This is a genomic window from Paenibacillus woosongensis (assembly GCF_009725165.1).
GTDB lineage: Bacteria > Bacillota > Bacilli > Paenibacillales > Paenibacillaceae > Fontibacillus > Fontibacillus woosongensis.
In genome coordinates this window covers 114,521-158,347 of sequence record NZ_WNZW01000011.1, presented here as the reverse complement: position 1 = coordinate 158,347, position 43,827 = coordinate 114,521, and the positions used below count along the sequence as shown (strand labels likewise).

The following is a 43,827-nucleotide window of genomic DNA, read 5'->3' as shown; positions in this document are numbered from 1 at the left end:
TATATTGAATTTTATTACAACCGCAAGCGAATGCATGGTGCACTTGGCTATCTTTCACCTGTTCGTTTTGCTGAACAATTTAACAGAAAATCTGTCGCATGAGTGTCCACTTTCTTGACAGAGGTCCCTTGGTTCCGCTATTCGCCGAAAATACCTGCAAAATCGAAACTAACGGACAGAGGGTTCTCTATATCGCTAATATGGAGCGAAAATGAGATGATTGACTCTCATTAAAGGCTTCTCTGTCCGTTAGCAGTTGTAAAAAAGGAGTATCACCACAATAGCTGATCTCATGTCCGTTAGCAGCTTCCTAACCCCTCGGCACCACGCAGTTACCCAACCTTTCGGTACATCAAACCTCTCGGAAACAGGGTTATCCAGCTTTTTAGCATTCAGTTACCCGATTCCACAACTGCACCATGCTATTTGCCCTTAATTACTCAGCTATAGAGCACCTGAGCTTCCAAACTCCTCAGCCCCACAGCTGCTCGATTACGCCTCTTATTTAATGAAACGCTGTCGAATGGAAGGGCCTAAGCAGGAAGCGTTACACGATTCCGCCATCGTTCTGCAAATCGCGTACCAGCTCGCGATTCCCTGCTTGGATGAGGACGAAGCTGCGGCCGGTCATCTTCCACTGGCAGCGCATAGACCATATGCTGCTGATGAGTATGTCGCCATCGCTTTCCTAGAAAGCTCCGGTTCCCCCGCCGTCCCCGCCTCCGCCTCCGCCTCCGCCGCCGGAGAAGCCGCCGCTGCTCCCGGAGGAAGAATCCGGAGGCATATAAGCAATGGCCTTCTGGGAATAGACCAGGCCCTCCACCGCAGACTGACTGATCCGCGACGCGACCGATTGCAATGCTTCGTCGCCGGAGCGGCGCTTCATCGCCTTCAGGAGCTGTGGCCCTGCATCCAGTACGATCGCGAATTCAGCGAGTCTGAGACCGGATTCCGTATCGTAGCGGAGAGCCCCTTTCGAATACCACTTTCCCCGTTTCAGCCGCCTGCGCCAATAACGAAGACCAGCGTGAAGCTTCCAGCCCTCCAGCGTCAAAGTATAAGGGCGCAGAATGAGCGAGAGTATAAATGTAATGACGATCAGCACGGCATACGTGCCTGTGGCAGAGCTGTCATGCAGAAATCCCGCCGCTGCGAAGCAGCCGAAGTAATATAATCCAGAGAGCCATCTTTTCTTCGGATAAGCAAGCGCAAATCCGGCCAGCGTTCCAAGAACCAGAACCGCCCAGAAGATACTTGTGGATTTCGAGACATCGATGACAAACAGGACAAGGATCGTCAGGAAATGAATAAGGATCATAGCCGGCTTCATGGTCCGCTGGAACCGATTTGGGTAAACATACGCATGATAATCCTCCCTGTGATCCAGCAGCACCCGCCATTTGTTAAAATCGGCGTGAAGGCGCTCGGATAGGCGTCGATACCGCTTCAACTCGTTGGCATCCTTCTTCTCCTTCCGCGTAGGGCCGGTAAACCGCTCGGTTTCCAGCTTTTTCCCATAGAAGAACTTATCCAGGAAAAACCTTTCCGTTTCGTTTAAGGAGGAGCGCCTTCCCGTAAAGACGAACTCTGGCAGGATGTCAGGCGCCTTCTTGTCTTCCAGCAGCCGCCTTGGGGCCTGCCTTTCCTCCATTGCCACAAGCCCTTGGTGCCGCAGCGAGAATACGCCGGCAAAAATATCCCGGATTTTCAGACGGCCTTTACGATAAATATATACCGCCAGCAACGGATCGATATCCTCCAGCTTGCCGGGAGGTATTCTTCTTCGCAGAAGCAATCCAGCAACTCTTCGGAAGGGCAATATTTGCAGCCCCAGCACAAGAAGGGCTCCATATGCCAGCAGCTCCAGCACGCCGTCAGCGATGGCTAGTTGCTCCGTCCGCTTGTCCAATCGCTGCTCACGTTCCCATTCCTCCGTCAAAGCCGCCTCCAGAGGAAGCGACTCCGCTCGCACCGCCTGTTCGCCGATCCATTCCGCCGGAAAGAGCACTCTTAAGCGGGCCGTTCCGTACTGATCAAGAAGCGGATTATAGTAATGAAGATAGGATGGCTCCCCATTTCCGCCCGATTTCAGCGAAACTTGGCCGCCCGTCCGGTCATGCAGGAAATAGTGGATGCGCTCCTCATCAAGCGGCTCTCCAAGCTGCAATTCGATCGTCACATTCCGGATGTCGTTATTGTTGTTCTTAAAGAAGCTCCACGCCAATTCGCCCGTGTCCGCATAGCGGACAGCAGCCCCCTTGATCCGGTAACGGTAATAGACCCGCTTCGTCTCATCCGTGGTAGGCGTATGTATAAAGTAAGTATCGTTATCTTTATTAAAATCTACAGCAAGCCGCTGTAATTCGTCATATGTAAAGTCTTTGAAATGCTGTCCCTCCGGCGGAATATATGCTTCAAAAAACTCGATCCCCTCATGCCCTTTGGGATCAACATACCGCGTCATGCCGTTCCAGCTGCCCTCGAACCGGTAGGTAAACAGCTCTTGGACGAACAGATCGCCGTCCGGCATAATCTTCGCCAGCACATCTACGTGCTCCATCGTATACTTCTTGCTTCCCCCGCAGCCTGCCAGCATCACAATGACCAGCGCCAGCGGGAGCCACAACCATCTCCTCATGATGTCACCTCGATCGCTAAATCTTCAAACTATTATAAACCAATTCATTTTAAAGTAAATCAGACAAAAGCCCGCCCCTTCATACCAAGGGCGGGCTTGCTCAGAGATTATTATGAATTCTTCGTATAATTTAGCGGCTCTCCAGCTCAAGCCAGTTTTTGCGGATCAGCTTCTGGTACCAGTAATAACTCTCTTTCGGTGTGCGCACCTGTGTTCTGTAATCGACATGGATCAAGCCGAAGCGGCAGGAATATCCGAACGCCCATTCGAAGTTATCCATCAGCGACCAGGTGAGATACCCTTTTAAATTTACGCCGGATTCGATTGCACGGCCCAGCTCAGCCACATGGCTCTCCAGGAATTTGATGCGGCGGACGTCGTTGACTTTTCCATCCACCACTTCATCATTGTAGCAGGCGCCGTTCTCGGTAATATAAATCGGGATTGGACCAAACTGCTCGGTCAGCCAGCTCAAGGTTAAATACAGGCCTTCCGGGAAAATAAACCAGCCCTTATCCGATTTGTCGTAGCCTATATCAACATGCTCCAGATCTAGGTAATTGTTGCCTTCCTTATGGCGTACAATATTGCCGCCATAGAAGTTCAGGCCAAGGAAATCTATTTTTTGCGAAATGATCTCCATGTCGCCCGGTTCAATGACGGGTTCAGCCCCCTTCGTCTTGATCCAAGCGGCCATTTCCTCCGGGTATTTGCCTGTAAATACCGGAGTTACATACCAGGTGTAAATGGAAAATGCCCGGTATGCTGCGTCGATATCCTCCTCTTTGCGGGAGAATGGCTCATACCAGTAAATATCCGGCGCATAACCGATCTCGCCCGCTGTTCCGAGCTCGCGGAACTTCGCTACCGTCTTGCCATGCGCTACAAGCAAGTGGTGCCCGACTTGGATCGCTGACTGCCAATTCATAATGCATGGCGCATGTCTGCCAAGCAAATGACCGTTAATTGCGGTGCACCAAGGCTCATTGAAGGTCATCCAATGCTTGATGAGTCCGTCGAACTCGCGGAACATCGTTTCAGCGAACATGACGAAGGCATCGATGGTCTCCCGGTTCTCCCAGCCGCCCTTCTCCTGCAGCGCCTGCGGCAGCTCCCAGTGATAGAGCGTGCAGAACGGCTCGATTCCATTCTCGAGCAGCTTGGTCACCATACGCTTGTAATGCTCAATGCCTTGGCGATTCACTTCACCAAAGCCATTCGGGTAAATGCGCGGCCATGATACCGAGAAGCGGTAAGCTTTAACGCCCAGCTCTTTCATGAGCTGGATGTCTTCCTCGTAGCGGTTATAGCTGTCGCAGGCGATGCTTGCATCATCGCCTTGATAGATCTTGCCTGGCGTTGCCGCCATGACGTCCCAAATGCTCGGGCCGCGCCCGTCCTTATCCAAGGAACCTTCAATTTGATAAGCCGAGGTGGATACGCCCCAGACGAAGTTTTCCGGAAATTGTATGATGGTCAACGTGAATTCCCCCTGCCAAGTTAATAGATTTAAATTTGTATTTAAAATATATTGCTGCCTCTTCGATCATATATCGATCAGTCTGTAACTTATACTAGATAAACCCCAGGCCGCCGTAAAGGCGAATAAATCAAGATTAAGGTATGATTCTCTTCAGCTAATGCGGCAGTTCCAAAATATCGACGCCGTAAGGCTCCATGCTTAGCGTTTTCTGTCGGTTCTTGCCGTAGAGGACACTGTGATATGACGCCGGCAATGTCACTTGATGCGGCTGACGGCTCAGGTTCATCACGAACAGATAATCCGCGGATTCTCCGCTGCGCATCGCGATTTGCACACCCTCCGGCAGACCCGGAAACCTCAGCATGCCATGCGCCTTCGCTTCCTTTTCGAACAGTTCCAGCAAATAAGCTTCCTCAAAATGCGTACCCAGATAATACACGCGCCCCCCGCCGAAGGAATTCACCGTTGCAGCCGGCACGCCGCTATAGAAATCCTCGTCATACCAGGCGATCGCTTCCGCGCCATGCAGACTTAGAATATCGCACCACTGCGAGCAGGAGAACGAGCGCCCTTCGCTATTAACGACCCGGTGCATATCCAGCCCGATCGGATCGTACTCCTCCACTTGGACTCCCGTGCAGTTCGCGAGCAATCCGGGCAGCGGCAGCATGACCGCTTGATTGTTCATATGCTTTACACCCGAGCGGCTTGTAATGATCACTGTTCCGCCTGCGGCGGCAAAACGCTCCAGTGCAGCGGCTGCCTTCTCGCTCAGCAGATAAAAGCTAGGGGCAATCACGATTTTATAGCCGTCCACAGGCTGGGTCCATTCGATGACATCGCAGCCGATTCCCAGCTTCGTCAGTGCACGGTGATAATCCTTCACGTTCTCATAATAATCCATGCCTTCGGCCTGTGGCTGGATGCGGAGCGCTTCAAGCTGTTCATGGGACAGCAGGATTGCTGCTTCATGCTGTGGAGCGGTGCCCTGCAGTTTGGCGGATAAGGCGTTGACCTCTCCGCAAAGCTCTGCAAACTCGGAGTACCTCCGCCCGGGAACATTGCTGGGATCGATGAGACCGTGCCAGAACTGCTCAGCTCCCATGGCCGCCGTGCGCCACCGGAAGTGCAGAACCGTGTCGGCGCCTTTGGCAATCGCCTGCCAGGAGAATGCCCGGATAAATCCCGGATACGGCGCCCGCCACGTCGGAAACCAGCAGCCCGGCGAACCGCTCAGCTGCTCCATGATCCAGAAATTCCGCCGCTTGATCCCGCGTGTGACATCAAGGGCCAGCGCTCCGCTGTACGGTCCGGTCGACTGCTTGTCCGGCGCGGTGTTCGGATAATAATCGAAGGAAGCGAAGTCCAGATCGGTGCCGGTCTGGTACAGATTCAGCCTCTGCGGATACGTATGAAAATTGTGAGTCACGAAATGGCCTGGGCAGTTTCTGCGAATAATATCCGTCTGACTCCGCTGGAATTCCTCTATGGAATCCCACTGAAACCGGGCAAAGTCCAGCAGATAGGACGGATTCTGATGCCTGGAGCCTCCGTATGGCACGCCGACCTGCGACCAGTCGCTGTATTCTCCGCTCCAGACGACCGTACCCCATTCGCGGTTAACCGCTTCGAGCGTGCCGTATTTCCGCTTGACCCATTCCCGGAACTTATCATTGCAGGCATCGCAATGGCAATCGATCACCCAGTATTCATTATCCGTCTGCCAGCCAATAACCGCCGGATGACGGCCATAACGCTGCGTCATCTCTTCGATGATCCGCGAGCCGTAGACTCGCAGCGATTTGCTGTTATAGCAGCGGTGGCCCCTGACGCCCGGATAAGTCATGCTCCCGTCCGCATTTCTTGGCAGGACATCCGGCCTCAGCTCGGTCAGCCAGCGGGGCGGCGTATTGGTCGGCGTACATAGAACAACGCGGATATCGTATTTATGGAACAGATCCACCGCCTGATCAAGCCATTCGAAATGATACGTCCCGGAGCTGCTCTCCATCCGGCTCCAGGCGAACTCCGCCAGCCGGACGACCCGCACGCCCGTCACCTTCATGAGCTGCACATCCTGCTCCCACAGGGACCGATCCCAATGCTCCGGATAATAAACGACGCCGACTTGCACGTGATTCGCATATTTGTTCATGGCAATGACTCCTTTGACCCTGAATTGATCGTGAATTGGTCTTGATTTGGTCTTGATTTGAGCGCGGTCTAAGCAAATAGGCTGCTCCTTCGCTCATCCTTATCGACAAGTCTCAGAAGCAGCCTATTTCACTTTCCTGTGGTCTGGCCTGATTCTCAGGCTACCTTTGTTATTTCAATTTATCCCAAGCCGCCTGCATGTTCTCCGTCCAGGTCTTGATGTCGCTCTTTCCGGCGATGAATTGCTGGATCACGCTGCCGAACTCTTGGGCTACGCCATCCGGGTATTTACCGGCCTGATGCAGAATGATTTTATCTTCTTCGATATAGTTCCACAGATCTGCCGCGATCGCGCCCATATCCTCTGGCGTCGATTGGATCGTCTTCATCGTCGGGATAAATTTGAACTTCTTCACGATGTATTCTTTACCGATATCAGAGGTCACGAGCCAGTTCAAGAAGATTTTCGCTTCTTCTTTGGCATCGGAATCCTTATTGACCACCAGGTTTACAGGCACCCCGATCGTTACTTTGCCTGTTTGCTCCGCGTTATCGCTCACCGGCATCGGCAGAACGCCAATGTTCATGTTCGGAGTAATTCCGTCGATCATCGTTTGTGCCCAGTTGCCTTCTTGCATCATCGCTGCTTCGCCATTGGCGAACATGGTCACTTGTGTATTATAGTCTGTAGTCAGCGGGTTCTTGTTGCCATAGTCCACGGTAAGCTGCATCAGGCGCGCCCAATTCTCGAACTTCTCATTGCCTACGATAGAAGCTGTGCCTTGGTTAAGTCCATTGATGAAGCCATCGATATCGTCTTGGTTCGCGAAAGCCACGCTGATGCCTTGGCTGCCGACGAGCCACCATTCCTGATAAGCGTTGGCAAACGGCGTAATACCCGCCGCTTTCAATTTCTTAGCTGCATCCTCAAGCTCGGTATACGTTCTTGGCGGAACAGTAATCCCGACTTGCTGGAACAAATCCTTGTTATAGATATAGCCAAAACCTTCGAGAGCCAGCGGCATGCCGTAGACTTTGCCATCCTTCGTAATCGGCTCGGCAGCCAGCGGAACCAGATCCTGTACCCATGGCTGGTCAGACAAATCCTCAACCTTGTCCTGCCACATATCTAGTTTCGAATAACCGTTGTTGGAGAAAATATCCGGAGCGTCGCCGGAAGCGAATTTCGTCTTCAGGGCCGCATCATAGTCTGCACCGCCGCCAACTGTCTGGATGTCCAGCTTGATGTTCGGATACTCTTTTTCAAATTCTACCTTTAGTTCATTGAGTCCTTCTACGATTTCCGTTTTAAATTGGAAAATGGTAACCGTTTTTTGCTCCTGTTTGCCGCTGCCTTCGCTGCTGCCGGCACTGCCATTGTTAGCAGGATTGCTGCTTCCGCCGCATGCCGACAGAATGACGGACAAAATCATGAGCGCGGATAGTAAGACAACGTATTTTTTCATCTTCATTGCCATGTTCCCCCTTGATTCTAGACTTAATAAATATTTGGAACAGAGGATCTGCTACTTAGCCTTTAACTGATCCTGCTGCGATTCCCTCAACAATGTAGCGTTGGAGCATTAAGAAGAAAGCAATGATTGGCGTGATCCCCAGCACGAGCGCCGGCAGCGCGATATCCCATTGCTTGGTATATTCCCCAAAGAAGGAGAAGGTAGCCAGCGGGATGGTCCGCATATGCGGCCGCTGCAGGATCAGCGACGGGAGGAGATAGTCGTTCCAGATCCACAAGCAGTTCAGGACAACGACCGTCATAATCATTGGCCGGAGCATCGGAAGTACCATTCGGAAAAATACGCCTATTGAAGTACAGCCGTCTACAGTTGCAGCTTCCTCGATTTCCAGGGGAATCGATTTGACGAATCCATGGAACAGGAATAGCGACATCGGGGCTCCCAGCCCGAGATACGTGATGATCAGACCCAGCTTGCTATTGTTGACGCCCAATTCATTCACGATTCTCATCAGCGGAATCATGATCGATTGGAACGGGATCACCATCGCGGCGATGAACAGAAAGAACAACAGACGGTTGAACAAGGTGTTGGCTCGAACCATCCGATAAGCGCCCATAGCGCTCAACAAAGCCAGAATGACTACGCTAATCACGGTGATGACCAATGAATTGGTAAACGCTTGGGGAAACCGCGTCAGCTCCCATGCTTTTGTAAAGTTGCTCCATTGAAACGTCGTCGGCCAGCTGGCCGAGTTCGACATAATCTCGCCAAACGTCTTGACGGAGTTGACGAGCAGGAAATAGAACGGAGATAGAAAGAGCAGAGCAACGATAACCATGATAATCTCCGTTGCGAACAGGCGGCCGGAATATCTTTTTTGCATTATGCCTCGACCTCCTTCTTCTTCGTCAGCGCCACCTGAACGATCGTAATGACCGCGACGATTACGAAGAACAGCATGGCCTTCGCCGTACCCAGACCGTACCGGTTATTCTGGAAGGCTTCCGCATAAACGTTCATAGCGACCGATTCTGTAGATTTAAATGGCCCGCCTTTCGTCAGCGAGAGGTTAAGGTCGAACATTTTAAAAGCCCAGGATATCGCCAGGAATAAACAAATCGTAACGGCTGGCATAATCAGCGGAACAATGATGCTGCGCAGCATCTGCCAGCGATTGGCGCCATCGATTTCCGCAGCCTCCATAATCTCGGTCGGCACATTCGTCAGTGAGGAAATGTAGACGACCATGAGGTAACCCGCGGTTTGCCATACGAACACAATCGTAATCCCCCAGAAGCCGGTAACGGAATCTCCCAGCCACGGAAGGCCGAAGAACGACCAGCCCGTAACATCATACATTGTGCTAAAGCCTTTGATAAAAATAAACTGCCAAATAAATCCAAGAAGCAACCCGCCGATGACGTTAGGCATGAAAAATATCGTTCGCAAAATGTTGCGCAGCTTCAACGCCTTTGTCAAAAAATAAGCGAGGAAAAATCCGACCACGTTCGTTAAAACGATACCGACCAGTGTGAATCTGGTAGTAAACCAGAACGATGACCAGAAATCAGGATCATTCGTAAATATCGTTTTGAAATTGGCCAAGCCCACCCAATTGACTGTACCCGCCACGCCGTTCCAGTCCGTCAGCGAGTAGTACATGCCAAGGAAGAACGGAATAACCATGATGACTGTGAAGAACAGCAGGACCGGTCCTACAAAAAACAACTGCAGCCCCCATCCGGACAATCTTCTCTTGCTCATGGCGCAGCCCCCTTTCTTTATACCGAAAAACTAGTGTATTGTCATTATGACTTGAATTGGCTACGATAAACACCTACAGAGGTGAACACTCAGGTGCAATTTATTGATCGGGGGAAAAAATATTGAAGTGGAACAGCATACGCGCAAAACTGATCATTTTTCTACTCCTGGCTACCGTCATACCGATCGTGACCACGATGTTTGTTACTTATTCCTATACGGCCCATTCACTCAGAACAAGGGTCGCTGAAGAAGATACGAAGCTGCTGTACCAAGGCGGAAGACATATCGTCAATTTGGTGGAGGATTTGAACCGCAGCTCCTCCAATGTATTTTCAATCTCCAATCAGCTCAAGGCCGGGTACGAGGATGTGCAGAGCGATTCCCGCGTTTACGCTGTGTTATCCAATATCGCTACGTCAGTTCCGGATATTTTCCAGGTGTATTTGTATGAGAACGGCAACCGCAAAGCTACGCTGGTGACGCTTAACACCCCGCAGCGCAATTACAACACCGACGTTTATACCGATGTGCTGACCGAAGACCGTCCTACCGTATGGGTGCAAAAAAGCCATATGAGCCATACTTACGGACTTAAGGCTTTGCAGCCGCGCTATCCTTCGCGGCCGGTATTTACGCTTCATCGAAGAATCGAAAATGTACCCTCAAGCGAGGTTATCGGATATTTATCGATTGATGTCAGCCTGACAGCGTTGACCGACATCGTCGACCAGTTGTATAACAAAGAACGGGAGAAAATTTTCATTGTCGATGAGAACGGGGATTTAATTTATGCCGATGAGCAGAGCAAGCTCGGCGAGCCGCTGCAGGATAGCTGGTATTCGGGGGTGATCTCCGCCTCAGGCCGAACGAGCGGCAATTTCGAACAGGACGGCAGCCTATTTATTTACAATAAAATTGCCGGGAAAGGCATGAAGTGGACGATCGTTAAACAGATCCCCGTGTCTTATTTGGTCCGGGAAGCAAACCATGCCGCCGGAATCAACCTGCTGCTGCTCGCTGTTTCATTGATCGTCATCGCTGCGGCAACCATCATTATCTCGGTGCGAATTACCGCCCCGATCAAGCAGCTCGGCAAATATATGAACCAGATTCAATCTGGTAACTTGAATGTGGATATTCAACCGGCAAGCAATGATGAGATCGGTGCGGTCATGCTTCGTTTCCGCAGTATGATGGACACGATCAACAACCTGATTTTGCGCGAATACAAGCTGGAGCTGGCCAACAAAACGAATCAATTGCGGGCAATGCAGGCGCAGATCAACCCTCATTTTCTGAACAATACGCTGCAAATTATCGGCACGCTGGCGCTGGAACTGAAGATGCCGCGAATCTATGCGCTGCTGTCGGCTCTTGCGAAGATGATGCACTACAGCATGCATTTCGAGGATAAAAACGTCACCCTGCGGGACGAGCTGGAACATGTCAAAGCCTATATCGAACTGCAGAAGGAACGTTTTGAAAGCCGCTTTCAGTTTCAATATGATGTAGATGATTCGCTGCTTGATCTTCCTATGCCGAAAATGATTCTGCAGCCGGTTGTCGAGAACTATTTTAAGCACGGTTTGGACCGTTCGGCTTCGGACGGGGAATTAACGCTGGCCGCAAGGAGACTGAGCGAAGGTCAGGTCGAGATCGTCGTGCGGAACAATGGAGCGCAAATTCCGGAAGGCAGACTGAAGCAGCTGCAGCAGAAGCTGAGCGATTTATCCGCCGACAGAATCCATCATCCCGTGGATGAGGGGGACGAGGCAAGCCGCCCTTCGATTGGTCTAGCCAACGTTCTGGCCCGGCTGCAGCTTGTCAATAGAGACAGCGCCGCCCTGACGATCAGCAATCTTGATCCGGTCGGCGTACAAATTACCCTGATCATTCCTGACCAGAACAGAAACGGAGCGTGATAAGAGATGAGAGCACTTATTGTAGACGATGAAGCCAGAGTCCGTAAAGCTGTCCGTCTTCTCGTGGATTGGGATGCCCACGGCATCGATGAAATTATGGAAGCGGGAAGCGGCAGCGAAGCGATGGAACTCATCCGCGAGTCTAAGCCCGGACTCGTCATCATGGACATGATGATGGCCTCCGGTCACGGCATGGAGCTGATGGAATGGATCAGCGAATTTGCCGGCAGCATTAAATTCATCGTCGTCAGCGGGCATAATGATTTCGATTTCGTCCGCAACACCGTCCGCCACGGCGGAATCGACTATATCCTTAAACCGATTGACGCGGAAGCCATCAATGCCGCGGTTCATAAGGCGGTGACGGAATGGCGCGAAGAGGAACGGGAACGAATCGATATGCAGCGGCAAAATATCCAGTTAAATGAATTCAAACCGGTTTACGGGGAGAAACTGCTCTCCTCACTCATTGATGACCAAAATGCCGCTGAGGCTTCCATTCGCCGTCTCCGCAATGAGGGCGCCGTTCCGATGGAGGCCGATACCGTGCAGCTAACGCTGCTGCAGCTGGATGCCAGCGACGCGCTGCTCATCCAGCGGTTCGGCAATGACAGCGAATTGATGCATTTTGCCATCATTAATATTTGCAATGAGTTCCTGGCCAAGGAGCGCACCGGTATCGCCTTTAAATATTGGGGGGCTCCTTGGGAAATCATTATTCTGACCTGGGAGCCGGCCTGCGACATCCAGAAGCTGATTTCCCGTATCAACGAAGGATTCGTCCATACTTTGCAGCGGAAAATGCATTTTGGGATCGGCCCGGCCGGCCGGCTTCCGCATAGCCTTCCGGCGCAATATGCCGAAGCTAAATCGGCGCTGGCCAGGAGGAATCTGCTGCTGAGCAATGTCTATGTGCATTCGCTGGGAGCAGGAAGCGAGGACCCGGCGGAAAGGCACGGCCAGTTCACCTTCAGCTCGGTTAGAGAGGAATGGAAGATGGCTGTCCTTAGCGGAAACGACGGGCAAATTTCCGCCGCCGCCCAGAAATGGACCGGTGAGTTTGGCCGGATCGGGACCGTTACGCCGGAGCAGCTTCAGCACTGGACATCCGCGGCCATGCAGTTTCGGGCCCAGCTTCTGCGGGAGACATTGGGCGATTCCGCCGGGAATGCCCTCACTGCGCTGGAGCAAAGCGACCGGCAGAATCAGCCTCCATTCCCGGGCAGTTATGCTTTTACGCTGTTTGCCTGGCGGGACTGGTCTTATAGCTTAATGACCGAGCTGGCCCGGGTGATTAACGAACGGCAAGCCAAGGACAAGCGGACGATCGACGATATCGTTAAATATGTCGAGCAGCGCTACATGGACGACTTGTCCCTGCTGGACATCGCCAGTGCTTTTTTCGTCAGCCGGGAGTACATTTCACGCAAATTCAAGCAGGAATTCGGCATTAATTTCTCCGACTATCTGGCCACTTACCGGATCGGTAAAGCGAAGCAGCTCATGCATAATCCCCATTTGAAAATCGCGCAGGTTGCCGAGATGGTCGGCTTTCGCGATGTCAAGTATTTCAGCAAAGTGTTCAAGAAGCAGGAAGGCTTGACTCCGAAGGATTATCGAAGCAAGCTGGAGATCTAAAAGCGAGCCAGTACGTGCAATAATATTTTCCTGCATCAATTTGAGGGAATTGTGATGAAAACTCGGGGGAAATACTATAAAGCGATCCATACAGCAAAGAAGAAATCATAATTCCGAAGAAACGGGAAACTTTCTAATAGGAGGCTGCTTTGGGCTAGAAGGCTGCTTCCTGCTAGAAGGCTCTTCGGGGCTAGGAGGCTACTTCGGACGCATGAGTTTGTGATCGCCTTATGAGCGGATTCACGCCTCTTGTATGAACCTTTGTCATCCAAACATCTGAGAGCTACGGTGGTCGCAGGAACAGTTGATATAGAAGGATTTATAGTAGTTATTTTCTGCGATAAAGAAGAGAACGTAGATTTAGATGGATTTCATGTCATTAGTAGAAGGAAACTCTCAATCATGGCCCAGATTCTTAATTTTAGTGCCTAAAATCCATCTATTTGTTGAAATATTCGTTTAAAAGCATAATTAAATACATGAACTCCATTTAGTGTATGCATTTAAGTAAATACACCTTAGTTATGCTCTTAGTGTGCGCTCTTAGTGTATGCAGCTAGTGTTCGCAGCTAGTAAATACACCTTTGTGTATGCAGCTAGTGTATGCTTCTTAATTTTTTGCATCTTAGTGTAGATATAAATATAGAATGCCTGCTTTACCAGCAGCTTTGCTGGAATAAGTCAAATTAATTATAGGATTTGTCTTTGCTATGCGTGTACACAAAGAGGGCTGTTCCTAAGTCATGCAACCATGACTTAGGAACAGCCCTCTATACAATTATCCGAAGGCATTCACCGATTTAATCAAGCTAGTACCCGGTTCAGGAACACCTGCGTCCGCTCATGCCGCGGATTTCCGAAAATTTGCTCCGGCGTGCCGGACTCGATGATTTCGCCATCCGCCATGAACAGGACACGGTCGGCGACCTCCCGGGCAAAGCCCATTTCATGCGTCACGACGATCATCGTGATCTGCTCCCCGGCCAAGCGCTTCATGACCTGCAGCACTTCCCCCGTCAGCTCGGGATCGAGGGCAGAGGTCGGCTCATCGAACAGCAGGATCTCCGGGTTCATCATCAGAGCCCGGGCGATGGCTACCCGCTGCTTCTGGCCCCCGGAGAGACTAGACGGGTAGACGTCCGCCTTGTCAGCCAGGCCGACCTTGTCGAGCAGCTCCCGGCTCATCCGGGATACCTCGGCAGCAGATACTCCTTTAACCAGCTTCGGAGACAACTCCAAATTCCCCTTTACCGTCAGGTGCGGAAACAGGTTGAAGTGCTGAAACACCATACCCATGCGTGAGGTCATCGCCTTAATCTGCTGGGCATTGGAATAGGCCCCGTCGCGAACGAGATATTGATCACCGATCCGGATGCTGCCGCCGTTCGCCTCTTCCAAATGAACCAGGCTGCGCAGCATCGTCGATTTTCCCGAGCCGGAAGGACCGATAACAGCTACGACTTCGCTCGGATTTACGCTGAAGGAGATGTTTTTTAGCACCTCAAGCTGGCCGAATACCTTTTTCAAATTGTTAACTTCAATGATTGCCATAGCTAGACAGTCCTTTTACTCGAATTTGAACTTTCGCTCAAGCGTCTTGAACAGTACGGTAAGACCTAATATCATAAGCAGGTAGACAACCCCGGCAACGACGAACGGAACGATGGTGAAATCGCGGTTGACCGCCGTATAGGCGAAGTGAAGCAATTCGGGAACGGATACCGCATAGAGCAAGGCTGTATCCTTGACGAGCGTAATCGATTCATTCGATACCGCAGGCAGCGCCACCCGGAACATTTGCGGCATAATAATCCGCGTTAATGTCTGCCAACGGCTCAAGCCCAGCACCTGTGCTGCTTCGTATTGCCCTTTATCCACGGCCAGTAAGCCTCCGCGGAAAATCTCCGCGAAGTAAGCAGCATAGTTGAGAATAAAAGCAAGCCCAGCCGCCGCAAAACGATCCAGCACGAGATATTCGCCAATGAACGGGAGCATCGGCAGACCGAAGCAGAAGAACAGCAGCTGCAGCAAGAGCGGCGTTCCGCGCATGATGTAAACATAACCGTGAGCCAGCCAGCTAACCGGCTTCACACGGCTGTTCATCATTAACGTAACAAGGAAGCCCAGCGGAATCGAGAGCAGGATAACCAGTAAAAACAGCAAAATCGTCGTTTTGGCCCCCTGCAGCATCGGTATCGTGATGTCCCATAAGTAACTTATACTCATATCATTCGTCTCCCCAAAAACAAAAACCGGATAACTAGCGATCCGGTTATCGTATGATGACTTTTCTCAATCCAATGTTATTTCAAAATCTTGTCTTCGCCAAACCATTTCGTCGAAATTTCAGCGGTTTTGCCGTTGGAGTTCAGCGTGTCGATCGCTTGCTGCAGCTTCTCCAGCAGAGCTTCGTTGCCCTTCTTGACGCCAATGCCATATTGTTCTGGAGCAAGGGTCTCCTCAACCAGTCTAAAAGTTCCCTCATCCTTGGACATGTAGTATCTGGCCACAACTTCATCAATGATTACCGCATCAAGGCGCTTCGTCTTCAAATCTGTAAGAGCCAGCACGTTATCCGCGAACTCGGTAACACTCTTCAATTCGGAGTGGATCGGATTGGCATTCAGCGCGTCCGCTGCCGAGGACAAAGATTGCAGACCTACATTTTTTCCAGCCAAATCCTTGATGGAATGGATATCAGAATCAGCTAGCGTAATAATGATCTGGCTGTTCTCCAAATAAGGCTTCGTGAACAGGACTTTGCCTTTGCGCTCCTCGGTGATCGTGTAGCCGTTCCAGATCAGATCGATCCGTCCGCTGTTCAGCTCGGATTCCTTCGCTTTCCAGTCAATGGGCTGGAAGGTGACTTCCACGCCCATTTCCTCGCCAACGGCCTTGGCGAAATCAATGTCAAAGCCGACCAATTCGTTTTTCTCGTCCCGGAATCCCATCGGTGCGAATTTATCGTCTACTCCAATAACCAGCTTGTCACCCTTGGCTCCGCCGCTACTGCTGTTAGTGCCGGCACACCCTGCTAATGCAACCATCAATATCGATAAAATTACCCCTAGTACAACCCATCTATTTCTCTTCATGTTGACCCTCCCCGTCTAGTCCGTACAACCTAAATACTTTAGTTCGTTAATACGTTATCAAGGTTATATCATAACATATCACCATGAAAGAGTCGAGGGAAATGATAGTCTGTCATAAACTTCCATAGCAGAAGTTTTGTTGTTATTCGGGGGTTGAAATACCGGTAACAAACGCGTTCAGCTTCTTATATATATCTACGATTTCAGACATCGGCATTCGTACCAGGCCGCTGGAGGAAGGGGCTACGAATTCATGAATTCCTTCCACGACAGGATTCTCTTGAAATCCCCATTCCACATGGGACTTGCGGCTGTACTCCGTATATACGCCTTTGCCGACAAAGCACGCCACGCCTGGACGGTATTTCTCCAGCTTCGCACGTAATATCGTCCGGCCCTCCGCATACTCTTCCCGGGTAATATCCTCCGCCCCCTTCGTCGGCCGGGCCACGATATTCGTGAAGCCGTACCCAAGCTTCAGCAGTTCCCCGTCTTCGGAGGCCTGATACAGCCTTGGCGTCAGACCGGAGCTATGCAGAATACGCCAGAAATTGTTGCGCGGATTGGCGTAATGGTGGCCAACCTGACCGGAACGGATGCTGGGATTAAAGCCGATGAACACGATGCTCAGCCCGAAATCCAAATGATCCGCAATCTCCTGGATCTCTGTGGATTCATTTGCTTCCCGCATGACATAGCTTCCTCCTTCGATGTGAACATGCTAACACTGACTAATGTGAACTGCTACCTGTTCTCTATCTTGTAAGCTCTCTGCTCGCTGGCTGTCTTCCTGCTTTTCTTCTCAGGTCAGGGAGCCAGAAGAACAGTCCATACATCATTATAAACATCGTAAGCGCGATCAACTCTTCGGCTAGCAAATAATAAGGATATGGCCCGAACAGATCCAGTATGGATGGCGTGCCCGGCTTGTTTCGTAAGAACATATAGTTAGCACCAATCGCATAGTTTAGCGCACCGACGGCCAAAGCGAGTACATTCAGGAACAGCATCGCCCAGGCAATGGATCTCCATGTCGGCCGATAGCGTTCGATCCAGGTCATGTATAGCGAAGCGAGAATGATTGCCCCGTGCGCGATAAAAAATTGAAAAAAACGAAAATGCGGATACCCAAAGTCCAAGCTCGGCGTCAGCCATGCCTGCAGCGCCCCGCCGATTCCGGCGAAAAACAGGATCTGGTACAGCAGCCGATTTCCCGTCAGCAGCATTACCATCGACAGCAGCAGGGACACACTGCACAGCTCCAGCGGAAGGGTATCCTTAATATCCCACTGTCTCTCAAGCACATACCATAAGTTCAGGGCAATCTCAGATAGCAGCAGTATGCCAAGCAAGCCATAGCGAATGGCCTTCCTAGCCAACACACTGGAACCAATATGCCTTCTCCCTGCAAAGAGCGCTGCTACCAGCAATAGCAACAATCCTATTGCTGCGAGATGGGAAATGGAATACAACCCGAAATCGGGGGCATCCTCTACCCGAAAAAAAGCGGTCACGTCCATCAGCATTTTCCTTTCTTTCATTTTTCAGGCGATCGGTTAATGTCTATAATATGGACCGAAACAATAGAACAGGTCAAGCGCTTCTTGGCTTGACCTGTCCAAATTCATGGGTACCTGTAAATTAAATTTAATCGTTGATCCTGCCGGTGTTGTACCATAATGCATCGTTGGCGGCTGCTTTGTGTATATCGATGAGAACGTTGCTATCTGCACTGTAATCCACACTTGGATTGGACGATGTGCCGGAATCCCAGATATTGTTATGAATCCAATGGATATTCGGCCATTGCAGTTCACCGATGTTATACCAAATCAAACCCGTGTTTTCACTCGTATGCAATTCGATTAACTTATCGTCCCCAAGGAACACCACTGTTGGCGTTCTGCCGCTTTGATCCTGCATGCTGCCGCTGACACTCCACGTCACTTGCCCGCTGCCAGCCCAATTTCCCGTAGTATAGCGGAGCTTGCCGCCGCTAGTATATACGACAATAATGTTCCCATTGCGAAGGTCTACATCCGGGCGCTCCCCGTTCTGATCATTTATCGTTCCTTGCGTCATCCATTCGATCCGGTACTCGGCTGGATGAAGTAGCCCGGTATGATAGAACAGCTTGCCCCCTTTCGAATAGCTTAGAACAACTTTATTTCCATCCAGCGCGATATGCGGCCATTCGCCCTCCGTATGTTGACCGCCGATAGCAATTTTCTCGTTGGTCATCCATGTGACCGTATTGTTGGGTTCCAACCTTCCGATGTTTGCCCATAGACCCGAACCGGAGCCATCTGTCTGATTGACTTGAAGCACAACGTATTGATTGTTAATTTTGGTTACGTCGCTATGCGGCTGTATACCGTTTTTATTGCTGCCGCCCGGATTGATTCGTTCATTCGTTGTCCATCGTATGTATCCATCAGGCTGTATCGAACCGACCGAATACCATAAATTATGGTTAAAAACTCCTTCTGCTTTATGAATCTCGATCACTCGTCCATCATCAGTAATGGATACGGAAGCATCCTGTCCGTTCTGCGTTCCGCCAGTCTTCTCGACCCTATGATTGTAATCGCGAAGCGGCACGAGGAAATGATCATAAAGCCGGGTCATCGCTAAATAAGAATCCGTAGATACAAAATGTCGAGTCCCGAGCTTATCGTTGGCGTATGCGAATTGAGTCCATCTTTGCGCGGCTTCCCCGTCCCCGTTCGGAAACTTATAATGCCAGGCTCCCTCATTGCCGTTTAGACTGTAAAACCGCAACGTGTACCCTTTTTGCGAAGCCAAAGCCATCATCTCTTCCAGCCGTTTCTCTTCCTCGTGCGACCAGTTTCCAGGCATCAGCAAGTCAAAGCCGCTTTCGATATGCTTCCAATGCACCGCATAAAAGCGATGATAGTTATCCGCTTCCTTTGGAAAATAATCGGCTACATTGCTGAACCTGCTGTCCGTGACGCTGTATACCTTATCCCTGAAAGCATACAATTTCTTGGTAGAAGAAGCGATGTGATCATAATACGTATTTTTCAGCTCTTCCGCGCCGGACAAACAGACTGTAATTACGCCTTCGTTAAAGCTCTGATGATCCTCCAGCAGGCTGTAGCTTAGCATATCGCCATAATGCTCAAAGATCGCTTGCAAAGAGCTGGATACCTCAGAATAATCCGGTCTATTAGCTGTTTTCATATCTAGATTGATGATGATGCTCTTCCCGTCGCCATGCACACTTCCTCTGTTTCTCGCCACCTGCTCAGCTACGTCTTCAAAATATTGATATAAATGCCTTGTATTCGGCCAGGATGCGGCATCATGCTTGACATACAGCTTGACTTGTCCTTGCAGATAGTCCGGATACTGAGCTCCGGAATACGTGCTATGATCCGTATCGACCATAATATCCAGCTCAACGTTATAAAATTTCAATGCAAGCGCATCAAGGAATTTTTGATCCGGATCGCTCTCATCATACGTATCATGAAAGGCTTTATACGGATTGGCATCGATCGATCCGGGGCTGGCTTTCACGCCGGTTGTCATCACGCAAAACAACATGATACAGCTAAATGCGGCCGTCAACCGTCTAATGGTCGATGAATACGGTTTTATCACATGTACCACTCCTTTTTTGAAAGGCGTTTAATCGGAATTATTTTCGTTCCCTGCGGATCCAGAAATGAAAGACATCGTTCCTTAAATAATCGAAAGAGTACAGTACCTCTCTGTTTTGCTCGTCATAATGGAGTTGTTTCAGCAAAATAACGGGCGTTTCTTCCTCCTTATCGACCTGCAGTCGCTGCACATGATTGTCCTTTTTGTACGGAACTAGCAATTCCGTATCCGCTCTTGCGATCACCATGCTGCATTCATCCTCAAGAAAACGGAATAACGAGCCGTTAAAATCCACACGTTCGAAGGCATCGCCTACCAGTTTTTTTGGCATGATGTTGATGGAATAGGTGACGGCCTCTCCGTCTGCATAACGAATGCGTTCCAGCTTCACAACTTGATCGCCGGCCTGAATGTTCAGCGCCTTGGCCCATTCCTCGGTGCAGGACACCTCCCCGATCATTTCCTTGTTGTTCTCCTCCGTTAAGCCGGACAGCTTAATCATCATTCCGATGCTTTGAAGGAACTCCAAGCGGCTCGGTATCACCGGCAGCGGTTTAATGACAAACGTGCCCACGCCGTGCTTCACAAGCAATTTCCCTTCTTGCTCCAGCAGCTTGATGGCCGCCCGAAGCGTTTCCCGGCTTACATTGAAATACTTCGCCAGCTCATACTCCGACGGAAGCCTTTGCCCGACTTTCCACAGTTTGCTGTCGATCATTTTTTCAATTTCCAATTTAATATTCTGGTAACTAACCAATCGATGGCCTCCGATTCCTGTATAGTTCATCCTTCTTCTAACAAACTGGACTGGAGCAGCTCCGCTATTTCCGGATTGCCGCAGATCAAAAGCGGATGGCCGTCCACCTCCGTCATGAACAGCGTCCCCCCCGCTTCTTCAACGATCAATGCACCCGCGCACCAATCCCAAGCGTTAAGATCGAACTCCCAATACCCGTCAAAATACGATGCCGCAACAAAACATAGATCAAGCGCAGCGCTGCCCGTACGGCGAATGCCCGACACCCTGCCCATCATTTTGCTAAAATACTTCAGATTGATGATAGGCTCATGGCTGCAGCTGGGAAAGCCAGTCGTAAGCAAGCTGCTCTTTAAATCCTTCGTCTGCGACACTTGAATACGCCGCTCGTTGTAATAGGCGCCCTGCCCCCTAACCGCCTGAAACTTCATGGAAAGCGGCGGGGAATAGACCATCCCCAGTTGAGTAATCCCATTATGCTGCAAGGCGATCGAAATCGATGACAACGGAAAACCATGGATAAAGTTCGTCGTGCCGTCGATCGGATCAATGACCCATACAAACTCGCTTTGCTGGCCGAGCTTGCCGCCTTCCTCGGTCCATATGCTATGATCGGGATAACGCTTCAATATGCAATCGATTAAGATTTTCTCTGATTGAAGATCAATATTCGTAACAAAATCCGTATCATGCGCTTTGGTCTGTACCTGCATATGCTTGCGGTTCAGCGCATCCAGCTGGAGGGCCGCTGCTTGCTCCACCCACTCCTCCATCTCAATCATCAAGTTGTTCAAATTCATGCCATCACTTTTCCCTTATTCGATCTGATCTGAATTCCATCTCTTAGTTAATCAGGTGTATCGTCCGCTCATTCAAGTCCATGCGAATAATTCTATGCGTGCTCCCGGCTTCCTCCGTATAGTAAATGCGAGCCTCCGAATGCTCTTGTACCACGGCCTCAAATTCAGGATGCGGCAATTGATATGTCCCCTCATCATCGGCGCTGACCACGATAACCTGGGGCGACACGGTGTGTAACAATGCCCGGGAAATATTTCTCGAATCTCCATGATGCGGCGCTTGCAGTAGAAAGATGTTCTCGATCTCCGGTTTGTACGGATCCCAGAAATCCAGTCCAACGTCGGAAGTCAAGAGCGCAGCATGTTCATTGTCGTAACGAATTAACACGGCCAGAGCGGTATCGTTGAGCAAACGATCAATCCTCGTTAAACGTTCCTCCTGCAGGTTAAGCGCCTCCACATCCAAGCTCTCCAGCTCAGCCTGGAGCCGCTGAAGCTTCGCCTGGTTTGGCATAAGCAGCCTGAACTCAGCCGCTAGGCCTGACAGAACAAATGGTTCGCTGATCTGGCGTACGGGAATACCAAGCTCCTCGGCTTGTCGCAAGATAGAAATGTACAGAGATAGCGAGGCCAAGATCGGCGTGGAATGATCGTTCAGCCTACTATTGGACAGATGCGCCGGCAAAGGCACATGAAGCAGAATTTCCCCTATAGGAACACGCCCCAGCACTTCATGCACCCCGCCGATATGATCCTTATGGAAATGAGTCAAGATAAGCGCATCGATTTTGTTTATCCCGTATTCCCGAATATACTGCCCCAGGCTGCATCTTCTCGCATGCTTATCGCAATTCAGATCGCCAGCATCCACTACAAGGCAGATGGAACGCTGCCCGTCCTCGACTCGTACAACTGCAGCCTCACCGAAGCCAACATTCAAAAAATCAATAACGCATGTCATGCCCGCTTCCTCCAATCGACCGCTTAATATAAAATATCGAGAACGTCAGCACCAAAAGAACCATGATCATGGAAGCGGCAGCTCCATATCCGATTTGCAAATTATATACACCGTGCCTGTAAATATACTGAGTGATCGTCGTTGTGGAATTGGCTGGCCCTCCGCCGGTCAATATATTCACTTTATCGAACAGTCTGAAGGTATCGATCGTGCGAAGCAAAATGACCATCATCAGGCTTGGCATAATATTCGGCAGCGTAATATGAAGAAATATGCGGCCTCTTCCTGCCCCGTCCACCTTGGCGGCGTCATACTGCAGCTTGGGCACTGCCTGCAGCGCAGCATAGATCAACAAGAATGCAAATGGCGTCCACTGCCAAATATCAATGAACAAGACAGCATAAAAGGCCGTGTGGATATCCATTAAGAAATTAAAGGGCCCTCTCCCGAAATAAGACAGCAAATGATTGATGATGCCATTATGATTGCTAAGCATCATCTGCCAAATCAGCGCCACGGTCACGGGCGGCAGCAAAGACGGGAGGAGAAGCGAAATACGAAGTATTTTCAAGCCCCTTTTCAGGCTTTCGACAAGCACGGCCATTCCCAGTCCCAATGCGATTTCAGCCGTAACGGCCAGCACCATGAACTTTACCGTGTTCCAAACCGCTTTAAGAAACACTTCATCCTGAATAACCTTGATGTAATTGGAAAATCCGATGAACTGCTTGGATTCGCTGGCTAAATAATAATAATCGGTAAAACTGTTCAGGATCGTATAACCGATTGGAAAAACCGTTAATCCAGTTAAGAGTAAAATAACCGGGGCCAGCATGGCCCATTGAAACCGCTGCTTGCTATGCAAGTTCATTCCACTCCTTCACATTTGAATGAACCTTATTTCATGATCTGATTGATCTCTTGATTCGCTGCGGACAGTGCGGCCTCCACCGTCTTCGTGCCAGCAATCGCTGCGGACAGTTCCGTGCCGAGCGCTTCTTCTACGCGTGACCAAAGCGGTGTTCTCGGTCTTGCCACGGAGTTCTCCAGCGCCTCCAATTGAACCGGAAAATGCTTGTATTTCGCGGACAATTCACTGTCCAGATACGCACTTTTTCTTGTTGGCACCCCGCCATGCTCGACCATTTGTTTTTGAACTTCAGAGCTTGTAATGAACGTTAAGAACTCGGCGGCCAGCTCAGGCGTTTTCGAATTGGCCGTTACTCCCATCATCCAGTTGCCGATCATTCCTGTAGCGAACGCTTCAGCGCCATCTGCAGCCTGAGCCGGAACCGGCGAATACTCAGCACTAGCCTCTTCGCCCGTAATAAACCACGACGGCCATCCCAATGCCATCGCTGCCTGAGACGTCGCCAGCGAGCTGACGATATCTGTCGTTTCATAATTCGCCCCAACGGCGAGAAGCTCCATGTATGTGTTTAATGCTTTTTTGCCTGCTTCGGAATCAATCTGCGCATTCCAATTGTCATCGAATACTTGTCCGCCATACGCCCAAAAAATCGGCAAAAAGTCGGATACGATCGGATTTCCCTGCTGCCCGCGAATCACGTAACCGGCGACTCCATCCTGTTCATGGATCGTTTTCGCCATACTCAGCACCTCTTCCCAGCTTTGAGGGACTTCATAATTATGCTTATCGAGCAGCTGCTTATTATAGAAGAACAACTGGACATTTCCCGAGAAAGGCAGAGCATACAGCTCGCCTGCACCATACGGATGCTTGCCCAAGGCCAGAGACGATGCTTCAAAATCGGCGTCCTCGGTAACGCCCAGTTTGGATAGATTAGCAAAAATGCCCGCTTCGCTGAATTCCGGCATCCAAGGGTCGTCTGCCATAATTAAATCGTAGGCTCCGTTTTTATTTTTTGCGTCCAACGATATTTTTTGCTTCAAATCCGCTGCCTCGAGCCCGATAATTTCGACCTGCACGTTATGCTCCTTTTCGAAGGCCTCCTTCACGGCTTCCATCGCCGTCACATGAGAGCCTCCCCTTGCAGCGACGACTAGCTTGTCCGCCCCCTTGCTTTGGCAGCCTGCCAGTATGCTCGCGACTATAACAAAACTGATTAGTATGAAGACATTCTTTTTCATTGTAATCCTCCTATTCTTTCACTGCGCCCGCGGTAAGACCGCTCATCAAGTATCTCTGCATTAACATAGCGATCAATATCACGGGTATTAAAGACACGATGCCGCCGCTTGCAACCTTGCCCCATTCCGTCAACTCCTGTTCGCTATTTAACGTGGCCAGCTTCAGAGGAATCGTAAAATCACCAGGGCTTTGAATAAAAATAACGCTATACAAATATTCATTCCATGAGGCCATAAACGATAATATCGTCACGGCGGCAATTCCTGGCACCACTAACGGCAGCACGACCCTGGTATAGATTTGGAATTCGGAGGCTCCATCGATCCGCGCACTTTCTACGATCTCATCGGGAACGTTCGCGAAGAAGCCTATCATAAACCAAATCACCAAAGGAATGTTGACCAGCACATGGGCTAGTATAATCGGGATCTTAGTACTCAGAAGACCAACGTTATTCATTAATATGTAGAGAGGCAGAGCAAACGTAATCGGCGGCAATACTCTGACCAGCAGAATCCATATGAGCAGCGTTTTCTTAAACGCGACTTTAAACGTTCTTCCTCCCAATACATAAGCACTGGACACCCCGAACAACAACACAATCAGCAGGGAACACACCGTAATGAGCATGCTGTTGAATAACGGCAACACATAATGATCTTCTGTAAAAATGCCCACCAGATGCTGCACTGTGATGGAATTGGGCAGCAGTGACACCTTAGAAAATAAATCCGACGAATTTTGCGTGGCAATGACCGTCACCCAATAAATCGGAAACAGCGTCCACAACAGCATCAAACCCGCTAAAACATACTTGGAGCTCGTTAATAACCGATTCAAATCGTTCTCCTTCTTTTTTATTTGTCTAGACGTCTATACGTTTACTATAAATCCATTCTATTTACTGGGTATTATCTTTATATTAAGGTGCAGTTAAGTGAAGCTTGCTGGATTGCGCCGCTTTACACAGGCAAAACAAAACGGTCTTGGATCCGGACGAATCCGGGCCAAGGCCGTTTTATAGCAGAATATACGTTTCAAGCTTATGTTCATGTTTGTACTGCTCCTAGTTGTTTGCTAGGGTCTGCATATCAAACCCCTATTGACATTGTCAGATAAAGACCTGAACATAGTGGATATAGATAAAAATAACAGGAATACAGTTGGAGGTTATAGTGTTGAACGAGAAAAATCCCCGTCTGATTCAATCTGTGAAACGGGCGCTTGATATTGTGAATTGCTTTGATTCGTTACATACTCAGCTGTCGCTCACCGAAATCAGCGAGAGGCTTAATTTGAACATAAGCACGGTATATGGTCTCATCAATACGCTCTGTGCCTACTCATATATTGATAAAAATCCGAACAACGGCAAATACCGGCTTGGCCTCGAATTTCTCTTGAAGGCCAACCTAGTGTCGCAAAGCCTCGACCTCAAGGAGATCGGCCATCCGTATCTTACAGAGCTGACCAAGAAATTTCATGAGACCTCTCATTTATATGTCTATCAGCACGAGCAGATATTTTGTGTGGACAAGGTAGAGTCGCCGAATAACTATTTCATCATTAGCTCGCGGGCCGGCAGCAAGCTGCCGATGCACGCCTCTGCATCAGGCAAAATATTTTTGGCCCATATGCCAGAGCTCGAACTGCAGAGCTTTTTGCAGAATTACAAGTTAACCAAGCTGACGGAGAAGACGATTACCGATAAAAGGAAGCTTCTGAATAACCTGCAGCAAATCCGGGAGCAGGGGTACAGCATTGAAGACGAGGAAATCGAGGCGGGCGCCTACAGCATCGCCGCACCCGTAAAGGATGCCGCCGGGCAAACGATCGGCACGATCAGCATCATCGGTTCGCTATCTCGAATCAAGGAGAACGAGAAGCAAGTCCTCGCGGAATTGTTAGCTGCAGCGGGGGGGATTTCCAGCCAGTTCGGGTACCCGGTCAAAACACTACTTGACTGAGCTGAATAATAGCATAAGGTCTATCAAAGTCCGATAATAGAAAGAACCCCGCACGGTTCTCACGAGGTTCTACTATGGTTTAACTATTTTTTGCGCAGCTTCCTCCCGTTATAGCGGGAGGAAGCTATATAAGCCATACAGCTTATTTTCGCTTGCTGCTAATCCAGCTTTGCCGCTTTCAGCAATGCAGTCAAATTCAACTTGGCCGTGCTCTCGAACACGATATCCGCACCGGAGGCGCAAAGCAGCCCTTTCTCTCCGATCCCGACCGCGAACATCCCTGCCGCCTTAATCGCTTCGACGCCTGCCTGTGCATCCTCGACCCCGATACAGTACGCAGGGTCCGCTCCAACCGCCCCCGCTCCCTTCAAGAAGATATCGGGTGCCGGCTTGCCGGGCATACCGTCTGGATCCACAATCGTATGGAAACGTTCATCAAGACGTAGAGCGCTTAAAATTTGCGGCGCATTCTTGCTCGCAGATGTCAGCACCGCGGGGATTTGAAGCTCCGCCAGTTGGTCAAGCAATTCAGGAATTCCCGGGTAGACATGCTCAGGTGTAAGCTGCGTGAGCAGTGAAACGTAATGCTTGTTCTTGTCTGCAGCTAATCGCTGCTTCTGCTCCATTGTATACTGCTGCTCCTTGCCTCCATGCGCCAGTATCCGCTCCAAGGATTCCATGCGGCTAATCCCTTTGAGCCGCTCATTGAAAGCATGATCGATTTCGATTCCGATTGGCTCCGCCATTTGCTTCCATGCCAAATAGTGAAATTCTGCGGTATCGGTAATGACGCCATCCAGATCGAATAAAACAGCCTGCAGTTTCATGTCAGTCTCTCTCCCCTTTCGCTTCTGCCAGGTTGATCGTCAACACATCGTTGAAGCGATATTCCTTCCCGTAAACTTCCAGCTCAACCGGGACGCGATCCATCGCCTCTATCACTAGCCGATCCTTCGTGATCTCCGCTTCTAAGCGCTGCCCTTGCCAATTGATCATGAACTCCAGCTTGCTCCAATGCTCCGGCAGCTTCGGATCCATCCTTAATTCGCCATGCAGCATGCGCATTCCGGCAAAGCCCATCACGATCACCTGCCAGATGCCGCCGATGGAGGCCGTATGCATCCCTAAATCGGAGGATTTCATTTCTGGCCCCAGATCGATCTCACAAGCCTGCCTGAATAATCGGTAAGCGAGCTGGCGATCGCCCAAGTCATTGGCGAGTATCGCATGCGTGGACAGGCTCAAGGAGGAGTCATGGATCGTCTTCGGCTCGTAGTAATTGTAGTTGGCAATCTTCACATCATGCGTAAACTTGTCTTCGAGCCAATAGAATAGGATCATCAAATCGGCCTGCTTGGATACCTGGATATCACTCAATTGCTCCAAGCTGTAATCCTCGAAAATCGTATTTACATGCGTCTGGTTTTTATATTTTGTCAAATCGATAATCCGCTTCGTCAGGTAAGTATCATCCTGCGGGATAACTAAATCCTCTCCCGGCTGCGGAAGATAGATTTTATCAATGCATTCCATCCAGGCTTCCATCGCCTGATCCAAATCCAGCGCTTCATTCAAACGGTGAAATACGGCAGAATCGCTCTCCTTCAGACGGCTATAGTACTTGATGGCGAGCTGCATGTTGAAATGGGCAAAATAATTCGTAAACGCATTGTTGTCTACATGTTCTTTATACTCATCAGGGCCGATCACGTCATTAATACAATACTGTCCTCTGTCTTCATCCCATTCCAGGCGGCTGCCCCAGAATCTGGCCGTATCAAAAATAATTTCATATCCATAATCGTCCATAAAAGCTTGATCGCCGGTTACTTTATAGTACTGCCATACCGCAAATGCTACATCGGCAGTAATATGCTGCTCGATAAAACCGGTCCAGATTTTTGTCTGTTTCCCGGTGACGATATCCACGCGCCCCCATTCCTGGGCCATCTCGCCGTCGCTCGGCCAGGCAGCCTCCCAGGGGTACATAGCTCCTTCGTAGCCATTGCTTCGCGCTTTCTTCCTCGCCCCTTCAAGCCCTAAATAACGGTAGATCAAGAGCGATCTGGCTACCTCAGGATTGGAATAAATAAAGAACGGAAGAATGAACATCTCCGTATCCCAGAAGGAGTGACCCTGATAGCCCTCGCCGCTAAGCCCCTTGGCAGCAATCCCCATCCGCTCATCATGGGCCGGAGTCATAATAGTCAAATGATAGAGTGCAAAGCGCGCCGCCAGAAGGTCAAAGACGTCTTCGGATTCAATGTTAAGCTTGTATTGCTTCCACACCTTCTGCTCCCACGCTTGCACATGCTGTGCAAATAAACCTTCATAACCCTTGGCTGCGCACTTCTTCAAAGTTGACAGGGCACGATCGCGCATCTCCTTCAGCGTCAAACCGTCGAACGCTTTATCCCGGGAAGTATGCACGGTCGTCAATTTTTCAAGCGAGAATTTCTGCCCCTTCGCGAGGGTACCTTTATAGCTGAGCATAATCAAACGGCGATCCATCCGCATAAACGGATCATTCAGCTTCGAACCCGCTAGAGTAACGTGATGCACCGTATGAAACATGAAGTCGATAAGGGATTCTTTCGTTCTCGCCACCATCTCCACATACTTCTTGTCGTAGATCCTTTTCTCACCTTCAAAGAAATGCTGTGCCCCGCTGTTGGAAACTTGGGCGTTCACGCCGCTCTCTACGCTCACATGCACGTCATCGCTCAATGCCTCCAGCTCCATCTGCATGCCGATAACGTGCAGGTTGTCGAGCGACACAAACCTTCTAAACTTCAATGCCACCTGTTTCCCGGCGGAGGTTGTCCAAATAAACGATCTTCTCAACTCCGCAGTCTTTAGGTTCAGTGCCCTGACGTAATCCTCCGTCCGCACGGATGCATCCAATCGTTCACCATCAATATAAATATTCATCCGGGTCACATCGGCGGCATTAGGCAGCTCCGATACTTCCATAACATCTGATTTATTAAAGGTTCCGGCGACGAACAGGTTCCTTACTTCACCGACATAGGGCTCCTCCGCAGCGCTGCGCAAGCCCATATATCCGTTGCCGAGAGACATAATCGCTTCAGCTTTCCCCAGCAAATTGCTGGAGAAGGAGGATTCGGCCACAATCCAGTTTTTCTCCTCGCCAGTTCCTAAATCATATTTCATTCCCACGCTAAATTCCTCCAATCGGATGCTGTTTTCCCGCATCGCAATGTATATCTTAATTTGTTGTCCCAATACGTAGACAAAAAGCCCGTCTCCCCATCGGAAAACAGGGAAATACGGGCATCAATCATTCAAATGATCCGTGCAAGCTGCTTCTTAACCCTTAACCGCGCCCGCAGTGATTCCATCTATAATGTTGCGCTGCATGATAATGAAGAAGAGAATGACCGGGATCGACGCCATCGTCAGGGCGGCCATTGCCAAATGCCATTCATTCATGTATTGCCCGAAATACACCGACGAAGCAAGCGGAATCGTCTGATTCTTCTTGGAGCTGAGCGTAATCAACGGAAGCAGGAAGTCATTCCAGATCCATAAGGAATGCAGAATGGCAATCGTTGTCGTAATCGGCTTAAGCAGCGGCAGTACAATGCGGAAGAATGCGCCAACTATGCCGTTGCCGTCAATTAATGCGGCCTCCTCCAGCTCACGAGGAATCGATTTGATGAACCCGTGATACAGGAACAATGCTAAGGGGATACCGAAGCCCCAGTACATGATGATTACCCCGATGATCGAGTCCATCATGTGCAGGTCGCTGGCTACCTTCACCAACGGAATCATCAATGACTGGAACGGGATAACCAGGGATGACAGAATCAGCATGAACAGTACCGTACTCACCCATCCGGGACGCCGTACGAATTGATATGCGGCAGGCGCACTAATCAATAATATCCCAACTACGGAAACGACCGTGATGATTAATGAGTTCATGAACACGCCGCCGAAATTCAATTGATTCCATACCGTCTTGAAATTATCAAAGCGCAATATGTTTGGCAATGAAGCTACCGATGAAACAACTTCATTATAGGATTTAAATGAGTTCACCAACGTGACATACAATGGAAAGAAAACGAATATAGCAATTACAAATAGGATTGTGAAAATGATCCAATTCAGTTTCTTCTCGCGTGCCTTCATTACATCTCTACCTCCCTACGTTTCAGCACGATAGACTGAACAATAGTGACGGTAGCTAGAATAAGGAAGAATATAACCGCCTTTGAAGAAGCATAGGTGAACAAATTTCTGCCGAAGCCTTCGGTGTAAATGTGATAAGCCAATGATTGCGTAGTACCGAAAGGTCCTCCACCCGTCAACGAGTAGTTCAAGTCGAATCCTTTGAAGCCATTGGCAATTGCCAGGAATAGGTTAATCGTAATCGCTGGTCTGATTAGCGGGAATACGACATTTCGCATTCTGCCCCAATAACCCGCTCCGTCAATTTCCGAAGCTTCTATCAAATCCTTCGGTACGCCCTGCAGGGCAGATAGATAGATGATCATGAAGTAGCCCACAGATTGCCATACGGCAACCATGACAATGGACCAGAACGCATAATCAGGCAGGCTCAGCCAGTTCTTTTGAAACATAGACCAGCCGGTAGCCTCTCCGATTTGGGCGAACAAATTCGTAATAATAAACTTCCAGATAAAGCCTACAATGACCGAGCCCATAACATAAGGCAAGAAATAGACCGTCCGCAGCAAATTTCTGAGCTTGATCGCCCGGTTCAGGCCAAGGGCAAGGAGCAGTCCAAAAACATTCAGCAGAACCGTAGTCGCCGCAACATACTTAGCCGTAAATTTAAAAGACTTCCAGAAGGAGGCATCGTGGAGCAGCTGTTGATAGTTGCTCCACCCGACCCAATTGATGTTGCTGCTAATTCCATCCCAATCCTGAAAGCTGAAGATAATCGCTCTCAGGAATGGAATCAGAATAATCAATGTGAAGAACAGGATAGCTGGCGCAACGAAAGCTGCGTATATCAACCATCCGCGTGATTTAATCGCCATGTCCAATCATTCCTATTTTCTGACTTTTTGATCCCAGATGCTTTGAAGTTCTATGATGGCTTGATCTTTGTCATATTGTTCGCCGACATAGGCTTGCAGAGGTACTGTGAAGTCTTCTGCAATCCCGGATGGCCACAGCTGGAACGACCAGATCAGCGTCTTCTCATCCTTCAAATATTTGTCGAGATCTTCCGCCAAAGGCCCTAGATCAGCCGTCGTTTCCAAGTCCGTGAACGCAGGAATCATCTTATAAGAATCTACAATATACTTCTGGCCGTTCTCGTGCAGCCAGGTCAAAAACTTCTTGCTCTCCTCAATCGCCTTGGAATCCTTGTTAATGGAATAATAAGTAGATACGCCTACAGGCATCTTTGTATCCTCTGGGTTATCATTCAAAGGAATCGCGAACATCCCGATGTTCATATCTGGATTGATCTTCGTGATTGAATCGATCGCCCATACGCCTTGCTGGATCATAGCCGTTTTGCCGGAGGCGAATTCGGACACTTGATTGTCGTAGTTAAGACCGATCGTATCCGTGCCTTTACCGTAATCAACGGTCATGTCCAAGACATCAAAGAATCCGTCCAAATTTTGCAGATCGGCAATTTGAGCTTCGCCTTTATACATTCTGTCGATCATGCCTTCTGAATCCGGCTCATAAGCAAATGGAAGATTGAACAAATGCTGGCCGAGTACCCAGAACGAGTTGTAACCTTCAGCGTAAGATAAAATGCCTGCCGCCTTCAATTTCTCGTTAACTTCCTTCAATTCCGTTAGTGTCGTAGGCAGCTTATCGATGCCTGCTTGCGCGAACAAATCCTTGTTGTAAATGAAGCCGTAGCCTTCGACCGCAAGCGGAAAGCCAAACTTCTTGCCATCAACGGCCATCCCCGGTACAGACGAAGGAATAACCTTATCCATCCATGGCTCATTGGACAAATCAACGAGTCTTTCCGACCAATCCTGAATGTCCGTATAAGCTCTCGTCATGAAAATATCCGGGCCGTCCCCAGCAGCAAAACGGGTTTTCACCAGCGTATCGTAATTGCCGGTAACCTGAGCCTCAATAATGACATTTGGATTTTCAGCCATGTAATCGGCGGCCATCGCTTTGATTTTATCCGTGATTTCCGTCTTGAAATCCATAATTTTAATCGTAACTTTTTCGGAATCCGCCCCCGCTCCCTGATTGGTTTTCGGGCTGCTTCCGCCAGCGCATCCACTGATCAAGGACAATAGTACAACACTGGTGAGAAGCATTAATATAGCCTTGCGCATCTTTATATACCCCCTAAGTTGTTGTTTGCTACAACTTTATTCTATGAGTTTCTTAGATGTCGAAACATAGACGATCTTCGCCGAAACTAGTATTTTATGAACCTCGTACCATCTTGCGATATTTTAACGGGGGTAAGCCATGTTGTCTGCGGAACACTTTGCTGAAATAGCTTTCATCCTGATAACCGACCATTTCCGAAATTTTTATTACTGGCAGATCGGTATGCTCAAGCAATGATTTGGCCTTCTGCATGCGCAATTCCGTCTGATAGGTGATGACAGTCATGTTATACTTCTCTTTAAATCTCCTCGCGATATGCTGCGGACTGAAGTGGAATTTCTCCGATAGCTCATTCAAGGAAAAATTCTCGTGAAAATGCTGTTCAATATAATCATGTATAAGTTGAATGCTCCTGCCTTCGTACCCGTTATTCCCGTATTCCTCAATCAACCTCCACCACTGCTGAACCCACCTGATCCTCCATTCCTCGATATAGCTGATCCATATAGAAAGAGATAAGCCTTCAATATCCTTGTTCATTTGAAGACTGGCGCGCTCGATCATATAATTGGCTTCCTTGGTATAGCGCTGAAGATCTGCCAGGGTAACATTCCCACACTGCTGAAGCTCGTCCGTAAATCCATGAATCACCTCTTCGATCCGCTGCTTGTCCCCATTTTCTAGAGCAATATTCAACTGTAATTCCCTATCGGACAATACGGGTCTCTCAAGGCCAGCTCGCTGTCCAGCAATAATCGGAGACTGAATTAGCTCCGCCCTCGCGCTCCAATACTGCTGCTGAATCTGGAGCAAACCGGAAACATGCCGGCTTATCCCCGTGAACGTCTTGAGTCCAATCGTCGAATTCCACGCCTCCGTCATTTTATGGATATAGAAATTCAATGAGCTCGTCATTTCGCTGCCCGGGGTTTCTCCTGTAACCAATACCCATACTTCTTCCTCAAAATTGAATAGAAGATGGCTTCCATACCCCTCTAACGATTCTTCAGCTATATTCTTGACCGCAAAGGAGAACAATCCGCTATCCCCGTCATAACGCCGCTTCATCAGACTGGAGCCATTCCTCATTAATATGAGGGATATTCTGATACAGCTTGGCGACATGCCGAGCTTACGGCAGTAATTATCCAATTCAGGCATGAATACGTCATCGCCTTTTAACAGCTGGGACATCTTCTGTTCCATCACGACAAAATCAGCCTGCTGTACAAGGAAGCCTGTATCCCGCTTGGCCCGCAAACTGCTCTCTCTCTGTTTGCATAAAGCAACAGCCTGCGACAGCGCTTGTTCGAGATCCCGTTTTTTAAACGGCTTCAATATATAATCTACGCCTTTAGCGCGAATCGTGGCCTGGGTATAGATAAAGTCATCGTATCCGCTAACGACGATAATCTGTATGTCCGGGTAATCGCGGTGAATGAGATCCAGCAGTTGAATCCCGTTCATCTCCGGCATGCTCATGTCACAAAATACAATTTCCGGCTTATGCCGGTGGATCAATTCCAAGGCCTGGCTGCCATTCTCAGCCTGTAATCGCTCCTGAATATCGAATTGCTCCCAATCTAGCGCCAGGTCGATTCCTTCCCTGACATGCTCCTCATCATCGACAATTAAAACTCTCATTGCTGTTCGTTCCTTTCTCCTGTCTTGTCCAATGCGATGGTTAATGAAATAATCGTCGCCTCATAATGCACGCTGGCCATATCCCATGTGAAATCGGAGCCATATAGCAGCCGCAGCCGCTGTAATACGTTAATTAAACCGATTCCGTTATCGCCGTAATGCAGCTTATCCTCTAAATACTCATTGCGGATCGCCTCAATTTTTTCAGCCGATATTCCCTTGCCGTTGTCGATTACGCGAATTAGGAGGATCTGCTTTTCAGCTTCCTCGTTTTGGGTTAAATCTATTTCAAGCCGGATGCTTCCGTAACCGCGCCCCTTTTCGATCCCATGCACAATGCTGTTCTCAATTAAAGGCTGCAGCAGCATCTTCGGCACTTCAATGGACGTAGCGTCAGGATGACAGGTCATAGAATAGGTTAATTTATTTTTGAACCTCCCCAATTGAATGGACATGTAGTCTTCGATATGCTTGACTTCCATGCTCAGCTTAACAACGTCGGTGCGGAAATCCATGCTATACCGCAGAATCGATCCTAGCTCAGCGATCTTATCACTAAGTTCATAAGCTTTCGCTTTTAACGCAACCGTACCGATATACTGCATCGTATTGTACAAAAAGTGCGGGTTAATTTGCGCCTGCAGCATTTTCAATTGTGCTGTAGACAACTCCAGCCTGTACCGATATTCCCTATTCATGAAATCATCCAGATTCCGTACCATGATATAGAAGCGATCCTCCAAAATACCGAGCTCGTCCAATCTCTGGTTCTCCTTCTGGATATTAAAGTTCCCCTGTTCGACGCGCACCATATTGCGAAGCAATCTTTTAATCGGCAAAATAATGAAATAGGACAAAGCGACGGCAAAAATAATAACGAAAATAATCGCGATCAGCAGGATTACGATGGATTGGCTCAACGTTTTGTTTGCAGGGGCATTGATGACCGAATCGGATACATATTTCACCAGAGTGAAAGGCAAAGTTTTATTTGAATTGTTCAAATAGATGAATACGCCCTTGCTCCCATCCATTTCCCCTGCGAATGATCCCTTGATACCCGCCATCTTGCTATGCATAGGCTCGACCCCAGTCGCTTGCTCAAGCGAACTGTACAGAAATTCTTTCTGTTCATTAATCATTAAAAAATAAGCGCTATCCTGCAAACGCTGAGTATGAATCACTTTATCGATTTCACTAAGGCTCACATAAATATTTAACGTTCCGAGGATCGTCGCCCCCGGGTAATCGACCAGATTTTTCTGGATCAATAAAATGTTCTTGCCGCCCAATTTCTTCACGCTGTAGACGGTAGCCTCTCCCTCGATCTCATCATAATCGTTAAGCATTTTTTTCATTTCATTGTTGCCTACGTCCGAAGAGGTGAAGGTTAGATTTTTGGTCCTGCTGATGTACTGAACTCCATGAAACTCAGGACGGCTGATATACATAGTATTCACTTTATTGTAGATATACAGCTTCTGAAGGGCAGAGACTTCCGTGGAACGCAAATATTTCATAAGCTGGGGATCTACATAAAAAGAGCCTGTCAGCATATTCAAATCCTCGAAATAGATTTTGAGGTTGTTCGAAATAATCTCCATCGAATCCTGATTTAAATCAATCACCTGCCGCTCCATAGAGCTTGAAATCGTACGGTAAGCAAACACGCTCGCCAGTAGGAATGGCAAAATCGCCACGCACAGCATGACGGCCAGCAATTTTCTAAATAAGCTTCCTTTTAGCCATTTCATCGTAGTCCCCCCATATCATCCTAGGTCTTAACACAAAAAAATCCCCTTTGCCCTAGCTTTGATTCCGGTAATCTGGAACGAATGGGTCAAATGAGGGATCTAATTTAGTATGAAATCGAATGATAATATTTTATCTGTCTGAAGAAAAATTATCAACGTGTAAATGTGTAGACCATGAATGCCATAAAAAAACTGCACCTCCAATGTCAGATCGTATCTAACATAGAGGTGCAGTCATAATAGGAGAAGTTATATCTATCAATATCAAAAGGATCTATCCGCGAACCTTTATCATTCGTTTGCCAGCTGCAGCAAAGTATGATACAGCACTTCCGTTCCCGCCGTACAGTCCTCGGAAGAGCTCCATTCCTCGGGATTATGGCTGATGCCGTTACGCGAGCGCACGAAGATCATGCCCAGCGGCCATAGGGAACTGAACTGCATGCCGTCATGTCCAGCGCCGCTCACTAATCGCGGCAGCTCTGACAGTCCGGCGAGTTTGCCAGCCTGGGCTACAGCCTCCTGTACCATAGGGGAGCTAGGAGCCGGTGCGACTCTTTGCAGCAAATCGATCCGCAGCTCGATTCCCAGCTTCTCGCATACCTGCTGGCTGTAGGCTCGAATACTCGCCTCAAGCCGATCTCGCTCGGCTTCATCGATATCCCGCAAGTCGAGCGAGAATTGCACTTCGCCAGGAATGACGTTTACTCCGCCTGGCAGAGTCCTAAGTTTCCCTACCGTAGCCACCGCGTTCTCGTATTTTTTCGCTTCCGCGTAAATGTAATTTAGAATCTCCGCGGCTGCCTGCATTGGATCTCGCCGCAGAGGCATCGGGGTCGCCCCGGCATGGCCTGCCTGTCCACTCAGGGTGAACTGCTGCCAAAGCGGCCCGGCGATGCCGGTTACAAGACCCACTGGCTTATTCAGGTTTTCCAGTACCCGCCCCTGCTCAATATGCAGCTCTACATAGGCCTTCACTTCATGCGGGGGCTTTGCCGCTTCCCCTATGCGCTCAGGCGCAAGGCCCGCGCTCCGCATCGCATCAGCAATCGAAACGGCCTGCTCATCCCGCTGCTCCAAATCCTCCTGCCTCAGCGTTCCAGCCACGGCCCGGCTGCCGATCATCCCGAATCCGAACCTGGAGCCTTCTTCATCCGTAAAAGCAATGACTTCAATCGGGTGAACGTTCCGGATTTCCAGCTCATCTATGCGCTGCAGCGCTTCGATCGCCGAGAGCACGCCGAGCGCCCCATCAAACATGCCGCCATCGGGAACCGTGTCGATATGGGACCCCGTCAGGACTACGGCAGCTTCAGGGTTTGTCCCTTCCCGGCGGCCGATAATGTTCCCGGCCGCATCCTCGCGTACGGCTAGCCCGGCCTCCTTCATATAGGCGATAACGAGCTCCTTCGCACGGGATTCATCGAGGGTAAAAGAATAGCGGGTGACTCCCCCGCTAGACTGTTTTCCGATTTCCCCCAGCTCCATCAGTCTCGCCCACAGGCGATCTTTATTGATTTCCATTCTCCTCACCCCCAGGCTCCTTCTCCGATGATTTCATCTGGAACCTGAAATGGCAATGTCCGTCTTTAAGCAAATATTTATCGTGCACGACTTCAAAATTAGGGTTGTAGCCCTTCGCGATGGCCGGGTCGATCATCTGGCAGTAGAGGATGCCGTACTCCTCCATGCCGTCTTTTTTCCACTGATCCCCGAACGCGCATCTTGTAAAGTTCTGCTCGATTTCCACCGGATGATATTCCGTTTCATATTCGAACAGATCGCTGCGTCCCATATCATAGTTCGGCAAATAGCTGTGAATATCATTCGGCTGTCCGGCAGCTGCCGCACGGCGGGCAATATCCCGGCCACGTTCCTCGCCAAACGTGCGTACTCCCTCGCGGATCGCGTCCTTCCCTTCTTCTCCGAAACGGTCAACGACCGCTTTGGAGAGGTGGGCAAACAATTTCGCCATGATCGTATAAGGAGATACCGGCTCCAGGCTTTCGTCATGATTCAGCTTTTGCTGGGATTCCTCTTGTAGTTTGTCCTGCTTTTCTTGGCTCATCTTCAGACGCCTCCTTGATTAATCTATCTGTGCTGGCTTCAAGACTAAAATCATTGAAATATGATCTAACTATAAAAGTTGACTATTAAAGTGAATGTAGATTTAGTATTAATATTCCTATAGTCTTATAGTTAATCTTATATAAGTTGTATCGAACACGAAATGGAATTCATGCATCTAATTAGGCTCTATACGAATGAGTCAGGGGATTAGATGGATTTCATGCACCTAAAATCAAGAATCCTGCCCATAATTGGCCATTCCCCTTTCTCTAACGACATGAAATCCATTTAAATTTACTTTTCCTTCCTTATCGCAGAAACTAACTACTATTAATCCATTTATAAAATTTGAACTCTGTCTATTTTACTGCTAGCCGATGCCCAAATAGACGGATTTGACTACGTCGTTATTCCTTAACTCCGCAGCATCGCCTTCCACGACGATGCTGCCCGTTTCCATTACATAACCGCGATGGGCGGTCGCAAGCGCCATGGTAGCATTCTGCTCCACCAGCAATATGGATACGCCTTCCTCGTTCACCTTGCGGATTGCCGCGAAGATTTCCTTCACGATCAGCGGCGCAAGGCCCATGGAAGGCTCATCCAGCAGCAGCAGCTTCGGCCTCGCCATTAGAGCGCGGGCGATGGCCAGCATCTGCTGCTCCCCGCCGCTCATCGTCCCGGCGAGCTGCTTCTTGCGCTCCTCCAGCCGCGGAAATAACTCGAACATGCCTTGAATATCTGCGGCAATCCCCGTTTTGTCGTTCCGGACATAGGCGCCGAGTTTTAGATTTTCCAGCACGGTCAAATCAGGGAATACTCCCCGGCCCTCAGGCACCTGCGAAATGCCCCGTTCCACGATCTTATGGGGATCCAGCTTCGTAATCTCCTGTCCCTGAAAACGGATTTCTCCCTGGATGCTCTTGTTCAAACCCGAGATGCTGCGGAGGGCCGAGGTTTTTCCCGAGCCGTTCGTCCCGATCAAGGCCACGATTTCCCCTGGCTGAATATGCAGATTCATTTGTTTTACAGCCGCGATTACACCGTAATTTACGCTTAAATCATGTATTTCCAAAATAGCTTGGCTGCCGCTTGTCAAAGCTCCTCGACCTCCCCGCCCAAATAGGCCTGAATGACATCAGGGTTATTCTGTATCTCCTCCGCGCTGCCCTCGGCGATCTTCTGACCGTAATTCAGGACCACAATGCGGTCGGAAATATCCATGATCATGCCGATGTCGTGTTCGATCAAGATGATCTCGATGTTGAATTCCTTGGAGAGCTGCCGGATTTTCTTCACGAGCTCGGCTTTTTCCGCTGCGTTCATTCCCGCTGCCGGTTCATCGAGCAGCAGAATCTCGCAGCCTGTAGCGAGCGCCCTTGCAATTTCAAGCAGCCGCTGTTCCCCGTACGGCAGGCTTCCGGCTAAGACGTCCAGCTTATGAGCCAACCCTACGACTTCCAATTTCTGAGTACATTCCGCAACGATGGCGGCACGCCGCTTAGCCGTAGAACTCCGGGCAAAAATTGATTGCAGCAGGCCTTCCCCGTTGCACTCCGCATGCGCGACAAGCACATTTTCCAGCACCGTCATATTTTTCAGCAATCGCGTATTCTGAAAGGTTCGGGCAATCCCCAGGCCGACCCGCTTGAACGGCTTCAGCTTGTTGATGACCCGGCTCTTGTAAATGATCCTGCCGGAGGTCGGCTGATAGATGCCCGTTAGCAGGTTGAACAGCGTCGTTTTACCAGCCCCGTTTGGTCCAATGATCGACAGAATCTCGCCCCGGCGTACCGTCATATCCACGTTATTCAATGCAACCAGCCCGCCGAATTTCACCGACACCTTCTCCAGCTCCAGTACGTTATCCATCACTTGCCCTCACCTTTCCGCACCATGCCGTAGAAATTATACCTGCGGTGCTTCTCTCCCCAGAACCCGGTCGGCTTAAAGATCATCATCAGGACGATCGCGAGTCCGAGCAGCATCATTCTATAGTCGCTCATATAACGCAGCAGCTCAGGAGCGAGTACGAGAATGACTGCGCCGAGCACGGAGCCCGGCAGACTGGCTGATCCCCCCAGGATCACCATCGCCAGTATATTGACTGAGTCCAGATAGCGGAAGGCGTCAGGGCTGACGAAGGAAATATAGGAAGCCCAGAACGCTCCGGCGATACCGGCGAAAAACGCTCCTACTGTAAAAGCGAGCAGCTTGTACTTATTCGGACGAATTCCGATCGATTGCGCCAGCGTCTCGTCCTCGCGAAGGGTCATTAGGCTGAGGCCGACGCCGGAATGAACGATGCGGTGAATGACGAAAAAGGTCAGCAGCGCAAGCGCCAGAATCAAATAATAAAACTCCATTTTGCCGCTAAAGGTGTAGCCGAACAAAGTCGGAGCAGGAATCCCCGGCAAGCCCATAGGCCCGCGCGTCACATCCACCCAATTGACGAAAATGAGCCGCACGATTTCTCCAAACCCGAGCGTTACGATCCCGAGATAGTCCCCCCTCAGGCGAATGACCGGAGTTCCGAGCAAAAAGCCGAAAAATCCTGCAATCACAGCGGCTGCAGGCAGTGCGATCCAGAATGAAACTTGAAAATGTATCATGAGCAGGGCTGCGGAGTAAGCGCCAATGCCATAGAAAGCAGCGTGTCCGAGCGCGAACTGTCCGGCATATCCGATAATGACGTTGAGGCTCATTGACAGGATGGAGAAAATCCCGATCATGATCACGATGTGCATCCAGTAATCGTTGACCTGCTGCAGCACCAAAGGCAGAACGATTAACACGGCAGCCGCCGCTCCTACGGCCGTTGTTTTTCTTAAGCTCAAGCTCATCACCTACACTTTGTTGATATCTTTTTTGCCGAGAATGCCGGACGGCCGGATCAGCAGCACAATGATAAGGATTGCGAACGAAATGACACTCTTGTACTGCGTGGAAATATAAGCGCCGCCCAGCGTCTCAACCAGCCCGAGCAATACGCCGCCTAACATCGCTCCGGGAATGCTGCCGATTCCCCCGAGTACCGCCGCCGTAAAGGCGTTGATCCCTGCCATATACCCCATCGTCGGGTATACCGCGTTATAGTAAATACCGACCATGATGCCTGCACAGGCGGCAAGCGCGGAGCCGATTCCGAAGGCTAGGCTGATCATCCGGTTCGTATTGATACCCATCAAAGCCGCGTTGGTCAGGCTCATGGAGGTCGCCCGCATCGCCGTGCCGGTCTTCGTCTTTGTGACGAACAGATGCAGGCCAAGCATCAGAATAAAAGACAGAATCAGAATCAAAATTTGAATTTCGGAAAACGTAATGCTGCCCAAGGTATAAGTACGGCTGCCAAATGCCGTCGGAAAAGGACGCATCTCCGTCCCCCATAATTTTTGGGCCAAGCTGATCAGAAACGTGGATACGCCCAGCGCGCTGATCAAGGGAACGATCCGGTCTGCCATCCGCAGCGGCCGGTAAGCAAGCCGCTCAATCAGGATTCCGATCCCGGAGGTCACGACCGCAGACAGCAGAAATGCGAGATATAACGGCAATTCCAGTTCTTTCATGAAAAAAAGCCCCAGGAAACTGCCCATCATGAAAATATCGCCGTGCGCGAAGTTCACGATTTTTAGGATGCCGTAGACCATCGTATAGCCGAGCGCAATCAGGGCGTAAATCATCCCGATCGTCAATCCGTTGGTTAGTTGTTGAAGGAGCATAGTAACATCCTTTCAAAGCCAGGGAGCAGGATTGAAATTCAGTCCTGCTCCAGAAGCGCTTATTTATAAAGTTCGAATTTTCCGCCTTGCACCGTCAGTTTTGAAGGAACCGTCTCAACGTCGCCGTTCTCGTCAAAGCTCAGCACACCGGTCGCTCCTTTGTAATCCTTCAAGGTTTCCAGGTAGGTCTTGATGCTCTCTCTGTCTGCGCCCTTCTCCTTGATCGCCTCAATGACCACCGAAGTTGCGACATAGGAATAAGCTGCATAGGTATCCGGCTGACTGCTGTACGCCGCCTCATAATCCGCGGCAAACTTCGTTGCCTCCTCATTGTCTCCGCCTGGGAAGAAGAAGCCGATCAGCTTGAAGCCTTCCACGGATTCCCCGCCAAGCTCAAGCAGAGCTTCGGAATAGAGGCTGTCAACACCGATAAAATCAACGCTCAGATTGAGCTTCTTCGCCTGCTGCGAGATGAGAGCCGCCTCGTTATAGAATCCGCCGATAAAGATGGCCTCTGGCTGCTTGTCCTTAATCTTCGTCAGGATTGTGCTGAAATCCTTGTCGCCAGGGTTATAGGCTTCTGCCGCCACAACCTCGATATTGTTGGCTGGAGCAGATTTTTGATAAACGTCCAGTAGTCCGAGGCCAAAGTCAGATTGTTCATAAATTAGAGCAACCTTGCTGTATCCAAGCTCCTTGGACCAGCTTGCCAAATAGTCGGCTTGGAACGCATCCGTCGTAATTACCCGGAAGGTGTATTCACCCGCATTCGTTACGCCAGGCGCACTGGAGGACGGGGAAATTTCGACAATTTTGTTTTTATTGTATACAGGTGCCGTTGCCAGTGTAGCCGAGCTGTTGAAGTGGCCAACGACAGCCAGGATGCTCTTATCCGATACGAATTTGTTCGCTACGTTGACAGCCTCATTGGAGTCGCCCTTATCGTCTTGAACCACGATCTCCACCTTCTTGCCATCGATTCCACCTGCATCGTTGATTTGGGCTGCGGCCAATTCAGCGCCATTCTTGAAGGCCTGTCCATATTGTGCCTGCGTACCGGAAATCGGTGCTGCAAGGCCAATCCGAATTGTATCACTCTTAGCCGGCGATCCATCGTTCGCGGCGCAACCGCCCAACAGACCCACAAGCAATCCTGCCAATATAATTACCAAAAAAGACCTCTTCATATTGATCCCCCTCAAATACTAAAATTAATCCTATAAGTTAAGTATGGATTTAATTATAGGGCTTTTTTTCGAAAAAGCAACACTTATTTTTGTATGGTCGAATCGATTTTGACAATGTCAAAATCAAGTTAGATTTGATGAGGACAGTATACCGGCATTTTCCTCACGCCTCCTTAATTGAACCGGAGTCTATCTCTCCAATAATTAAACTGCTGATATATGCCTGTTCCTAGATGACCAGGGTAAGGTAGCTAGATTTATGACTGGTTGGCCGGAATCAGCTGGCTAGGTTATGACTGGTTGGTCGGGGGCCGTACTAGGTTTTTGACTGGTTGGCCCGGATCGGTAGCTAGGTTATGACTGGTTGGCCGAGATCAGTAAGCTGGGTGATGACTGGATGCCGGGATCAGGTAGCTAGATGTATTTCATGCAGTTAGTTCAGAGGTTCTAACCAGTTCTGAGGGAACTAACTGCAAAACCTGTATTTAGTTTTAAGCTATTTTGGCAATTTCGCTCCATTCAGGCAAACTAATTGCATGTTTTGCATTTAACGCATGATTTTTGTATAAAGCCGCCTAACTAGATGTATAAAATACATTCCGATTTTTAAATTACCCTTTTATATTCGGGGAGGGTCGCCACCAACACTCTAAGCCATTCTAAGTAAATAAGCCGCCATCCCAGAAATAAAGCGCTAACAAGAACTGATTTATTTACACGGCCCCTTAACTTGAA

At 49.5% G+C, this 43,827-nt stretch carries 36 protein-coding genes; 4 read left to right on the top strand and 32 right to left on the bottom strand.

Translation table 11 applies throughout. The annotated features are described in order from the left end of the window. Positions 1-3: 3 nt before the first annotated feature. Positions 4-102: a hypothetical protein gene (locus GNP95_RS26615; protein WP_413773769.1), complete on the top strand. Its 99-nt coding sequence runs from the start codon at positions 4-6 to the stop codon at positions 100-102. Positions 103-688: 586 nt separating this feature from the next. Here the strand turns inward: GNP95_RS26615 and GNP95_RS20750 are convergent. From GNP95_RS20750 to GNP95_RS20725, 6 genes are all read right to left on the bottom strand, one after another. After that, complete coding sequence (locus tag GNP95_RS20750) at positions 689-2,638, bottom strand: DUF2207 domain-containing protein (RefSeq protein ID WP_155612734.1); 1,950 nt, start codon at positions 2,636-2,638, stop codon at positions 689-691. A gap of 130 nt (positions 2,639-2,768) precedes the next feature. Continuing rightward, positions 2,769-4,118, bottom strand: coding sequence for a GH1 family beta-glucosidase (locus GNP95_RS20745; RefSeq protein ID WP_155612733.1), 1,350 nt, complete (start codon positions 4,116-4,118; stop codon positions 2,769-2,771). A gap of 157 nt (positions 4,119-4,275) precedes the next feature. Beyond that, positions 4,276-6,276 (bottom strand): beta-galactosidase, encoded by a 2,001-nt coding sequence (locus GNP95_RS20740; RefSeq protein WP_155612732.1) that lies wholly within the window; start codon positions 6,274-6,276, stop codon positions 4,276-4,278. A gap of 169 nt (positions 6,277-6,445) precedes the next feature. Continuing rightward, positions 6,446-7,741, bottom strand: a complete 1,296-nt coding sequence (locus tag GNP95_RS20735; protein ID WP_155612746.1) for an ABC transporter substrate-binding protein — start codon at positions 7,739-7,741, stop codon at positions 6,446-6,448. Positions 7,742-7,805: 64 nt separating this feature from the next. Then, positions 7,806-8,636: a carbohydrate ABC transporter permease gene (locus GNP95_RS20730; protein ID WP_155612731.1), complete on the bottom strand. Its 831-nt coding sequence runs from the start codon at positions 8,634-8,636 to the stop codon at positions 7,806-7,808. Continuing rightward, the gene (locus tag GNP95_RS20725; RefSeq protein WP_055105766.1) at positions 8,636-9,517 is read right to left on the bottom strand and encodes a carbohydrate ABC transporter permease; all 882 of its coding nucleotides are present in this window, start codon (positions 9,515-9,517) and stop codon (positions 8,636-8,638) included. Before GNP95_RS20725 ends, GNP95_RS20730 begins: the two co-directional genes overlap by 1 nt. A 122-nt stretch (positions 9,518-9,639) precedes the next feature. Between GNP95_RS20725 and GNP95_RS20720 the strand changes: the two genes are divergently transcribed. Both GNP95_RS20720 and GNP95_RS20715 read left to right on the top strand, forming a co-directional pair. Beyond that, positions 9,640-11,442 (top strand): sensor histidine kinase, encoded by a 1,803-nt coding sequence (locus GNP95_RS20720; protein ID WP_155612730.1) that lies wholly within the window; start codon positions 9,640-9,642, stop codon positions 11,440-11,442. A gap of 6 nt (positions 11,443-11,448) precedes the next feature. Beyond that, positions 11,449-13,080, top strand: coding sequence for a response regulator transcription factor (locus GNP95_RS20715; RefSeq protein WP_155612729.1), 1,632 nt, complete (start codon positions 11,449-11,451; stop codon positions 13,078-13,080). Between the two features lie 804 nt (positions 13,081-13,884). On the opposite strand, the gene GNP95_RS20710 is transcribed toward GNP95_RS20715, so the two are convergent. The 12 genes from GNP95_RS20710 to GNP95_RS20655 all read right to left on the bottom strand — a co-directional run bounded on the left by GNP95_RS20710 (position 13,885) and on the right by GNP95_RS20655 (position 25,273). After that, a complete protein-coding gene (locus tag GNP95_RS20710; protein ID WP_155612728.1) occupies positions 13,885-14,631 on the bottom strand; it encodes an amino acid ABC transporter ATP-binding protein in 747 nt (248 codons plus the stop codon). A gap of 15 nt (positions 14,632-14,646) precedes the next feature. Then, on the bottom strand, positions 14,647-15,306 hold the full coding sequence (locus GNP95_RS20705; protein WP_155612727.1) for an amino acid ABC transporter permease: 660 nt from the start codon (positions 15,304-15,306) through the stop codon (positions 14,647-14,649). A gap of 77 nt (positions 15,307-15,383) precedes the next feature. Then, a complete protein-coding gene (locus GNP95_RS20700; RefSeq protein ID WP_155612726.1) occupies positions 15,384-16,175 on the bottom strand; it encodes an amino acid ABC transporter substrate-binding protein in 792 nt (263 codons plus the stop codon). A gap of 142 nt (positions 16,176-16,317) precedes the next feature. Next, positions 16,318-16,866, bottom strand: a complete 549-nt coding sequence (locus GNP95_RS20695) for a mismatch-specific DNA-glycosylase (RefSeq protein WP_155612725.1) — start codon at positions 16,864-16,866, stop codon at positions 16,318-16,320. A 64-nt stretch (positions 16,867-16,930) separates the two neighbouring features. Then, positions 16,931-17,716, bottom strand: a complete 786-nt coding sequence (locus GNP95_RS20690) for a YwaF family protein (protein ID WP_230873927.1) — start codon at positions 17,714-17,716, stop codon at positions 16,931-16,933. Between the two features lie 106 nt (positions 17,717-17,822). After that, on the bottom strand, positions 17,823-19,802 hold the full coding sequence (locus GNP95_RS20685) for a PI-PLC domain-containing protein (protein WP_155612724.1): 1,980 nt from the start codon (positions 19,800-19,802) through the stop codon (positions 17,823-17,825). 37 nt (positions 19,803-19,839) lie between these two features. Continuing rightward, on the bottom strand, positions 19,840-20,589 hold the full coding sequence (locus tag GNP95_RS20680) for a GntR family transcriptional regulator (RefSeq protein WP_155612723.1): 750 nt from the start codon (positions 20,587-20,589) through the stop codon (positions 19,840-19,842). After that, positions 20,586-21,359 carry an inositol monophosphatase family protein gene (locus GNP95_RS20675; protein WP_155612722.1) on the bottom strand — a complete coding sequence of 258 codons (774 nt, stop codon included), beginning with the start codon at positions 21,357-21,359 and terminating at the stop codon, positions 20,586-20,588. The genes GNP95_RS20680 and GNP95_RS20675 overlap by 4 nt, the downstream gene beginning before the upstream one ends. A gap of 43 nt (positions 21,360-21,402) precedes the next feature. After that, positions 21,403-22,320, bottom strand: a complete 918-nt coding sequence (locus tag GNP95_RS20670; RefSeq protein ID WP_155612721.1) for a ComEC/Rec2 family competence protein — start codon at positions 22,318-22,320, stop codon at positions 21,403-21,405. After that, positions 22,304-23,185, bottom strand: coding sequence for a carbohydrate ABC transporter permease (locus GNP95_RS20665; protein WP_155612720.1), 882 nt, complete (start codon positions 23,183-23,185; stop codon positions 22,304-22,306). The genes GNP95_RS20670 and GNP95_RS20665 overlap by 17 nt, the downstream gene beginning before the upstream one ends. A gap of 32 nt (positions 23,186-23,217) precedes the next feature. Beyond that, on the bottom strand, positions 23,218-24,432 hold the full coding sequence (locus tag GNP95_RS20660; RefSeq protein WP_155612719.1) for an extracellular solute-binding protein: 1,215 nt from the start codon (positions 24,430-24,432) through the stop codon (positions 23,218-23,220). A 10-nt stretch (positions 24,433-24,442) separates the two neighbouring features. After that, positions 24,443-25,273, bottom strand: coding sequence for a carbohydrate ABC transporter permease (locus GNP95_RS20655; RefSeq protein WP_230873926.1), 831 nt, complete (start codon positions 25,271-25,273; stop codon positions 24,443-24,445). A 335-nt stretch (positions 25,274-25,608) separates the two neighbouring features. On the opposite strand from GNP95_RS20655, the gene GNP95_RS20650 reads away from it, so the two are divergent. Further along, a complete protein-coding gene (locus GNP95_RS20650) occupies positions 25,609-26,400 on the top strand; it encodes an IclR family transcriptional regulator (protein WP_330163534.1) in 792 nt (263 codons plus the stop codon). A gap of 158 nt (positions 26,401-26,558) precedes the next feature. Here the strand turns inward: GNP95_RS20650 and pgmB are convergent, their stop codons facing one another. The 14 genes from pgmB to GNP95_RS20580 all read right to left on the bottom strand — a co-directional run bounded on the left by pgmB (position 26,559) and on the right by GNP95_RS20580 (position 43,092). Next, entirely contained in the window at positions 26,559-27,227 is a 669-nt protein-coding gene (pgmB, locus tag GNP95_RS20645) for a beta-phosphoglucomutase (RefSeq protein ID WP_155612717.1), read from the bottom strand. A 1-nt stretch (position 27,228) separates the two neighbouring features. Continuing rightward, positions 27,229-29,574: a glycoside hydrolase family 65 protein gene (locus GNP95_RS20640; protein WP_155612743.1), complete on the bottom strand. Its 2,346-nt coding sequence runs from the start codon at positions 29,572-29,574 to the stop codon at positions 27,229-27,231. Between the two features lie 156 nt (positions 29,575-29,730). After that, positions 29,731-30,420 (bottom strand): carbohydrate ABC transporter permease, encoded by a 690-nt coding sequence (locus tag GNP95_RS20635; protein WP_230873925.1) that lies wholly within the window; start codon positions 30,418-30,420, stop codon positions 29,731-29,733. Positions 30,421-30,560: 140 nt separating this feature from the next. Further along, on the bottom strand, positions 30,561-31,436 hold the full coding sequence (locus GNP95_RS20630) for a carbohydrate ABC transporter permease (RefSeq protein ID WP_155612715.1): 876 nt from the start codon (positions 31,434-31,436) through the stop codon (positions 30,561-30,563). Positions 31,437-31,448: 12 nt separating this feature from the next. Continuing rightward, positions 31,449-32,717: an ABC transporter substrate-binding protein gene (locus GNP95_RS20625; RefSeq protein WP_155612714.1), complete on the bottom strand. Its 1,269-nt coding sequence runs from the start codon at positions 32,715-32,717 to the stop codon at positions 31,449-31,451. Between the two features lie 94 nt (positions 32,718-32,811). Beyond that, on the bottom strand, positions 32,812-34,362 hold the full coding sequence (locus tag GNP95_RS20620; protein ID WP_155612713.1) for a response regulator: 1,551 nt from the start codon (positions 34,360-34,362) through the stop codon (positions 32,812-32,814). Further along, entirely contained in the window at positions 34,359-36,116 is a 1,758-nt protein-coding gene (locus GNP95_RS20615; protein WP_155612712.1) for a sensor histidine kinase, read from the bottom strand. The genes GNP95_RS20620 and GNP95_RS20615 overlap by 4 nt, the downstream gene beginning before the upstream one ends. Before the next feature lie 291 nt (positions 36,117-36,407). Next, positions 36,408-37,640, bottom strand: a complete 1,233-nt coding sequence (locus GNP95_RS20610) for a Zn-dependent hydrolase (protein WP_155612711.1) — start codon at positions 37,638-37,640, stop codon at positions 36,408-36,410. Further along, positions 37,627-38,184, bottom strand: a complete 558-nt coding sequence (locus tag GNP95_RS20605; RefSeq protein WP_155612710.1) for an L-2-amino-thiazoline-4-carboxylic acid hydrolase — start codon at positions 38,182-38,184, stop codon at positions 37,627-37,629. The genes GNP95_RS20610 and GNP95_RS20605 overlap by 14 nt, the downstream gene beginning before the upstream one ends. Positions 38,185-38,556: 372 nt before the next feature. Further along, positions 38,557-39,264 (bottom strand): ABC transporter ATP-binding protein, encoded by a 708-nt coding sequence (locus GNP95_RS20600; RefSeq protein ID WP_330163540.1) that lies wholly within the window; start codon positions 39,262-39,264, stop codon positions 38,557-38,559. Positions 39,265-39,281: 17 nt separating this feature from the next. Then, a complete protein-coding gene (locus GNP95_RS20595; protein WP_155612708.1) occupies positions 39,282-40,058 on the bottom strand; it encodes an ABC transporter ATP-binding protein in 777 nt (258 codons plus the stop codon). Beyond that, positions 40,058-41,029, bottom strand: a complete 972-nt coding sequence (locus GNP95_RS20590; protein WP_155612707.1) for a branched-chain amino acid ABC transporter permease — start codon at positions 41,027-41,029, stop codon at positions 40,058-40,060. The genes GNP95_RS20595 and GNP95_RS20590 overlap by 1 nt, the downstream gene beginning before the upstream one ends. Positions 41,030-41,032: 3 nt before the next feature. After that, entirely contained in the window at positions 41,033-41,905 is an 873-nt protein-coding gene (locus GNP95_RS20585) for a branched-chain amino acid ABC transporter permease (RefSeq protein WP_155612706.1), read from the bottom strand. 59 nt (positions 41,906-41,964) lie between these two features. Then, entirely contained in the window at positions 41,965-43,092 is a 1,128-nt protein-coding gene (locus tag GNP95_RS20580) for an ABC transporter substrate-binding protein (protein WP_155612705.1), read from the bottom strand. Positions 43,093-43,827 lie beyond the last annotated feature (735 nt).

What these genes read in the sequence shown, in the direction of transcription:
- GNP95_RS20690 (WP_230873927.1), bottom strand. Translation starts at nt 17,716, where the DNA reads ATGAAAGAAAGGAAAATGCTGATGGACGTGACCGCTTTTTTTCGGGTA.
- GNP95_RS20670 (WP_155612721.1), bottom strand. Translation starts at nt 22,320, where the DNA reads ATGACATGCGTTATTGATTTTTTGAATGTTGGCTTCGGTGAGGCTGCA.
- GNP95_RS20735 (WP_155612746.1), bottom strand. Translation starts at nt 7,741, where the DNA reads ATGAAAAAATACGTTGTCTTACTATCCGCGCTCATGATTTTGTCCGTC.
- GNP95_RS20715 (WP_155612729.1), top strand. Translation starts at nt 11,449, where the DNA reads ATGAGAGCACTTATTGTAGACGATGAAGCCAGAGTCCGTAAAGCTGTC.
- GNP95_RS20605 (WP_155612710.1), bottom strand. Translation starts at nt 38,184, where the DNA reads ATGAGCCAAGAAAAGCAGGACAAACTACAAGAGGAATCCCAGCAAAAG.
- GNP95_RS20740 (WP_155612732.1), bottom strand. Translation starts at nt 6,276, where the DNA reads ATGAACAAATATGCGAATCACGTGCAAGTCGGCGTCGTTTATTATCCG.
- GNP95_RS20675 (WP_155612722.1), bottom strand. Translation starts at nt 21,359, where the DNA reads ATGAATTTGAACAACTTGATGATTGAGATGGAGGAGTGGGTGGAGCAA.
- GNP95_RS20630 (WP_155612715.1), bottom strand. Translation starts at nt 31,436, where the DNA reads ATGGCGATTAAATCACGCGGATGGTTGATATACGCAGCTTTCGTTGCG.
- GNP95_RS20705 (WP_155612727.1), bottom strand. Translation starts at nt 15,306, where the DNA reads ATGAGTATAAGTTACTTATGGGACATCACGATACCGATGCTGCAGGGG.
- GNP95_RS20585 (WP_155612706.1), bottom strand. Translation starts at nt 41,905, where the DNA reads ATGCTCCTTCAACAACTAACCAACGGATTGACGATCGGGATGATTTAC.
- GNP95_RS20730 (WP_155612731.1), bottom strand. Translation starts at nt 8,636, where the DNA reads ATGCAAAAAAGATATTCCGGCCGCCTGTTCGCAACGGAGATTATCATG.
- GNP95_RS20595 (WP_155612708.1), bottom strand. Translation starts at nt 40,058, where the DNA reads ATGGATAACGTACTGGAGCTGGAGAAGGTGTCGGTGAAATTCGGCGGG.
- GNP95_RS20590 (WP_155612707.1), bottom strand. Translation starts at nt 41,029, where the DNA reads ATGAGCTTGAGCTTAAGAAAAACAACGGCCGTAGGAGCGGCGGCTGCC.
- GNP95_RS20620 (WP_155612713.1), bottom strand. Translation starts at nt 34,362, where the DNA reads ATGAGAGTTTTAATTGTCGATGATGAGGAGCATGTCAGGGAAGGAATC.
- GNP95_RS20710 (WP_155612728.1), bottom strand. Translation starts at nt 14,631, where the DNA reads ATGGCAATCATTGAAGTTAACAATTTGAAAAAGGTATTCGGCCAGCTT.
- GNP95_RS20700 (WP_155612726.1), bottom strand. Translation starts at nt 16,175, where the DNA reads ATGAAGAGAAATAGATGGGTTGTACTAGGGGTAATTTTATCGATATTG.
- GNP95_RS20725 (WP_055105766.1), bottom strand. Translation starts at nt 9,517, where the DNA reads ATGAGCAAGAGAAGATTGTCCGGATGGGGGCTGCAGTTGTTTTTTGTA.
- GNP95_RS20680 (WP_155612723.1), bottom strand. Translation starts at nt 20,589, where the DNA reads ATGAACTATACAGGAATCGGAGGCCATCGATTGGTTAGTTACCAGAAT.
- GNP95_RS20580 (WP_155612705.1), bottom strand. Translation starts at nt 43,092, where the DNA reads ATGAAGAGGTCTTTTTTGGTAATTATATTGGCAGGATTGCTTGTGGGT.
- GNP95_RS20610 (WP_155612711.1), bottom strand. Translation starts at nt 37,640, where the DNA reads ATGGAAATCAATAAAGATCGCCTGTGGGCGAGACTGATGGAGCTGGGG.
- pgmB (WP_155612717.1), bottom strand. Translation starts at nt 27,227, where the DNA reads ATGAAACTGCAGGCTGTTTTATTCGATCTGGATGGCGTCATTACCGAT.
- GNP95_RS20640 (WP_155612743.1), bottom strand. Translation starts at nt 29,574, where the DNA reads ATGAAATATGATTTAGGAACTGGCGAGGAGAAAAACTGGATTGTGGCC.
- GNP95_RS20660 (WP_155612719.1), bottom strand. Translation starts at nt 24,432, where the DNA reads ATGAAAAAGAATGTCTTCATACTAATCAGTTTTGTTATAGTCGCGAGC.
- GNP95_RS20625 (WP_155612714.1), bottom strand. Translation starts at nt 32,717, where the DNA reads ATGCGCAAGGCTATATTAATGCTTCTCACCAGTGTTGTACTATTGTCC.
- GNP95_RS20615 (WP_155612712.1), bottom strand. Translation starts at nt 36,116, where the DNA reads ATGAAATGGCTAAAAGGAAGCTTATTTAGAAAATTGCTGGCCGTCATG.
- GNP95_RS20750 (WP_155612734.1), bottom strand. Translation starts at nt 2,638, where the DNA reads ATGAGGAGATGGTTGTGGCTCCCGCTGGCGCTGGTCATTGTGATGCTG.
- GNP95_RS20695 (WP_155612725.1), bottom strand. Translation starts at nt 16,866, where the DNA reads ATGCGGGAAGCAAATGAATCCACAGAGATCCAGGAGATTGCGGATCAT.